The organism is Streptomyces sp. B93, assembly GCF_018070565.1.
Taxonomy (GTDB): Bacteria; Actinomycetota; Actinomycetes; order Streptomycetales; family Streptomycetaceae; genus Streptomyces.
In genome coordinates, this window is record NZ_JAGPXL010000030.1 from 1 (window position 1) to 57,135 (window position 57,135).

A 57,135-nucleotide genomic window follows, 5' to 3' on the forward strand; every position below is an offset into this window, starting at 1 on the left:
ACGAGATCGCCGTGATGGGCGCCGAGGGTGCCGCGGGTGTCATCTTCCGCCGTCAGATCGCCGAGGCCGAGGACCCGGAGGCGATGCGCGACAAGATGGTCAAGGAGTACAAGTCCGAGCTGATGCACCCCTACTACGCGGCGGAGCGCGGTCTGGTCGACGACGTCATCGACCCCGCCGAGACCCGCGAGGTACTCATCCGCTCCCTCGCGATGCTCCACACCAAGCACGCCGACCTGCCCTCCCGCAAGCACGGCAACCCCCCGCAGTAACCGGACGTTCCCAGCACGGCAACCTCTCGGACCTCTCTCTCCCGGAGACTGACACCTATGAACGCCCCTGACATCCGCGTCGAGAAGGGCCACGCCGAGCCCGAGGAAGTCGCCGCCATCACGGCCATCCTCCTGGCCCGCGCCGCCGCCCACAGCGCCGCTCCCACCGCCACCCACCGAGGCCGCGTCAAGGCGGGCTGGCGCCGCCTGGAACGCGAGAACGGCTTCCGAGCCCCCCACAGCTGGCGCTGACACAGAGACATGCAGAAGGGCCCCTCTCCTGGAGAGGGGCCCTTCGACTTACCCGCTTTCAGGGGCGCGGGGAACTGCGCGACAAGCCACGGACTGCCCGCAGCCGGCGACAATACCGCCCGGGGCAGCCCAGTAGCCGCAGCAGACCTACCGCAACCGCGCCATGAGCGCATGCTCAACAAGCGTGATCAGCGTCGACTTCGCATCGGCCCGATGCCGCGCGTCCGTCGTGATGATCGGCGTATCAGGCCCGATCTGAAGCGCCTCCCGCACCTCTTCCGGCTGATAGGGCTGCTGCCCGTCGAACCCGTTCAGGGCGATCACGAACGGCAGTCCGCTGTTCTCGAAGTAGTCCACCGCGGGGAAGCAGTCGGCGAGGCGCCTGGTGTCCACCAGGACCACCGCGCCGATCGCGCCGCGCACCAGGTCGTCCCACATGAACCAGAAACGGTCCTGGCCGGGCGTACCGAAGAGGTACAGGATCAGGTCCTGGTCCAGGGTGATACGGCCGAAGTCCATGGCGACCGTCGTGGTCGTCTTGTCTCCGGTGTGGGTGAGATCGTCGATGCCTGCCGAAGCGGACGTCATGACGGCCTCTGTGCGCAGCGGGTTGATCTCCGAAACGGCCCCGACGAACGTGGTCTTGCCCACGCCGAAGCCACCCGCCACCACGATCTTCGCCGAGGTGGTGGAGCGGGAAGGACCGCCGCTAGAGCTTGCGAAGTCCACTGAGCACCCTTTCGAGCAGTGTCACGTCTGGCTGGCCGCCGGCGCTCTCGTCGCCGCCGGGCTGATGGATGGCGACCAGTCCCGCCTCCGCCAAGTCGGCGACGAGGATCCTGGCCACGCCGAGAGGGATCGTCAGGAGGGCGGAGATTTCCGCCACCGACTTGATCTCGCGGCAGAGGTTGCAGATCCGCTGATGCTCGGGCAGCTGGCCCTGCATCTGGTGCGGCTGCGCTGTGGTGTGCACCAGCGCCTCGATGGCGAGCTGGTAGCGGGGCCTGGTGCGGCCGCCCGTCATGGCGTACGGGCGCACCAGGGGGTTGTTCGACGCCCCGGCGGGCGCCGGCTCAGGGGTGCGGCGCTGCGGCTGCACGGGCTGGATGCGCGGTGCGTTCGGCTGGTCGTAGTGGCCGGGGCCGGGGCCCTGCGGCGTGTACGGCTGCCGGTGGTTCGGGGTGGAGGGGAAGTCGTACCGGTTCTGGGAACCGTCGTTCTGGCCCTGGGCAGGGCCGTACGACCAGTTGCCCGATGATGAACCGCCTGGGGGTGTTGCCACTTTCTCTCCTCCTCCGACTGCGCCGGGCACCCATCCCTGTGGAGCCGCGTCCCGAAACCTTACGGCCACGGGACGCGAAAACGCACCGTCTGTCTGTTAGTTGAGAAGGCTCCCCTGGAGCTCCGCACGGAGATCCGGGGTCAGGACCGTGCCCGCTCGGTCCACCAGAAGGGCCATCTCGTACCCAATGAGACCGATGTCCGCTTCGGGGTGCGCCAGAACCGCGAGCGAGGAACCGTCGGAGATGGACATGATGAAGAGGAATCCCCGCTCCATCTCCACAACCGTCTGGTTCACGCTGCCGCCCTCGAAGATGCGCGAGGCACCCGCGGTCAGCGAGGTCAGACCGGAGGCGACGGCCGCGAGCTGGTCGGCGCGGTCGCGGGGAAAGCCTTCGGACATCGCCAGAAGGAGTCCGTCGGCGGAGACCACCACCGTGTGGGACACACCGGGGGTGTTGTCCACGAAGTTGGTGATCAACCAGTTCAGGTTCTGTGCCGCCTGGCTCATCGGGCTCACACTAACGCTCCTGGTTGTAGGTGCTGTCAGGACCGAAGCCCTGGCCGTTCGTTTCACTTCCTGCGCTACGTCCCCGCTGGACCCCCCGGCGCAGGTTGCTCAACCTGCCCCGGACGTCCTCGGGGGCGCGGGAGACCTGGGGGCCGCCCTGCGGAGTCGTCTCCGCGGCACCCTCGACCAGATTGGCCTTGGGCACCCGGCGGGGCAGACCGGAGGAGGTCACTCCGCCGGCCTTGGGCTTCTTCAGGCGTGAGGCCTGCTGCCAGCGCTCGTCGTTGGCCGAGCGCCAGCCCTCTTCGGTGTTGGCCGAGGTGGAGGCCGGTGCCGTCGGGGCCGAGCGCCGTTCCGTGCCCGCGCCGCTCGCGGTGGATCCACGGCGGGGAAGCCCGGCGTCGGTCAGCTCATGGCCCGCGGACTGGTCCGCTCCCGGACGGTCGAAGCCTACGCTGTCCCGCTCGGTCGCGTCAGCGGCCCGTACGGATTCCGCTTCCGGAGCGTACCCGTCCGGGTAGCCGTTGCGGTAACCGTCCGACTGCTGCCAGTCCTGCTGGTAGGACTGCCCCTCGTAGGGCGCGAAGCCGTCCGCGGCGGCGCTGGGCACGGCCTGGGAGTCGTCCTGGACGGCCTCCGCATAGCCGGAGTCGGGGTAGCCGCCGTTGGTGGGGAAGCCGTCGTTCGCCGGGAAACCGTCGTTCGAGGAGAATCCGTCGTTCTGCGGCATCCCGTTGTCACGGCCGTAGTACTGCTCGTCGTACGACTGCTGCTGCGGCTCCTCGTACGCGTTCTGCTGTGCGTACGCCGACTGCTCGGGGTAGCCGCTACCGCCGTCGTCGTAGGACGGCTGGCCCTCCTGGAAACCGTCCGCGTAGGCGGCCGTCTCCGGGTTCTGCTGGGGCTGGTGGGTCTGGGCCTCCAGGGCCGCGCGGCGCTCCTCGCGCATCAGGGAGCGGCCGACCGGGTCCAGCTCGCGGATGTCGTCCGGTACCTCGGTGTAGCGGCTGTCGTCGAAGCCGAGTTCCGCGGCCGTACGCATCGGCTGCTGCTGGGGCCCGCCGCCGAAGTTCTCACCCTGGAACTCCTGCTCCGGGATGATCTGCGAGACGGTGAACTCCTCGCGCTCCAGCGGCTGTTCGCCACCGCCGCCGTGCGTGATCGCGTCCGGGAGCATGACCAGCGAGGTGGTTCCGGCCTGCTCGCCCGAGGGGCGCAGCTGGACCCGGATGCCGTGCCGGTCGGACAGCCGGCCGACCACGAACAGGCCCATGCGCTGGGAGATCGCGGCGTCCACGGTCGGCGGGTTGGCCAGCTTGTGGTTGATGTCCGCGAAGTCCTCGGCGGTCAGGCCGATGCCCTTGTCGTGGATCTCGATCATCACGCGGCCGTCGGGGAGCCGGGTCGCGGTGACCCGGACCTTGGTCTGCGGGGAGGAGAACGTGGTGGCGTTCTCCAGCAGCTCGGCCAGCAGGTGCACGAGGTCGGTCACGGCGCGGCCGTGGATGTCGGCCTCCGGCACACCGGACAGTTCGATGCGCTCGTACTGCTCCACCTCGGAGGAGGCGGCGCGCAGCACGTCGACCAGCGGCACCGGCTGGTCCCAGCGGCGGCCGGGCTCCTCGCCCGCGAGGACGAGGAGGTTCTCGCCGTTGCGGCGCATACGGGTCGCCAGGTGGTCCAGGCGGAAGAGGTTCTCCAGCTGGTCCGGGTCGGCCTCGTTGTTCTCCAGGTCGGTGATGAGGGTCAGCTGGCCCTCGATCAGCGACTGGTTGCGGCGCGAGAGGTTGGTGAAGATCGCGTTGATGTTGCCCCGCAGCAGGGCCTGCTCGGCGGCGAGCCGGACGGCCTCGCGGTGGACCTGGTCGAAGGCGCGGGCGACCTCGCCGATCTCGTCCCGGGTGGTGATCGGGATCGGCTGGACGCGGGTGTCCACACGGCCCGGGTCGGTCCGGGAGAGCTGGTCGACCAGCATCGGCAGGCGCTGCTCGGCGATGCCGAAGGCGGCGTTGCGCAGCTGGCGCATCGAGCGGCTCATCTGGCGGGCCACCATGCCGGCCAGGATGAACGCGGCGAGCAGCGCGATGACCACGGCGGCACCCGTGATGAAGGCGTCCCGCTTGGCGTCGTCGGCGATGCCGGAGGCCTCGGTCACCGCGGCGTCGGCCATGTCGGACTCGATCGTGCGGTAGGCGTCGTACTTGAGGGTGTTGACCGCCCACCAGTTCTCCGGTGTGACGCCCTGCTCGCCCAGCGCGGCCCGCTCGGCGGGGTCGGTGGTCTTCAGGCCCGCGACGGCGGCGACCATCTTGGACGGGTCGGACGGCGGTGCCTGGTAGTCCGGGTTCTGCGCCAGGGCTTCCTTGGCCTGCTCCTTGGCGTCGGCCGTGATCTGCTCCTGGAGCTCGTCCAGCCTGCGCACGTCGGCCTCGGTGCCACCGCCCCTGTACTCCTCGATGGCGATGCGCTCGAGGTAGGCGTACGAGGTGAGCGCCACCTTCTGGCTGGCCAGGCTGCCCTCACCGGGGCCCGGCTTGACCAGCAGGTGCATACCGATGGACCGCTCAAGCGACAGCGCGGCCTTGGTCAGCGAGATCGCGTAGACGGTACGGCCGTAGCTGGTGATGTTTCCGGTGCCGAGGCCGAGTTCGTTGGCGAACTCCAGCAGCGGGTGGGCGACGTTGAGGTAGCCCTCCTCGGTCATCACACCGGTGAGCTTGGGGGAGACGTAGGCGCCCTGCCGCAGGGTCGGGAGGGTGGTCTCGGCCTCCCGGAACAGCTTCAGACGGCGTTCGAGGCCGGCCTTGCCCGGCATGTCCTGGGCGGCCAGGTCGAAGGCGTCGGCGGCGTCGTCGGTCTTGGCGCGGGCCTGGGTGACGGTCGCCTGGTCCTCCTCGCTCTTGCTCTGGAGCAGCAGCGGGGCGGCGGTCACATCGCGTTCGGTGTAGAGCGCGTCGGCGTACGTCAGGGCGGCCTGCACCAGCCGGGCGGTCTTCTTCGCGTCCTCGGCCTCCTGCCAGGTGTCGATGGAACTCTTCACCTGGAAGCCGCCCATGACCAGCCCGACGAGGACGGGTATGAGCAGGATGGCGTTCAGCCGGGTCGGCACCCGCCAGTTGCGCGGCGAGAGACGGCCACCGCTCGGCGCGGGCGCGGCCGTCGGTTCCGGGCTCGGCACGGGGGCGGGCGCCGCTCCGCGCGGCGGCGGGGTGAAGTTGCCCCGCGTGGGCGGCTCGGGACCGTTCTTGCTTCGCCTCACTCGACCAACAACCTCTCGGCGGCGGGCACCAACGTTGTGCCGCAGTGTCTCAGAGCCCAGTGCGTCATCGACCATGGAGTACGTCTTTGACTATTGGGCAGTTCAGGCATTCCAGCACGTCAACCAGTGCTCTTCCAAACATGGGAAAGCGATGGTTACCCACGATGTAAGCACCAGATAAAACGGTCATAAAGAACGAGCCCCGGCAAAAGACGGGGCTTTTGTGCGCGCAGCGACACCGGCCGACCGCGACGCGTGGTGGCATCAGCCCATTCCTCTGCCGAAACGTTATGAACACCGGAGCCGGCCGTGTCAAAGGCCACAGCCGGCTCCGGTGGGTCTACGACAACTGCCGTAGACAACTGATCACTTGGGGTGCTACCGCAGGCGGGCCATGAGTGCGTGCTCGACCAGGGTGATCAGCGCGGACTTGGCGTCCGACCGGTGCCGGGCATCGGTGGTGATGATCGGGGCGTCGGGCCCGATCTGGAGCGCCTCGCGGACCTCCTCCGGCGTGTACGGCTGGTGGCCGTCGAAGCCGTTGAGGGCGACGACGAACGGCAGTCCGCTGTTCTCGAAGTAGTCCACCGCGGGGAAGCAGTCCGCCAGCCGCCGGGTGTCGACCAGCACGACCGCGCCGATCGCGCCGCGCACCAGGTCGTCCCACATGAACCAGAAGCGGTCCTGGCCGGGCGTACCGAAGAGGTACAGGATCAGGTCCTGGTCCAGGGTGATACGGCCGAAGTCCATGGCCACCGTGGTGGTGGTCTTGTCCCCGGTGTGGGTCAGGTCGTCGATGCCCGCGCTGGCGGACGTCATGACGGCCTCCGTGCGCAGCGGGTTGATCTCCGAGACGGCCCCGACGAACGTGGTCTTGCCCACGCCGAAGCCGCCCGCCACCACGATCTTCGCGGAGGTGGTGGAGCGGGAGGCGGCAACCTGCCCGCCGCTAGAGCTTGCGAAGTCCACTGAGCACCCTTTCGAGCAGTGTCACGTCCGGCGCACCGGTGGTTTCGTCGCCGCCTGGCTGATGGATGGCGACGAGTCCGGCCTCCGCCAGGTCGGCGACCAGGATCCGGGCCACACCCAGCGGCATGGCCAGCAGTGCCGACACCTCGGCGACCGACTTCACCTCACGGCAGAGATGGCAGATGCGCTGGTGCTCCGGAAGGAGTCCCATCAGCGCTGCCGGGTCGGCCGTGGTGCTGATCAGCGCCTCGATGGCGAGCTGGTAGCGCGGCCGGGTCCGGCCGCCGGTCATCGCATAGGGACGGACCAGCGGCTGGTCGCCCTCGTCCCCGTACGGATCTGAGTACGGATCATGAGAGGCGGTGGGCGGGGTCATGAATCCTCCGGGCGGGACAGCAAGTCGGTCAGTCGAGCCGTCGGACGGGGCCGGTGGGGGGATTGTGGCGGCCGGACGGTGATTTGGTGAGACGGGTGGATCCGGGGCCGGTCAGTGAAGCAGACTGCCTTGTAGTTCGGCACGCAGGTCGGGGGTGAGTACCGCGCCCGCACGGTCGACGAGCAGGGCCATCTCGTAACCGACCAGGCCGATGTCGCACTCCGGGTGCGAGAGGACGGCGAGGGACGAGCCGTCCGAGATGGACATGAGGAAGAGGAATCCCCGTTCCATCTCGACGACGGTCTGCGCCACCGTGCCGCCCTCGAAGATGCGGGACGCCCCTGCCGTCAGCGAGGTCAGTCCGGACGCGACGGCCGCCAGCTGGTCGGCACGGTCGCGGGGGAACCCCTCCGACAGCGCCAGCAGAAGGCCGTCGGCGGACACGACGACGGTGTGGGACACCCCGGGGGTGTTGTCCACGAAATTCGTGATCAACCAGTTCAGGTTCTGTGCCGCCTGGCTCATCGGGCTCAACTAACGCTCCTGCTGGTGAGTGGGGCTGGGGAAGCTGCCCGTCTGGCCGGATCCGGCCTGGCGTCCCTGGGCGATGCCCCGACGGAGATTGGTCAGCCGGCCGCGCACGTCCGAAGGAGCGCGCGAGACCTGCGGACCACTCTGGTGCTGTTGCTGCTGAGCCGTGCCCGGGACGAGGTTCGCCCTGGGCACCCGGCGCGGCAGGCCGGAGGTGGTGACACCGCCCGCGGCGGGCTGCCGTACGCGCTCTGCCTGCCGTACGAGGTCGTCGTTCGGCGAGCTGCGCCAGGCGGCGGTGGAACGCTGGGGAGCCGGCGGGGTCTGCGGCTGCTGCGGGGCGGGAGCCGAGCCGTTGCTCTGCTGACCGCCGCGCTGGCCGTGGAACCAGTTGGTCTCCAACGTGTCGTACAGGGGGGTACGTCCGTCCCCGGCACCCGGCGCCGGCGGCAGGGCCTCCGGCTCGGGACGGGTGGGACGCTGCTGCGGGGGACGCTGGGGGGCCGACGGACGCTGCGCGCCGAAGTCGGACCCGGCGCCACCCTGCTGCGGCCGCTCGAACTGACCGGTGGGGGCGGGGTTCGAGGGGGTCTGGCGGTCGGGCAGCCGGTGCTGGCCCGTGGGACCGTTGTCGTAGCCCTGCGGGGCCTGGAACTGGCCCGTGGAGGCGGGGTCGTAGCCCTGCGGCGCCTGCGGCGCGGCGAACTGGCCGGTGCTGGACGGGTCGCCGAACAGGTCGGCCCGCCGGAACGGGTCGGTGGCGTCCTGGCCGCCCTGGTGCCGGGCCTGCATGTCGGCCGGGCGGGGGAACTGGCCCGTGTCCTGCCTGCCGTTCATGCCGTTCGCGCCGGACTGCGGGGCGTTGAAGTCCGGGCGGGCGAACTCGGAGGTCGAGCCCGGGCCCTGGCGGTCGTCGACCCGCGGGAACTCCGACGTCGCGGCCGGGCCCTGACGGTCGTCCATCCGCGGGAACTCCGGCGCCGGCGGGGCCTGACGGTCGTCGAACCGCGGGAACTCGGAGGTCGAACCGGGGCCCTGGCGGTCGTCGAAGCGCGGCGCCCGGGGGTTGTGCGGGACGTTCGGCTCGTCATGGCCGCGCGGGGCGTCCAGCGAGGCGCGCGGCACCGACGGCTGCGCGTTCTCCTCGCTCCAGCTCGGCCGGGGCTGCTGGTTGTTGCCGCCCGGCAGCTCGGCCCGCGCGCCACCGCGCGGCGGCAGCTGGGGCTGCTGGTCCTGCTGCTGGCCACGCCGGGCGGCGCGCCCGCCCTGGTTCTGGTTGTCGCGCTGCGGCGGTACGCCGCCGAAGGCGTCCTGCTGGCCCTGCGGCGCCGCCTGGGACGGCTGACCGAAGCCACCGCCCGCGCCCGCCGGAGCCGGACGACCCGGTCCGCCCTGCGGACCCCGCGCCCCACCGGGCGCCCCGGGACGGCCGCCCGCGCCGGGCAGCGCGGCCCGCGGACCCTGACCGGCACCGAGCAGGCCACCGCCCGCACCGGCGCCGGAGCCCACGGCACCGGCGTTGCGGCGCGCCGCGGCGACACCCGCGGAGGCCGCGGCGGCGGCCGAACCGCCACCGCCGGGACCACCGGCGCCCTGGCCCTGCTTGGGCTGCGGCTTGCTGCCGCCCTGGGCGACGTCGACGGGCAGCATGACCAGCGCGGTCGTACCGCCGGAGTCGGAGGGGCGCAGCTGGATGCGGATGCCGTGGCGCTGCGACAGACGACCGACCACGAACAGACCCATGCGGCGGGAGACCGAGACGTCCACGGTGGGCGGCGAGGCGAGCCGCTCGTTGATCGCGGCCAGGTCCTCCGGCGACAGACCGATGCCGGTGTCGTGGATCTCGATCAGCACCCGGCCGTCGGGCAGGGCGTGACCGGTGACCTTGACCTTGGTCTGCGGGGAGGAGAACGAGGTGGCGTTCTCCAGCAGCTCGGCGAGCAGGTGCACGAGGTCGTTGACGACCCGGCCGGCGACCTGGGTGGTCGGCACGGCCGCGAGTTCGATGCGCTCGTACTGCTCCACCTCGGACGCGGCGGCGCGGAGCACGTCGACCAGCGGGACCGGGCGGGTCCAGCGGCGGCCGGGCTCCTCACCGGCGAGGACGAGGAGGTTCTCGCCGTTCCGGCGCATACGGGTGGCGAGGTGGTCCAGCTTGAACAGCGACGCCAGCTGGTCCGGGTCGGCCTCGCGGGACTCCAGCTCGGAGATGAGCGACAGCTGGCGCTGGATCAGACCCTGGGAGCGGCGTGAGAGGTTGGTGAACATCGCGTTGACGTTGCCCCGCAGCAGGGCCTGCTCGGCGGCGAGGCGGACCGCCTCGCGGTGCACGTCGTCGAAGGCCGCGGCCACTCGGCCGATCTCGTCCCGGGAGTGCACACCGACCGACTGCACCGAGGTGTCGACGTCCTGCGGGTCGGTCTCGGAGAGCTGCTTGACCAGCTCGGGCAGGCGTTCCTGGGCGACCTTGGTGGCCGTGTCCTCCAGGCGGCGCAGCGAGCGGATCATGGACCGGGCCACGACGAAGGCGCCGACCAGCGACACACCGAGCACGATCAGGATCAGCGCACCGGAGATGATGGCTTCCTGCTCGGACTCCTTGCGGAGTTCGCGGGCCTTCTGCTCCATCTCCTCGAGCAGACGGCGCTCGATGTTCTTCATCTGCTGGATCTTGGTGGAGCTGTCGTCCAGCCAGTCGCGGTAGGACCGCTTCTCCAGGCCCTGGAGGCCGTCCGCGCCGCTCAGCGCGCGCTTGGCGTAGAGGTCGGTGGCCTCGATGATCGCGTTGCCCTGGTCGATGGGCCGCAGCAGGTCCTCGGTGCCGTCGCCGTAGATGCTGGTGAAGGTGCGCAGTTCGGAGGCCTGGCTCTGGAGCGCGGCCTCGGCGTACAGCCGGTCGTTCTCGGAGAGGTCGCCGAAGGTGGTGTTGCTCGCGGGCAGCGCCGCGGCGAGCACCGCGCGCTGCACGGACGCGTACTCCTTGGCGGAGGAGAACGCCGCCAGCGAGCGGGTGCGCTGGATCATCTCCGGGTTGCTGGTCGCCTCGGCCATGTCCTGGGAGAGGTCCAGCAGGTGGGTGATGAGCCGGTGGTACGCCTCCACCGTCTGGGTCGAGTTGTCCTCGGCCTCGTACGCCGTGTTGCGGATCTTGTTGAGGCCGTTCAGGTCGCTCGCCAGACCCACGAGGCTGTCGCGGACGCCCTGGAGGTTGCCCTCCTTGCTGGCGGCGTCGACCTCCTCGGAGGCGGTGAGGAAGTTGTCCAGGGCCCGGTCGGTCTTGTCCCGGTAGCCCTTGACGAGGACGGCGCTGGTGGTCGAGCCGTGCGCCAGTGGTCCGGCGGAGTTGTCGCGCTCCTCCTGGAGCGCGGCGGCCAGCTCGGTGGCCTGCTGGGTCATGTCCGTCAGCAGCTTCATGTTGTCGAGCTGCTGGATGTCGTCCATGGACTGGTTGATGCGCAGCGCGCCCAGCGAGGTGGCCGCGACCACCGGCAGGGCGAGCAGCGAGACCAGTCGGGTCGAGATGCGCCAGTTGCGCAGGGCTATTCGCGGGCCGGGGCCCGTCGGTCCCTGCGGCGCCTTCGGGGCCGGAGCCGGGGTCTCCGGCGCTGCGGGCGCGCCGGGACGCCCAGTGCGGGCGCCGCCGTCACCGGACGGGGCCGGGCCCGGGTTCTGGGCGTGCTGGGGCGAGGAGCTGCCGGCCATGGGGCCAGTCCCGCCATGCGGCTCCGGCTCCGCCGGAGCACTGCCATCCCTCTTGAAACGTCCCTGCACTAGCGTCGCAACCTCTGGACCAGGCGCCCCTCCGCGTGAACGGAAGGACGGTGTCGGCGTCGTCGGGAACGCCCTGAATACGTTCCCGGATGGTCGTGAGTGACCGGCGCTGGTTCCCCCAATCTCGCCGCCACTCGGCGCTGTTTCGCGCCCCCTGCGCGCCGGCTCGATCCCGCGGCGGTCCGTGGAATTCCAGCACAGTGCCGGATCTCCAACAAGGCCAGTTGGTCAGGCTGTGACCTACGTGACTGCTTGTGAGTGCCGAACTACGACCGGTAGACGGAGGTCGGGCTTATACCGGGCGTATCGCCACGAGTCGCTGGGGTGGATCACCTGTCCCAGTCGCCATGATCAGGAGCGGAATGTTGGGTTCAGGTGGCTATTGTCCCTTTCGCCGGTATGGCGTAGGCGCCTGAATTGACCGGTTTGGTTGCGGGAGCGTGAGCAAACTCACACCGAAACCGCGAGAACTTCCTGCCTTCGCTGGGGAACGGGATGTTTAGCCTGACGCTTTACAAGAGGCACCGTTCTGCCAACCGGCGCCCCTCGCGCCCCGTACACGACAAGGTCCCGTACAACCGTGAAGACGACGACGATGTTCCGCACCACCGCCAACCCGCGACGCACCACGCTGGCGCACCTGAAGGACGTCGGCGAACTTCGGACGCCGGTCCAGCAGGAGCACTCCGTCGAACTCCCCGCCCAGACGGCCAACCCCCGGCGCACCGTCCTGATGGACGACCCCGAGACGGTCGCGGCGGCGCGGTAGCCGCAGGCAGTCCTAGCACACGGGGCCGTCACACGGCCGACCGGGCGCCTCGCGCGTATCGCGCGAGGCGCCCGCCCTTTGCGGGCGATAGCCTGAGGCGTCAGACTCCAGCCAGCTCAGTCAAGGGGCCAAGCAACCCGTGCGCATCGCCAGGTTCTCCATCGACGGGAACGTCGCCTTCGGCGCGGTCGAGGGCGAGAAGCCGGACGAACTCGTCCTCGACATCATCAAGGGCATCCCGTTCGCCGACTTCGAACTCTCCGGCACGAAGGTGCCGCTGAACAAGGTCCGGCTGCTGCCCCCGGTGCTGCCCAACAAGATCGTCGCCTTCGGGCGCAACTACGCCGAGCACGCCCGGGAACTGGGCAACGAGGTGCCCGACGCCCCGTTCGCCTTCTTCAAGCCGTCCACCTCCGTGATCGGCCCCGGCGACGAGATCCAGTACCCCTCCTTCTCCGAGGAACTGCACCACGAGGCCGAGCTGGCCGTCGTCATCGGCCGCATGTGCCGCGAGGTCCCCCGCGAACGGGTCAAGGACGTCATCCTCGGCTACACCTGCGCCAACGACATCACCGCCCGCGACGTCCAGCGGCGCGAGAAGCAGTGGGCCAGGGCCAAGGGCTTCGACACCTCCTGCCCGCTGGGCCCCTGGGTGGAGACGGACATGGAGATCGCCACCGCGGCGGACCTCACCATCCAGCTCACCGTCAACGGGCAGCAGCGCCAGCTCGGCCGCACCAGCGAGATGATCCACCCCATCGAGGATCTGATCGCCAACATCACGGAGGCCATGACGCTGCTCCCCGGCGACGTGATCCTCACGGGCACCCCCGCGGGCGTCGGCCCGCTCGCTGTCGGCGACGAGGTCTCCGTCAGCATCGAAGGCATCGGCACTCTCACCAACAAGGTTGTCAAGCGTGGCTAGCGCACCAGTACGCGTCCGTTTCTGCCCCTCGCCCACCGGTAACCCGCATGTGGGCCTGGTCCGCACCGCCCTGTTCAACTGGGCGTTCGCGCGCCACCACCAGGGCACGCTCGTCTTCCGCATCGAGGACACCGACGCGGCCCGCGACTCCGAGGAGTCCTACGAGCAGCTCCTGGACTCGATGCGCTGGCTGGGCCTCGACTGGGACGAGGGCCCCGAGACCGGCGGCCCGCACGCGCCGTACCGCCAGTCGCAGCGCATGCACCTCTACAAGGAGGTCGCGTCCAAGCTGCTGGAGGCCGGACACGCTTACTACTGCTACTGCTCGCAGGCCGAGCTGGACGCCCGCCGCGAGGCCGCCCGCGCCGCCGGGAAGCCCTCCGGCTACGACGGCCACTGCCGTGACCTCACCGCCCAGCAGGTCGCCGAGTACCAGGCCCAGGACCGCACCCCGATCGTCCGCTTCCGGATGCCCGACGAGACGATCACCTTCACCGACCTGGTCCGCGGCGAGCTGACCTTCACCCCGGAGAACGTCCCGGACTACGGCATCGTCCGCGCCAACGGCGCCCCGCTCTACACCCTGGTCAACCCGGTCGACGACGCCCTGATGGAGATCACCCACGTCCTGCGAGGCGAGGACCTGCTCTCCTCCACCCCCCGCCAGATCGCCCTCTACAAGGCGCTGATCGAGCTGGGCGTCGCCAAGGAGATCCCCCGGTTCGGCCACCTGCCGTACGTGATGGGCGAGGGTAACAAGAAGCTCTCCAAGCGCGACCCGCAGGCCTCGCTCAACCTCTACCGCGAGCGCGGCTTCCTCCCCGAGGGCCTGCTCAACTACCTCTCCCTGCTCGGCTGGTCCCTCTCCGCCGACCAGGACATCTTCACCACGGCCGAGCTGGTCGCCGCCTTCGACATCACGGACGTCAACCCCAACCCGGCCCGCTTCGACCTCAAGAAGTGCGAGGCCATCAACGGCGACCACATCCGCATGCTCGACGTGAAGGACTTCACGGCCCGCTGTGAGCCCTGGCTGAGGGCCCCCTTCGCCCCCTGGGCGCTGGAGGACTTCGACGAGGCCAAGTGGCACGCGATCGCGCCGCACGCGCAGACCCGCCTGAAGGTCCTCTCCGAGATCACGGACAACGTCGACTTCCTGTTCCTGCCGGAGCCGGTCTTCGACGAGCCCAGCTGGACCAAGGCCATGAAGGAGGGCTCCGACGCCCTGCTGCGCACGGCCCGGGAGAGGCTGGAGGCCGCCGACTGGGCCTCGGCCGAGTCCCTGAAGGAGGCCGTCCTGGCCGCCGGTGAGGCCCACGGCCTCAAGCTCGGCAAGGCCCAGGCCCCGGTCCGGGTCGCCGTCACCGGCCGCACGGTCGGCCTGCCGCTCTTCGAGTCCCTGGAGATCCTCGGCAAGGACACCACCCTGGCCAGGATCGACGCGGCCCTCGCGAAGCTCACGGGCTGACACAAGGGGGAGTCGACGCGCTACCGTCGGTGCATGGTCATCCACGCCGTCGTCTGGGACGTCGACGACACCCTCTTCGACTACACCACCGCCGACCGCGAGGGCATGCGGGCCCATCTCGTGACCGAGGGCCTGCTCCACGGGGACACCTCCGTGGAGCGGACCCTCGTGCGCTGGAGGGAGATCACCGACGCCCAGTGGGCCCGGTTCGCGGCCGGCGAGGTCGACTTCGAGACCCAGCGCCGGGACCGCACCCGGGTCTTCCTCGGCCGTGACCTCACGGACAGCGAGGCCGACGACTGGTTCGAGCGCTACCTCGCCCACTACGAGGCCGCCTGGGCCCTGTTCCCGGACGTCCTGCCGGTCCTCGACGCCCTCGCCGCCAGCCACCGCCACGCGGTGCTGTCCAACTCCAGCCTGACCGTGCAGGACCGCAAGCTGCGGGTCCTCGGCGTCCACCACCGCTTCGAGACCATCCTGTGCGCCGCCGAACTCGGCGTCTCCAAGCCCGAGGCCGCCGCCTTCCGGGCGGCCTGCGACGCCCTCGGCCTCGCCCCGCGCGAGGTGGCGTACGTCGGCGACCACCCCGAGATCGACGGCCGCGGGGCCGCCGACGCCGGGCTGCTGTCGGTGTGGATCGACAGGGCGGGCGCGGCGGCCACGGTCGTCCCGCCGGGCGGCCCGCACCGGATCGCGTCCCTCGCCGAACTGCCCTCCCTGCTCGGCGGGGATACTCGTTTTGGAGCCCCGTCCACCTTCGGGTAATGTTCTTCCTGCGCCGCGGGGAGCGGGCCGCAAGGCCGGAGCCCCCCAGCGCAAAGCTAGAACAAGATCCCCTCTGGGGCTTGCGTTCCGGTGGCCTATGGTGTAATTGGCAGCACGACTGATTCTGGTTCAGTTAGTCTTGGTTCGAGTCCAGGTAGGCCAGCTCGCAGAGCTTTATCTGCGCCGCGGATCTCATCCGCAAGCCCCCGTTGTGTAGCGGCCTAGCACGCTGCCCTCTCAAGGCAGTAGCGCCGGTTCGAATCCGGTCGGGGGTACGGTGATCTCTCACGAGATGATCGCTAGGGCCCCCGTTGTGTAGCGGCCTAGCACGCCGCCCTCTCAAGGCGGTAGCGCCGGTTCGAATCCGGTCGGGGGTACTGACTGGTCTAAACCACATTGGTCTATGGTGTAATTGGCAGCACGACTGATTCTGGTTCAGTTAGTCTTGGTTCGAGTCCAGGTAGACCAGCTCGGACCTGCGGAAACGCAGTGTCCAGGCCCCCGTTGTGTAGCGGCCTAGCACGCCGCCCTCTCAAGGCGGTAGCGCCGGTTCGAATCCGGTCGGGGGTACAGATCGCAAGGGGTCCCCGCTTCGGCGGGGACCCCTTCGTCGTACCCGCTTATCACGTGCAACCCCGTGTACGGCGCTAAGAGTTCGGCGTCACAGGGGATGGGCCCGGCCGCGGCGCGTCCGGTTCCGTCGGGGAGAACCTGCCGCGGCGTTGAGGCCGGTTCTCTCCCGACGGGGTGCGGCTGAAGGTTTCAGCCCGTGCGGCGCAGGGCCTCCGAGAGGCGGCCCGCGGCGTCGATGACCGCCTGGGCGTGCATACGGCCGGGGTGGCGGGTGAGGCGCTCGATGGGACCGGAGACCGACACGGCGGCCACCACCCGGTTCGAGGGGCCGCGCACGGGCGCGGAGACGGAGGCGACGCCGGGCTCGCGCTCGCCGATCGACTGGGCCCAGCCCCGGCGTCGTACGCCGGACAGGGCCGTCGCCGTGAAGCGGGCGCCCTGGAGGCCGCGGTGCAGGCGCTCGGGCTCCTCCCAGGCGAGCAGAATCTGGGCGGAGGAACCCGCCTTCATCGTGAGCGTCGAGCCGACCGGGACGGTGTCCCGCAGGCCGGACAGCCGCTCGGCCGCGGCGACACAGATGCGCATGTCGCCCTGGCGGCGGTAGAGCTGCGCGCTCTCGCCCGTGACGTCGCGCAGGTGCGTGAGCACCGGGCCCGCGGTCGCGAGCAGGCGGTCCTCGCCCGCCGCCGCGGCGAGTTCGGCCAGCCGCGGGCCGAGAATGAACCGGCCCTGCATGTCGCGCGCCACCATGCGGTGGTGTTCCAGGGCCACGGCCAGGCGGTGGGCCGTGGGTCGTGCCAGTCCGGTGGCCCCGACCAGACCCGCGAGGGTGGCCGGACCGGACTCCAGAGCGCTCAGGACGAGGGCCGCCTTGTCCAGAACGCCGACGCCGCTACTGTTGTCCATGCAACGATATTCGCGTCTCACTCTGTGAAACGCAAGTTCAATTTTCCGTGGAACACGCCACTCTGGACGGACACAGCGGCCCGCCCGGTGGCGGGCCTGGCGGCGGATGCCCGGACAGGGGCACGGGCGCCGTCACCGCACAGTCTCTAGTTGGGTCGGCGCACCACGGCCGACCGGAGGGAAAGCGATGGGTAGGACACTCGCGGAGAAGGTCTGGGACGACCACGTCGTCCGGCGCGCCGAGGGCGAGCCCGACCTCCTCTACATCGATCTGCACCTGCTGCACGAGGTGACCAGCCCGCAGGCCTTCGACGGGCTCCGCAAGAGCGGCCGCCAGGTGCGCCGTCTCGATCTGACCATCGCGACCGAGGACCACAACACCCCGACCCTCGACATCGACAAGCCGATCGCCGACCCGGTCTCGCGCGCCCAGCTGGAGACGCTGCGCAAGAACTGCGCGGAGTTCGGCGTACGGCTGCACCCGCTCGGCGACGTCGAACAGGGCGTCGTGCACGTCGTGGGTCCGCAGCTGGGCCTGACCCAGCCCGGCACCACCGTGGTGTGCGGCGACTCGCACACCTCCACGCACGGCGCGTTCGGCGCGCTGGCGTTCGGCATCGGCACCTCGCAGGTCGAGCACGTGCTGGCCACCCAGACGCTGCCGATGGCCCGCCCGAAGACCATGGCCATCACCGTCGAGGGCGAGCTGCCCGAGGGCGTGACCGCCAAGGACCTGATCCTGGCGATCATCGCGAAGATCGGCACCGGCGGCGGCCAGGGCTACGTCCTGGAGTACCGCGGCCCGGCCATCGAGAAGCTCTCGATGGAAGCCCGGATGACCATCTGCAACATGTCCATCGAGGCCGGTGCCCGCGCGGGCATGATCGCCCCCGACGACACCACCTTCGCGTACCTCGAGGGCCGTCCGCACGCCCCCGAGGGCGCCGACTGGGACGCCGCGGTGGAGTACTGGCGGACGCTGCGCACCGACGACGACGCCGTCTTCGACGCCGAGGTCGTCATCGACGCCGCCGCGCTGTCGCCGTTCGTCACCTGGGGCACCAACCCCGGCCAGGGCGCGCCGCTTTCGGCCGCCGTCCCCGACCCGGCTTCGTACGAAGACGCCTCGGAGCGCCTGGCCGCCGAAAAGGCCCTGGAGTACATGGGGTTGACCGCCGGGCAGCCGCTGCGGTCCATCGGAGTGGACACCGTCTTCGTAGGTTCCTGCACCAACGGCCGCATCGAGGACCTGCGCTCCGCCGCCGAGATCCTGCGCGGCCGCAAAGTCGCCGACGGCGTACGGATGCTGGTCGTCCCGGGCTCCGCGCGGGTCGGTCTCCAGGCCGTCTCCGAGGGTCTGGACGTGGTCTTCAAGGAGGCCGGGGCCGAGTGGCGGCACGCCGGCTGCTCGATGTGCCTGGGCATGAACCCCGACCAGCTCGCCCCCGGTGAGCGCTCGGCGTCCACCTCCAACCGCAACTTCGAGGGGCGGCAGGGCAAGGGCGGCCGTACCCACCTGGTGTCGCCGCAGGTCGCGGCCGCCACCGCGGTGCTGGGGCACCTGGCCTCCCCGGCCGATCTGTCCGACGTCGCCGACCGTACGCCCGCTGGAGTCTGATCAAGCATGGAAGCCTTCACCACCCACACCGGCCGGGCCGTTCCGCTGCGCCGCAGCAACGTCGACACCGACCAGATCATCCCCGCCCACTGGCTCAAGAAGGTGACGCGGGACGGGTTCGAGGACGGGCTGTTCGAGGCCTGGCGCAAGGACCCGGAGTTCGTGCTCAACCGTCCGGAGCGCCACGGCGCCTCGGTGCTGGTAGCCGGGCCCGACTTCGGCACCGGCTCCTCGCGTGAGCACGCCGTCTGGGCGCTCCAGAACTACGGCTTCAAGACGGTCATCTCGTCCCGCTTCGCCGATATCTTCCGCGGCAACTCGCTCAAGAACGGCCTGCTCACGGTCGTACTGGAGCAGAAGACCGTGGACGCGCTGTGGGAGCTGACCGAGCGCGACCCGCAGGCGGAGATCACCGTCGACCTGGAGAGCCGTGAGGTGCGCGCCGAGGGCGTCACCGCATCCTTCGAGCTGGACGAGAACTCCCGCTGGCGGCTGCTGAACGGGCTGGACGACATCTCCATCACCCTCCGGAACGAGGCGGACATCGCCACGTACGAGGCGGGGCGTCCCGCCTACAAGCCGCGGACCCTCACGGTCTGATCGGCCGGACCGCCGGACCACTCGAACCAGCGGTTCCACAAGGTCGAGTTTCGGCCACCCGACATCGCCCCTGTACCCCCGATCGGCCCGATCGGGGGTACAGCCGTGTCTGGGGTCAGGTCATCCCGCCCGGTGCGGCCGGCGCTCACAACTTCCCACGTTAGAGGGGGTGTTGCCGGGGTACGTGAGCGGTGACCCGATGGCCGCGGCATGGGCCGGGAGGGCCGGTCGAGGCGGCAGTTGCACCCCGAGCAGGCGACAACTCGCCCCAGATGGCACAATCTGTGCATGGAGCGCGACGGCCAACTCGAGCTGTATGCGGCGGTCGCGGGCCAACTCAAGGAAGCGCACGCAAGGGTGCGCGCACTGCAAGTCCCGGAGGGCGTACGGATGGCGCTGACCCGGAAGCTGCTGGTCATTACGGCCGCGGCCAAGCACGATCTCGCCGGTGCGGCAAGGCGTCTGGAGCGGTTCACCGCGGACCTCGACGCGGGGCGATTCCCCGAAGAGGAACGCTGAACAAGTCCGGAACGACCGAGTCGGTTGCGGCACAAGGGTGATTAGCCCGTTTCGTGTTTGATTTGCGGTATATATCTGCCTAACGTGCGAAAAAGCTTGAACACTTTCGTTCTGGCGATGTCTCCGAAGGGGAAGACGTGAACAAGGCGCAGCTCGTAGAAGCGATTGCCGACAAGATGGGCGGCCGCCAGCAGGCCGCCGACGCTGTCGACGCGGTACTGGACGCCGTGGTCCGCGCGGTCGTCGCGGGTGACCGGGTCTCGGTCACCGGCTTCGGTTCCTTCGAGAAGGTGGACCGGCCCGCCCGTTACGCCCGTAACCCCCAGACGGGGGAGCGTGTTCGGGTCAAGAAGACCTCGGTGCCGAGGTTCCGCGCGGGCCAGGGCTTCAAGGACCTGGTCAGCGGGTCGAAGAAGCTCCCGAAGGGTGACATCGCCGTCAAGAAGGCGCCGAAGGGCAGCCTGACCGGAGGTGCCGCCGCCACGGTCAAGAAGGCCGCGGCGAAGAAGACCACCAAGGCCGCCGCCGCGAAGAAGGCCGCGGCCAAGAAGACCACGGCCACCGCCAAGAAGACCACCGCGGCGGCCAAGAAGACGACGGCGAAGAAGGCCCCGGCCAAGAAGACCACGGCCACCGCCAAGACCGCCGCCGCCAAGAAGACCACCGCGAAGAAGGCCCCGGCGAAGAAGGCGACCGCCAAGAAGGCGCCCGCCAAGAAGTCGTCGGCTCGCAAGACCACCGCCAAGAAGGCCACCGCCCGCAAGAAGTGACGGGCACGGGCACAGGGGCACTCACGCGCCGGGCCGGACTCCCTCGGGAGCCCGGCCCGCGGCCGTGTTCGGGGTGTCCGGGGACTCAGAGCGTCTGGAGCGTGACCAGCGTGATCCGGCGCTCCTCGCCCTCGCCCGCCGTCTCGATCCGCACCCGCTGACCGGGCCGCAGCAGCCGCAGCCCACCCGCGTCGAACGCGGCGGCGTCGAAGGGGAGCGGGGTGCCGTCGTCGAGCAGCACCTGCCCGCTGCGCGTCCCGGCGTCGTACGTGTATGCGGTCGCCTGCATGACGGCAGCCTACTGCCCGGCAATCAACAGCCGCGCGCCCACCGCCGCCGTATGGGGCCCCACGCCCAGCGCGAGCGCGGCGCGCAGATCCTCGCCGGTGTCCACGTCCTGGCGTACGGAATCCACCGCCGTGAGCCGGAGTTCCACCGCTCCCGAGGCCTGGTGCCGGGCCCGGGAATCCACGCCGAATGCCGGGCGCAATTCCTGGCCGGCGACGGCGGCCAGCAACGTCGTACCGATTGCGGCCGCATCGGGGAGAAAAGCGCGCGGGAATTCGGCGGCGGCGTCCAGGACCCGGGTCAATTCCGCCGGACGCAGCGCCGGAAGATCGGCGTTGAGGGCGGCCACGGCGCTTTCCGGGCGCAGGGCGCGCACGTTCGCCGCGGCGTGCGCCAGCGCGGCGTTGAGGCCGCCCGCGGGCTCGTCGGGGACGATCCGGGCGCCGAGCGCGGTCAGCTCCCGCGCGGCCAGCGCGTCGTCCGTGACGACTGCCACATCCCGCACCACCGGCGCGGCCAGCGCCGCGGCCACGGTGTCCTGCGCGAAGGCGAGGGCGAGGCCCGGGCGCAGCCCGTCCGCCGCGGTGTCCGCGAGCCTGCTCTTGGCCCGCGCCAAAGGCTTCAGGGGTACCACCAAGGTCCACTGCACGAGCGTTCCGTCCCTCTCTTGTCGCGGCCATTGTCACCCGGACCTCACGGACGCTGCCGAGTCGGGGCGTACGGTGTGCTCGACAGACAGGCGGCCTGGAGCGACACTTGTGCGGCCCCCCAGGCTCTAGAGGAAGGTGTTCGCGTGCCCCGCCGCAGAATCGGCTTCTGGTACCGCTTCGCCGCGGTGATCTGCAAACCGCCGCTGGTGGTTCTGCTCAAGCGGGACTGGCGTGGAATGGAACATATTCCGGCCGCGGGCGGATTTATCACCGTGGTGAACCACAATTCCCACGTCGACCCCTTCGCGTACGCGCACTTCCAGTACAACACCGGTCGGGTCCCGCGATTCCTGGCGAAGAGCGGGCTTTTCAAGAAGGGGTTCGTCGGCGCCGCGATGCGCGGCACCGGGCAGATCCCCGTCTACCGCGAGAGCACCGACGCCCTCAGCGCCTTCCGGGCCGCGATCGACGCGGTGGAGCGCGGTGAGTGCGTCGCGTTCTACCCCGAGGGCACCCTCACCCGCGACCCCCACGGCTGGCCCATGACGGGCAAGACCGGCGCCGCCCGCGTCGCCCTCCAGACCCGCTGCCCGGTCATCCCGGTCGCCCAGTGGGGCGTCAACGAACTGCTGCCGCCGTACGCCAAGAAGCCCCACCTGCTGCCCCGCAAGACCTCGCACGTGCTGGCGGGCCCGCCCGTGGACCTCTCCCGCTTCTACGGCAAGGAGATGACCGCGGAGGTGCTCAAGGAGGCCACCGAGGTCATCATGGCCGCCATCACCCGCCAGCTGGAGGAGATCCGCGGCGAGAAGGCGCCGGACAGGGTCTACGATCCGCGCGAGGTGCGGATCCAGCAGAGGCGCAGGACCCAGGCGCAGACCGGACGCGACGGCCGGCAGAGCCAGGGCAGCGGAACAGGGGAGAGCGGCAAGTGAGCAAGCCCGTCAAAGCGGCGGTGTTCAGCGCGGGTTCATGGGGTACGGCGTTCGGGATGGTGCTCGCCGACGCCGGGTGCGAGGTGACCCTGTGGGCGCGCCGCCCCGAGGTCGCCGACGCGATCAACTCGACCCGGACCAACCCGGACTACTTCCCCGGCGTGGAGCTCCCGCGGAACCTGCGGGCGACCACCGACCCGGCCGAGGCCGCCGCCGGAGCCGACTGGACCGTCCTGTCGGTGCCCTCCCAGACCCTGCGCGACAACCTCGGCCACTGGACACCGCTGCTGGCGCCCGACACGGTCCTCGTCTCCCTGATGAAGGGCGTCGAACTCGGCACCACCATGCGGATGAGCGAGGTCGTCCAGGACGTCACCGGCGTGGGCCCGGAGCGGGTCGCCGTGGTGACCGGACCCAACCTGGCGCGCGAGATCGCCGCCCGGATGCCCGCCGCGGCCGTGGTCGCCTGCACCGACGAGACGGTCGCCCAGCGCCTCCAGGCCGTCTGCCACACGCCGTACTTCCGGCCGTACACCAACACCGACGTCGTCGGCTGCGAACTCGGCGGCGCCGTCAAGAACGTCATCGGGCTCGCCGTGGGCATCGCCGACGGCATGGGCCTCGGCGACAACGCCAAGGGCTCCCTCATCACCCGCGGACTCGCCGAGACCACCCGGCTCGGGCTCGCCATGGGTGCCGACCCGCTCACCTTCTCCGGACTCGCCGGGCTCGGCGACCTGGTGGCCACCTGCTCCTCACCGCTGTCGCGCAACCACACCTTCGGCACCAACCTGGGCAAGGGCATGACCCTGAAGGAGACCATCGCGGTCACCCGGCAGACCGCCGAGGGCGTCAAGTCCTGCGAGTCGGTGCTGGATCTGGCCAGGCGGCACGGTGTCGACATGCCGATCACCGAGACGGTCGTCGCCATCGTGCACGACGGCAAGCCCCCGGTGGTGGCGCTCAAGGAGCTGATGTCGCGCAGCGCGAAGCCCGAGCGACACTGAGCCACGGCGACCGCGCGGGCGCCGTGGGGGTCGCTGACTAAGCCGATACCAACGGGTACTCTCATCGCGATATGAGCACCGAGAACCTCCCCCAGAGCCCCGAGCAGCCGTCCCGCAAGCCGCGGGTGGCCGTCGTGTTCGGTGGCCGCAGCTCCGAACACGGGATCTCCGTGGTCACCGCCGGCGCCGTCCTGCGGGCCATCGACCGCACCAAGTACGAGGTGCTGCCGATCGGCATCACCCAGGACGGCCGTTGGGCGCTCACCGCCGACGAACCGGAGCGGATGGCGATCACCGAACGCCGTACGCCCACCGTCGACCAGCTCGCCGAGTCCAGCGAGGGCGGTGTGGTGCTCCCCGTCGACCCCGCCAACCGCGAGGTCGTCTACGCCGAACCCGGCTCGGTGCCCAAGGCCCTCGGCGAGGTCGACGTGGTCTTCCCGGTGCTGCACGGCCCCTACGGCGAGGACGGCACCCTCCAGGGGCTGCTGGAGCTGTCCGGGGTGCCGTACGTGGGTTCGGGCGTGCTGTCCTCGGCGGTCGGCCAGGACAAGGAGTACATGAAGCGGGTGTTCACCTCCTTCGGGCTCAAGGTCGGCCCGTACGTGGTGATCCGGCCGCGCGAGTGGCAGCGGGACGAGTCCGCCGCCCGCAAGAAGATCGTCGACTTCGCCGGTGAGCACGGCTGGCCGCTGTTCGTGAAGCCCGCCCGCGCGGGTTCCTCGATCGGCATCACCAAGGTCGACGGCATCGCCGGGCTCGACGAGGCGATCGCCGAGGCCCAGCGGCACGACCCGAAGATCCTGGTGGAGGCCGCGCTGCGGGGCCGGGAGATCGAGTGCGGGGTGCTGGAGTTCGAGGACGGCCCGCGCGCCTCCGTCCCCGCGGAGATCCCGCCGCCCGACGCACACGCCTACTACGACTTCGAGGCCAAGTACATCGACTCCACGCCCGGCATCGTGCCCGCCCCGCTCACCGACGAGGAGAGCGCCGAGGTGCGCGCGCTCGCCGTCGAGGCGTTCGAGGCGGCGGCGTGCGAGGGGCTGGTGCGCGCGGACTTCTTCCTCACCGAGGACGGCGAGTTCGTGATCAACGAGATCAACACCATGCCCGGCTTCACGCCCATCTCGATGTACCCCCAGATGTGGCAGGCGACCGGCGTCGGCTACCCCGAACTGGTGGACCGCCTGATCCAGGCGGCACTGCGACGCCCGACGGGACTGCGCTGACGCGAGCCGTCAGTCGGCGATCCCTTCGGGGATCGCCTTCTTGACGGCATCGGCGAGATCGATCAACGCACCCGAACTGTCCCGCCCCTCAGGCACCGTGACCTCCACATACGCCCTCCGGTTCGCCGTGGTGAACCGGAACGCCCCGTCGCCCGCGGCCTCCTGGAGCCAGTCGACCCCGTTCACCCCACCGGCGACCGCCTTCGGGTCGGTCATCTCCGGCGGCCGGACGACACCGCAGCGCAGTATGATCGCCGGGTTTCCCCAGCCCGCCGTGAGGGCGGACCGGGGCTCGGGATCACGGCGTTCCACACCGGCGACCTCGCGCGGCAGCGCCTTGTCCAGGTTCTGGCACAGCTCGGTGACCTCCGCGTCCGGGCTGGGAACCGTGGTGGCGGCGCTGTCGTCGCTTGAGGAGCAGCCCGCGACGGCGATCAACAGAGCGAGCGCGGGCAGACTGAGGGGCCGGTGACGGGAGAACTTCACCGGCCAAGGGTAGACGGGGGCTACAGATGGACGACCGGGCAGGTCAGGGTGCGGGTGATGCCGTCCACCTGCTGGATCTTGGCGACCACCATCCGACCCAGGTCGTCGACGGTGTCGGCCTGGGCACGCACGATGACGTCATAGGGTCCTGTCACGTCCTCGGCCTGGATCACCCCCGGGATCTTGCTGATCGTCTCAGCGACGGTCGACGCCTTGCCGACCTCCGTCTGGATCAGGATGTACGCCTGTACCACGGAACCTCCAGGGCGGCCACGAGGATCATGTGGGGAAAAGGAACGCCACGGTATCGCGTCGCCGCTCGCCGCGGGGAGACCTGCGGAAACCGGGGCCCGCGCGCCGGGGGACGGGCGCCACTGAAGTCGACGGTCACCTCGGGTGTCACCCAGGGGGTGTCACCCGGACCATGACTTCGACCGTAACGAGCACACTGATGACGCGCGAGCGGGAACGGACCGGGATGACTGGCATAGAAGGGGCGCAAGGGCGATGAAGGGCACTGTCGGTGAGCTGGGGGAATTCGGGCTCATCAGGGAACTGACCTCCCGTCTCACCACCACCCCGGCGGTTCGGGTCGGCCCCGGCGACGACGCCGCGGTGGTGGCCGCACCCGACCGCAGGGTCGTGGCCAGCACCGACATCCTGGTGGAGGGGCGGCACTTCCGCCGCGACTGGTCCACCGCCTACGACGTGGGGCGCAAGGCCGCCGCGCAGAACCTCGCGGACATCGCCGCCATGGGCGCCGTACCGACCGCCCTGCTGCTCGGCCTGGTGGTGCCCGCCGAACTCCCGGTGACCTGGCCGACCGAGCTGATGGACGGGCTGCGCGACGAGTGCCAGGTCGCGGGCGCCTCGGTGGTCGGCGGCGACGTCGTCGGCGGCGACACCATCATGATCTCGATCACCGCGCTCGGTGATCTGCGCAACCAGGAGCCGGTCACCCGGGCCGGCGCCCAGCCCGGCGACCTCGTCGCGGTGACCGGCTGGCTGGGCTGGTCCGCCGCCGGACACGCGGTGCTGTCGCGCGGCTTCCGCTCCCCGCGCGCCTTCGTCGAGGCGCACCGGCGTCCGGAACCGCCGTACCACGCGGGCCCCGCCGGGGCGGCGCTCGGCGCGACCGCCATGTGCGACGTGAGCGACGGACTCATCGCCGACCTCGGGCACATCGCCGAGGCCAGCAAGGTGCGGATCGACATCCGGTCCGCCGCGATCGACATCCCGTCCCAGATGAACGACATCGGCCAGGCCGTCGGCGTAGACCCCGTGCAGTGGGTGCTGACCGGGGGCGAGGACCACGCGATCGTGGCGACCTTCCCGCCGGACGTGAAGCTGCCCGCCCGCTGGAAGGTCATCGGCGAGGTCCTCAACCCCTCCGCGCTGCCCCAGGTGACCGTCGACGGCGCGCCCTGGACCCGTAAGGGCGGCTGGGACCACTTCGGGGACATCGAGTCATGAGCCTGCCCCGCGTGCTCACCGTGGCCGGGTCCGACTCCGGCGGCGGGGCCGGCATCCAGGCCGACCTGAAGACGATGCTGGCGCTCGGCACCCACGGTATGAGCGTGATCACCGCGGTGACCGCGCAGAACTCGCTCGGGGTGCAGGGCGCCTGGCCGCTGCCCGTGGACGCGGTACGGGCCCAGTACCGCAGCGTCGTCGACGACATCGGCGTACAGGCGGTCAAGACCGGGATGCTGGCGTCCGCGGAACTCGTCGAGGCGGTCGCCGAACTGATCGGCGGGACGGACGTGCCCGCCGTCGTGGACCCGGTCGGCGTCTCCAAGCACGGCGACTCCCTGCTGGCCGCCTCCGCCCTGGACTCCGTACGCACCAGGCTGCTGCCGGTCGCCACCGTGGCCACGCCCAACCTGGACGAGGTGGCGCAACTGACTGGCGTCCGCGTCGAGTCCGAGGAGCAGCTACGACCGGCCGCCGCGGCCGTGCTGTCGTACGGCCCCCGGTGGGTGCTGATCAAGGGCGGGCACCTGCCCGGGGAAGCCGTGGACCTGCTCACCGACGGCTCCGTGGAGCACTGGCTGCGGGCGCCGCGGCACGACAACCGGCACACCCACGGCACCGGCTGCACCCTCGCCTCCGCGATCGCCGCGGAGCTGGCCAAGGGGCGGTCCGTGCCGGAGGCGGCGGTGGCGGCGAAGGAGTACGTCACCGGGGCGATCGCCGCCGGGTTCGCGCTGGGGGGCGGGATCGGGCCGGTGGACCACGGGTGGCGGTTCCGTAGCTGAGTACGGCGTAGCTGAGTACGGCGTGGGTGAGCACGGCAAAAAGCCGGTCCACCGAGGTGGACCGGCTCTGTGCAGCGAACCGACGGTGGTCGCGCGCTTAACTGGACGTCAGCGCGAGACCTTGCCGGCCTTGATGCACGAGGTGCAAGCGTTCACGCGCTTCGGCGTCCCGCCCACCACGGTACGCACACGCTGGATGTTCGGGTTCCAGCGGCGGGACGTACGGCGGTGCGAGTGCGAGATGTTGTTGCCGAAGCCCGGCCCCTTGCCGCAGACGTCGCAGTTGGCAGCCACGGGTCACTCCAAAGACTTCAGATGCACTTACGGTTGATCCCGGCATGCCGGGATCAAGATCACGGACTCTGCGAGCCCGGTGCGATCTGAGTGGCGCTGCCAGGGGGAATGGCCCGATCAGGATCGGGCAACCGGAGCAGCATACAACGGCTGCGCCCGTACAACGAAACTACCATGGCGGGCTACGCTGCGTGCCACGTCCAGCCAGCTCAAGGAGGCGCAGGTGGCGCAGGTGCCGCAGACATTCTTCGATGCTCTGGCGGTGCGTACCTGGTGCGGTCTCGCGCTGACGGCGCTCGGCCGGGCCCGCGAGGAGATCGACGCGATCAACGTCTACCCCGTGGCGGACGGGGACACCGGCACCAACCTGTACCTGACCGTCGAGTCGGCCGCCGCCGCGGTGGAGGCCGTGTTCGCCGCGCACGAGGTGGGCGGCGGCGACCGGGACCCCGCCGGTCCCGGGAAGCCCTCGGTGGCCGAGGCCGCGCGGGCGATGGCGCACGGTGCCCTCATCGGGGCGCGCGGCAACTCCGGGACGATCCTCGCGCAGCTGCTGCGCGGCATGGCCCAGGTGCTCGCCGCCGACGGTGAGACACCCCACACCGACGGGCAGGGGCTGCGGCTCGCGCTGCGGCACGCCGCCGAGGCGGCCCGGCAGGCGGTCGCCCACCCCGTCGAGGGCACCGTCCTGACGGTCGCGTCGGCCGCCGCCGACGCCGCCGAGACCGCGGCGGCGGCCGTCGGCGACTGCGGGGACGTCGCGCGGGCCGCCTACCGGGGGGCACGCGCGGCGCTCGCCGCCACCCCGGACCAGCTCGCGGTGCTGGCCAGGGCCGGAGTGGTCGACGCCGGCGGGCGGGGACTCGTGGCCGTGCTGGGGGCGCTGGTGGAGACGTTCACGGGCGAGACACCCGGGGCCGTGGCGGTGTCCGGCGCCGCCTTTGAGGCGCACGCGCGCGTGGCGGACGAGGCCGCCGAGGAGTGCGCCGCGGAACCGGAGGAGGACGGGCCCGCCTTCGAGGTGATCTACCTCCTTGAGGCCGACGACGCGGCCGTGGCCCGGCTGCGGGAACGCCTCGACCCGCTCGGCGACTCCCTCGTCGTGGTCGGCGGGGACGGGCTGTGGAACGTCCACGTCCACGTCGACGACGCGGGCGCCGCCGTGGAGGCGGGCGTCGAGGCCGGACGGCCGTACCGGATCCGGATCACCCACTTCGGCGCCGGGGACGTGCACACCGCGCGGGGTGAACGCCCGCCCCGGGAGCGGGCCCAGCGCGCCGTGGTGGCCGTGGTGCCCGGTGAGGGGCTGGCCGGACTGTACGCCGACGCGGGCGCGACGACCGTGCTGGCCCGGCCCGGGGAGCCGCCCGCGAGCGGGGAACTCGTCGAGGCCGTACGACGGGCCCACGCGCGCGAGGTCGTGCTGCTGCCCAACGACGCCGACCTGCGCCACACCGCCGCCGCGGCGGCCGAGCAGGCCCGCACCGAGGGCATCCGGGTGGCGCTGATCCCGACCCGCTCCGCCGTGCAGGGCATCGCGGCGCTCGCCGTGCACGAGCCGGAGCGCCGCTTCGACGAGGACGTGGTGTCCATGACCTCGGCGGCGGGCGCCACCCGCTACGCCGAGGTCACCGTCGCCGAACGGCAGTCCTGGACCACCGCCGGGATCTGCCAGGCCGGGGACGTCCTCGGCCTCATCGACGGTGACGTGGCCGTGATCGGGGCCGAGGTCACCGCCACCGCCGAGACCGTCCTCGACCGGATGCTCGCCGCCGGGGGCGAACTGGTCACCATCGTGCTCGGCGACGGGACCCCTAAGTCCGTCGCCGAGCACCTGGAGCACCGCGTCCGTGAGGCGTACCTCGCCGTCGACACGGTGGTGTACCGGGGCGGACGGCAGGGATCGCTGCTGCTCATCGGGGTCGAGTAGGCCGAGTGCGCCGAGTAGGCCCCTTACGTCTCCTGCTCGGTCATCAGCTGGAGCATCTGCTCCGCCTCGGCGCGCCGGGCCCGTACCGTCTCGTCGTCCCCGGCGGCGTCGGCGTAGGCCCGCAGCACCGCACGCGCGCGTGCCGTCGCGTCCGCCGGGCGGCCCAGGTCGGCCTCCAGCCAGCCCGCGGCCAGCTCGGCGGCGGTACGGCTGTGCAGCCCGTCGGCGCCGAGCGCGCCGAACGCGTCCATCGCCAGCGCCATCTGCGCCAGGGCCGCCTCGAAGGCCTCCTGGATCGAGCCGTCCTCGGCGTCCTCGGCGGACGAGCGCGCCAGCAGGTCGCCGAACTGGCGGTGGGTGTGGCCCAGTTCCTCGGTGAGCCGCCGCCGGGCCTCCGCGTCGGCCGTCGGCCGCGCCAGCGCCGCCACGCACTCGCGGACCGCGTCCGCCATCAGCCGCCGGGCACCGTCCGTGCCGCTCCCGGTGCGCAGGGCGAGCCAGGCGCGGGCCCGCAGCGAGCGCACCAGACCGTGCACGTTGTCCAGGGACCGCCACAGCTCGCCCGCGCGCGTGTACGCCCGGTCCGCCTCGGCGGGCAGCCCGGCCTGCCCGAGGGACTCCGCGGCCAGGTGTGCCAGGGTGGCGTGGTCCTGCTGCTCCGGCCAGTGCCGGGCGATGTCGGCGGCCTGGAGCCGCCGCTCGGCCGCCGCGTGGTGCTCGCCCAGCTCGCTCAGACAGTCGCCGAGCCACCACTGGGTCTGCACGACCGCGCCGTCGCCGTGCGTCTCGGCGGTCAGGTCGGGCAGCGCCGACTCCAGCACCTCGGCGGCCTCCGCCCAGCGGCCCTGCCGCAGCAGGAACCCGCCCAGCAGATGCCGCGCCCAGGCACCGAGCGCCGGGCCCCCGCCCGCCTCGTCCGCCCAGTGCGCCGCCTCCAGAGCGTGCTCAGCGGCCTCCTCGGGCCGTCCCGTGGCGCCGAGCACCTCGGCGAGCTGGAGGTGCAGCTGGGCCCGACCGGGCGGCTCCAGGTACGGTCCGCCGTGCTCCAGGGCCGCCCGCAGCGCCCGCTCGGCGCCCGCCAGGTCGCCCAGTTGCTGGGCGAGCGCGGCCGACTGTGCCTCGTACTCGACCGCGAACCAGGGCAGCCCCGCCGCCACGAAGTCCGCCGTGGCCCGGTCGAGCCGCCGCACCGCCTCCGGGGCGTCCCCGCCGTGCGCCGCCAGCTCGCCCAGCATGGCCCGCGCCTCGGCGGCCCGCGCCGCGAGCCGGACGTCGTCCCCGCCGTACCCGTCGACGAGGGCCAGCACTTCCCGTACGGCCGCCTCCGCGTCGCCGACGGACGCCGGGGACGGGGGACCGTCGCCGCCCTGGTGCACCGCCCGCATCAGGATGCGGGCCCGGCCCATCAGGACCGACGCCGTCTGCCGCAGACCGGTGCCGCCCTCCGCGTACAGGCCGAGGACGCGCTCGTACGGCTCCGCCACGGCCGTGAGCGCGGCGTCCCCGTCACCGGCGAGGGCGCGCAGGAACGCCCCACGCGCGCGTGCCGCCAGCGCCTCACCCGGGTCGCCCGCCTCGGCGTACAGGACTGCGGCCCGCTCGAACAGCTCGACGCCCCCGGGGCCGGCGTCCATCGCGCGGTGGTCGGCGATCTCCGCGCGGGTACGGGCGTCCAGTTCGACGCCCTCCGCGGCCCGCTCGACCGCCGCCCACGCCTCCACGGCGTGCGGGCGCAGGTTCTCCGACAGCTCCCGCGCCTCGGCGAGCAGGGCGGGCAGGTCCCCCTCGGCGGGCCGGGGCGCTGCGGCCGGCGGCGGGGCGACCGGGGACGAGGCCGCCGGACGTGCCGTGCGCACCCCGAGCGGCAGCCGGTCGGCCAGCGGGCGCCGGTCCATACGCGCGCGTGTCTGCTCGCCGACGTACGGAGTGCCGTTGCGGGCGTCGAACCGGGCGGCCAGCTCCAGGGCCTGCTCGCGCGCGTGGACGGCGAGTTCACCGGCCGTCCAGCCGCGGCCCGGCGGACCCGGCACCTGCCGGTCGGCGAGGCCCAGCGCGGTCAGCCGGTCCATGAGCAGGGTCACCACGCTCAGGAACTCCATCAGGCTGCGCGGATTGCCGGTGTCCGTGAAGTACGCCGGACGCTCCGCGAGCAGTTCGAGCCCGCGCGCCTCGTTGCCGGTCAGCGCGCAGAACTCCACGTGGTCCGCGAACGCGCCGCGCATGCTCTCCATCGTCCGCACCAGCCGAAAGCCCCGCAGATGGTTGGCGCGCGCCTCCTCAAGGCGGCCGAGCCGCAGCAGTGACGTCAGTGACGACGCGAGCGCGGCGTGCGGCTCGTGCGCGCAGGTGTACTCGCCCTCCAGCACCGGCGCCCACAGCCGCAGCGCCTCCTCGTCCCGCCCGCGCTCCGCCTGCCACCAGCCCTGCGAGTGCATCTCGCACGCGTGGCAGTCGGCCATGGCATCCCTCTCGGCGGCCAGCCACGCGGCGTACGCGCGATCGGCGCGGGCCATGTCGCCCACGTGCGCGGCCACGCTGAACTCGGCGCTGCGCACGGCCCGTTCCGAGTGCCCCGCCAGCCGGTAGCGGTGCTCCATCTCACCGAGCCACTTCTCGATGGACGCCAGCGGGATGTGCGGCTGGCCCAGCATGCCCGCCGTCATCCACTTGAAGACCCAGTGCAGCGAATGCGTCTCGTACTCGTCGAAGTCGCCCGGGTCCTCGTCCCACATGCGCAGCAGCCGCGCGAAGGGGACGAACATCTTGTCCTTCTCCGAGCTGTAGTTGTAGACCTGCAACTGGTGCCCGAGCGCCTCGATCACGGCCAGCGGGGTGTCCAGCTTCTCGGCCTCGGCGAGCAGTTGCTCCGCGCGCGCGTTGCGGGCGGGGCCCTCCGGCTGCTCGGAGTTCTCCGCCATCGCCCTGCGCAGTGCGTCGAAGTCGGTGATCTCACTCATCGCTGACCGCCCCCCGCGGTGTCGGAGCCGGAACCGGAGTCGTTGTCGCCATGGGTGGCCCACTCCAGCAGGCCGATGAACGCCCGGTTCAGCAGCGCCGAGTCGGCGGGCCTGAGCGGGCGCTGCGCCATCAGCAGGGCCTGCCCGTACAGCGACTCCGTGGCGGTGCCGATCAGCTCCCGGTCGCCGAGCGAGCTGACCTTGCGGACCAGCGGGTTGAGGTGGTTGAGCACCAGCCGCGCGCGCGGGGCGCTGCCGCGCAGCGAGCCCAGGATGCCCGCCCACAGGTCGTCGGCCCGCTCCTCGGCCTCCGCGCGGGCCTGCTCGTGCCGGGCCGCCCGGTCGTCCAGGTGCAGCGCGGGCACCGACAGGGGATGGAAGGCGCGCAGGGCGACATCGCAGCCCAGCGGGTCCAGGGCCGCCCGCGCGGCCGCCAGGAAGCCCGACAGGGCCAGCTCCTCGGCCGGGTCGACGGTGTCCAGGTGCGCGGTGACGGTGTCGGCGTCCAGCTCGGCCACCGCCGTGCCCGGGCGCACCGAGGGCAGCGCCTCGACCAGCTCGCTGTCGTAGGTGTAGCCGCCGTTGACGACGCCGACGCCCTGTGCGGAGGCGATCGGCGCGACCTGCCGGAACTCCTCCACGGTGCGGGTGAAGTGGACCACCGGGTGCCGCTGCGCGAACTCCTCCAGGGACAGCCGCCCGTCGGTCGTCTCGAACGGCAGCCACGGCAGCATCGTGCGCAGCATGTCCCGGTCGTGCCGCGCCAGCGACTTCACGCCCAGGTGGTGTACGGCCAGGAAGGCCGCCAGCCGCTCCGGGTCACCGGCCGCGAGACCGGTCAGCCAGGAGCGGATCCTTTCGCCAAGCGCCTCGCGCACCGCGGCGAGGGTCTCGTCCTCGTACAGCGACTCGCGCGAGGCGGTGGGCCGCAGGCTGTCCGTGTCCAGCACACAGCGCACGAAGAACGCCCAGTCGGGCAGCAGCTGTTCGGCCCGCTCGGTCAGGAGCATGCCCTTGAGGTGCACCCGGTGCCGGGCCCGCTGCGCCGGGCTGACCGCGGAGGGCAGCACGTACGCCACCCCGCGGATCCCGGCGAGCGGCACGTCCAGCTCGATCGAGTCCAGCGGGGTGAAGCCGAACAGCTCGTGGCAGTGCCGGGCGAGGGCGACCCTGCGGGTGGCGGGGGAGGGGTACGGCCGGTCCCAGGGCGCGGGCAGGTCGGTGACCGCCTCCCCGCCCACCCGGACGTCGTACGGCAGCAGCGACCCGAAGTCCCGTGCCAGGGCGAGCACCCGCTCTTCGGTGAGCCACTCCCCGGCACCGGCCCGCGCCACCAGGTGCACGGTGGTGCCCGGTTCGGTCCTGGCCTCGTCCGGCAGGGTCCGTACGGTGTACGAACCGTCGTCGGTCGCCGTCCACTCCACGGGCCGGGCGTCCGGCGTCCGGGCGCTGCGGCTGACGACGCGGATCCGCTCGGCGACCACGAAGCAGGCCAGCAGCCCGATGCCGAACTGGCCGAGGAAGTCGGCGCGGGCCTCCTGGAGCCCCTCGACCCCCTGGGCCGTACCGCCGCGCTTGGAGCTGCGGCCGATCGTCGCCAGCAGGTCGTGCACATCGGCCTCGGTGAGCCCGACACCGGAGTCCTCCACCCGCAGGGCGCCGCCCTCGGCGGTCAGCCGGACCCGGGCCGGGGCGCCGGGCTCCAGGGCACGCCGGGCCGTGACGGCGTCCACGGCGTTCTGGAGCAGCTCGCGCAGGTAGACCCTGGGGCTGGAGTAGAGGTGGTGGGAGAGCAGGTCCACCAGGCCGCGCAGGTCGACCTGGAACGTATGAGGTGACTGGGGTGCCTGGGATGACTGTGAGGTCTGGAAGTCCATCGTCGCTGCGCCGGTGGGGGGACGTGCGACGGCGCGGGGTCGGGCGGCCCCGGTGAGGCGGTGACCGCGGGAGGGATGGCCGGAGCGCGCCATCCTACGGCCGCAACCAGCCGCCTGACCAGGGGTTTCCCGGGACGTATACGGCAATGTCAGTGGTGTGGTGTGCAATGGATCTCGTGCCCGCACTGGAAGAACCGCTGAAGAAGGTGCTCGGCCCCGCCACCGCGAAGGTGATGGCCGAGCACCTCGGCCTGCACACCGTCGGTGACCTGCTCCACCACTACCCGCGCAGATACGAGGAGCGCGGCCAGCTCACCCACCTCGCCGACCTCCCCATGGACGAGCACGTCACCGTGGTCGCGATGGTCGCCGACGCCCGGCTGCACACCTTCGCCTCCAGCAAGGCCCCGCGCGGCAAGGGCCAGCGCCTCGAGGTCACCATCACCGACGGCAGCGGACGCCTCCAGCTGGTCTTCTTCGGCAACGGCGTCCACAAGCCCCACAAGGAGCTGCTGCCGGGCACCCGGGCGATGTTCGCGGGCAAGGTCTCCGTCTTCAACCGCCGCCTCCAGCTCGCCCACCCGGCCTACGAACTCCTGCGCGGCGACACCGAGGAGGCCGTGGACGCCTGGGCCGGCGCCCTCATCCCGATCTACCCCGCCACCGCCAAGCTGGAGTCCTGGAAGATCGGCAAGGCGATCCAGACCGTCCTGCCCAGCGCCCAGGAGGCCGTCGACCCGCTGCCGGACGCCCTGCGCGCGGGCCGGGGCCTGGTCCCCCTCCCCGAGGCCCTCCTCAAGATCCACCGGCCGCACACCAAGGCCGACATCGCCGACGCCCGCGCCCGCCTCAAGTGGGACGAGGCCTTCGTCCTCCAGGTCGCCCTCGCCCGCCGCCGCCGCACCGACACCCAACTCCCGGCCGTGGCCCGCCGGCCACGCCCCGACGGCCTCCTCACCGCCTTCGACGACCGTCTCCCCTTCACCCTCACCGACGGCCAACGCAAGGTCTCCGAGGAGATCTTCACCGACCTGGCGACCGAACACCCGATGCACCGACTCCTCCAGGGAGAGGTCGGATCGGGAAAGACGATGGTGGCGCTGCGCGCCATGCTCGCCGTCGTCGACGCGGGCGGGCAGGCCGCGATGCTCGCGCCCACCGAGGTGCTCGCGCAGCAGCATCACCGGTCGGTCGTGGAGATGATGGGCGAGCTGGCCGAGGGCGGCATGCTCGGCGGGGCGGAGCAGGCCACCAAGGTGGTGCTGCTGACCGGCTCCATGGGCGCCGCCGCGCGCCGGCAGGCGATGCTCGACCTCGTCACCGGCGAGGCCGGGATCGTGATCGGCACCCATGCGCTGATCGAGGACAAGGTGCAGTTCCACGACCTCGGCCTGGTCGTCGTCGACGAGCAGCACCGCTTCGGCGTCGAGCAGCGCGACGCCCTGCGCGGCAAGGGCAGGCAGACCCCGCACCTGCTGGTCATGACCGCCACCCCCATCCCGCGCACGGTCGCGATGACCGTCTTCGGCGACCTGGAGACCTCCGTCCTCGACCAGCTCCCCGCCGGTCGCTCCCCGATCGCCAGCCATGTCGTCCCCGCCGCCGACAAGCCCCACTTCCTCAGCCGGGCCTGGGAACGGCTGCGCGAGGAGGTCGGCAAGGGGCACCAGGCGTACATCGTCTGTCCCCGGATCGGTGACGAGGAGGACACACCCGGCAAGAAGAAGGGCGCCCAGAGCGCCCAGAGCGCCCAGAGCGCCCAGAGCGCCCAGAGCGCCCAGGGCGCCCCGGACGACGCCGAGAAGCGCCCGCCGCTCGCCGTCCTCGACGTCGCCGACCAGCTCGCCAAGGGCCCCCTGAAGGGCCTGCGGGTGGAGGTGCTGCACGGCAGGATGCCGCCCGACGACAAGGACGCCGTGATGCGCCGCTTCGCCGCGGGCGACACCGACGTCCTGGTCGCCACGACCGTCATCGAGGTCGGGGTGAACGTGCCAAACGCCACCGTCATGGTGATCATGGACGCCGACCGCTTCGGCGTCTCCCAGCTCCACCAGCTGCGCGGCCGCGTCGGCCGTGGCTCGGCCCCCGGCCTGTGTCTGCTGGTCAGCGAGATGCCGGAGGCGAGCGCGGCCCGGCAGCGGCTGAACGCGGTCGCCGCCACCCTCGACGGCTTCGAACTCTCCCGCATCGACCTCGAACAGCGCCGCGAGGGCGACGTCCTCGGCCAGGCCCAGTCCGGCGCCCGCACCAGCCTGCGCATGCTCGCCGTCATCGAGGACGAGGAGATCATCGCCGAGGCGAGGGAGGAGGCCACCGCGGTGGTGGCGGCGGACCCGGACCTGGCCAGGCTCCCCGGCCTGCGCGCGGCGCTGGACGCCCTCTTGGACGAGGAGAGGGAGCAGTACCTGGAGAAGGGGTGACGGATGCCCACCCCAGGGGCGGGGCCGTCCTCCATATGCGGCTACCGCCGCGCGGGCGCGACCAGCCACACTGAACCTGTAACCGCCTACGACCAAGGACCACAGATGACCCGCGTGATCGCCGGCACAGCCGGCGGCCGTCGCCTCGCCGTCCCCCCGGGGACCGGAACCCGCCCCACCTCCGACCGCGCCCGCGAGGGCCTCTTCTCCACCTGGCAGTCCCTCCTCGGCGGCCCCCTGGACGGCGAACGCGTCCTCGACCTGTACGCCGGTTCCGGCGCCGTGGGCCTGGAGGCCCTCTCCCGTGGCGCCGGTCACACCCTCCTCGTGGAGGCCGACGCCCGCGCCGCCCGCGTGGTCCGGGAGAACGTCAGCTCGCTCGGCCTCCCCGGCGCCGAGGTCAGGACGGGCAAGGCCGAGCAGATCATCCGCACCGCCCCACCCGAGCGGCCGTACGACCTGGTCTTCCTGGACCCGCCATATGCCGTTATGGACGACGATCTTCGGGAGATTCTGCTCACACTCCGCACGGAGGGGTGGCTCGCGGCCGACGCCCTCGTCACCGTGGAGCGCAGCACCAGAGGCGGGGAGTTCCGGTGGCCGGACGGTTTCGAACCGCTCCGGGCCCGTCGCTACGGCGAGGGAACGTTTTGGTACGGTCGCGCCGCCTCTACGTGCGAAGACGCACGATGACCGGACCGGAGAGCGAGGGATCACAAGTGCGCCGCGCCGTCTGCCCCGGGTCGTTCGACCCGATCACCAACGGACACCTCGACATCATCGCCCGCGCCTCCCGTCTGTACGACGAGGTCTACGTCGCGGTGATGATCAACAAGTCCAAGAAGGGCCTGTTCGAGATCGACGAGCGGATCGACCTGATCCACCAGGTCACCGCCGAGTACGGCAACGTCCGCGTCGAGGCCTTCCACGGCCTGCTCGTCGACTTCTGCAAGCAGCGCGACATCCCCGCCATCGTCAAGGGCCTGCGCGCCGTCAGCGACTTCGACTACGAGCTCCAGATGGCCCAGATGAACAACGGCCTCACCGGTGTCGAGACGCTCTTCGTGCCCACCAACCCCACCTACAGCTTCCTGTCGTCCTCCCTGGTCAAGGAGGTCGCGCAGTGGGGCGGCGACGTCTCCCACCTGGTGCCGCCCCAGGTCCTGACCGCCCTCGCCGAGCGGCTGCGGGGGGACTGAACGGCTGACGGGCCGTCACGTGGTGTCCCCCGGGCGCCCCATGGCCGTACAGTCGTCCCGTCCGTCTCCATCACAGCTGTAGAGAGTGGCGAGCACACGGTGGACGTGCAGAAGAAGCTCGACGAGATCGTCGCCTCGGTCTCCAGTGCCCGGTCGATGCCGATGTCGGCGTCCTGCGTGGTCAACCGCGCCGAACTGCTCTCGATGCTCGAGGAGCTGCGCGCGACCCTGCCCGACTCCCTCGCCGAGGCCCGGGAGCTGATCGGCGGCCGGGAGCAGATGGTCGAGCAGGCCCGCCAGGAGGCCGAGCGGATCATCTCCAGCGCACACGCCGAGCGCGGCTCACTGATCTCCGACACCGAGATCGCCCGCCGCTCCCAGGCCGAGGCCGACCGGATCCTCGCCGAGGCCCGCAAGGAGGCCGAGGAGGTCCGCGCCGAGGCCGACGACTACGTCGACTCCAAGCTCGCCAACTTCGAGGTGGTCCTCACCAAGACCCTCGGCTCCGTGGGCCGCGGCCGGGAGAAGCTCCTCGGCACCGGTCCCGGCCTGGACGAGCAGGGCTACGAGGACGAGGACGCCCCCGAGCGCAGCCACGACCCGGAGACCCTGCGCCGCACCGCCGACGAGTACGTCGACGTCAAGCTGGGCGCCTTCGAGGCGGTCCTCGCCAAGACCCTGGAGGCGGTCGGCCGCGGTCGCCAGAAGCTGCACGGCCGGATCGCCACCGACGACCTCGGCGCCCTCGCCGACGACACCACCACCGTCCAGCACAGCAGCGACGCCGACTACCTCGCCGACCTCGCCGCCCTCACCCAGAGCGAGACCCGCGCCGAACAGCCCGCCCAGGTCCCGGCCCAGCAGCCCTACGGCGGCCGTGACGACTCCTACGGCGCCCAGGAGGAGTCGTACGGCGTCCAGGACGAGCAGTACGCCGGCCAGGACGCCTACGCCTACCAGCAGCAGGCCCAGAGCGACCCGTACGGCTACCAGCAGCAGTACGCCCAGCAGGACCCGTACGGCTACCAGCAGGCCGATCCCTACGCCGCCTATCCGCAGCAGCCCGCCTACCCGCCGCAGCAGCCCCAGCAGGGCTACGGGCAGGACCCGGGCGCGCTGGAGGAGACCAGCCTCTTCGACACCAGCATGATCAGCGCGGAGCAGCTGCGGGCGTACGAACAGGGTCGCGGCAACGGCTGACGGTGCCGATTGGGCCGTATGGGAAAGGTCCAGTATCCTGGCTCTTCGGTCGCGCATGCGCTCACGCCTTCTCACGGGCGTCGCAGGCGTCCGCGGTCGCCGCTGCCCGGAACAGGAACATGTGCACGGGTGGCGAAACTCCCCAGCGCCCCAGCTCAGAGATCGAAAGCAGGAATGGCCTCCAACGCCCGCCTCGACCACCGCAACCCCCTCGTGTTCGACACGCACGAGCTGGGCCGGCGGCCCGGCGCGCTCCAGCGGCTGTCCCGCACGGTCGACGCCCCGAAGGACCTCGGTCTGAAGGACGTCATCGAAGTGCCGCAAGGTGCTCCGGTCGAGCTGGAGCTGCGGCTCGAGTCGGTCATGGAAGGTGTGCTCGTCACAGGCACCGCCCGTGCACGGGCCGAGGGGGAGTGCGTAAGGTGTCTGGAGCCGCTCCAGCAGGAGCTGGAAGCGGACTTCCAGGAGATGTTCTCGTACCCTGACGCCGACGACCGGGGCCGCGTGAAGGCGGAACCGGGCGACGACGCCGAGGACGACGAGGACAGGCTCTTCCTCGAGGACGGCCTGTTCGACCTCGAACCCGTGCTGCGCGATGCGGTGGTGCTCGCACTGCCGATGCAGCCGGTGTGCCGGGAGGACTGCCCGGGTCTGTGCGCCGAGTGCGGTGCCCGGCTCGCGGACGACCCGGACCACCACCATGACGCCGTCGACATCCGTTGGGCGGCATTGCAGGGACTCGCCGGTTCGCTCGAACCAGGCGACAAGGACGACACGAGCGGCGCCGAGACGGGCGTCGACGAGAAGCAGGAGAAGTAGCCGTGGCTGTTCCGAAGCGGAAGATGTCGCGCAGCAACACGCGCCACCGCCGGTCGCAGTGGAAGGCTGCGGTCCCCACCCTGGTCGCGTGCGAGCGCTGCCACGAGCCCAAGCAGCAGCACATCGCGTGCCCGTCGTGCGGCACCTACAACAAGCGCCAGGTCCTCGAGGTCTGAGCGGCTGGTGAGAGGCACTGTGTCCACGCCGAAGAAGAACTCTGGCGACAACCAGGCCTCGTCCCACACGCTTCTGGAAGGGCGGCTCGGCTACAAGGTCGAGTCCGCCCTTCTGGTGCGAGCGCTGACCCACCGTTCCTACGCGTACGAGAACGGCGGTCTGCCGACGAACGAGCGGCTGGAGTTCCTCGGGGACTCGGTGCTCGGCCTCGTCGTCACCGACACGCTGTACCGCACCCACCCCGACCTGCCCGAAGGCCAGCTGGCCAAACTGCGGGCCGCGGTGGTCAACTCGCGTGCGCTGGCACAGGTGGGACGCTCGCTCGACCTCGGCTCCTTCATCCGGCTCGGCCGTGGTGAAGAGGGCACCGGGGGCCGGGACAAGGCGTCCATCCTCGCCGACACCCTCGAAGCGGTGATCGGCGCGGTCTATCTCGACCAGGGCCTGGACTCGGCGGCGGAGCTGGTGCACCGCCTGTTCGACCCCCTGATCGAGAAGTCCTCGAACCTCGGAGCCGGCCTGGACTGGAAGACCAGTCTCCAGGAGCTGACCGCGACCGAAGGGCTCGGCGTGCCCGAGTACCTGGTCACGGAGACCGGCCCCGACCACGAGAAGACCTTCACTGCTGCCGCCCGCGTCGGAGGCGTCTCGTACGGCACCGGCACCGGCCGCAGCAAGAAGGAGGCGGAACAGCAGGCCGCCGAGTCCGCCTGGCGCGCGATTCGCGCCGCGGCGGACGAGCGCGCCAGGCGGGCTGCCGCGGACGGCTCACCGGTCACGGGAGCCACCGACGACACCAAGCCCGACGAGGACGGCACCCCCGAGCCGCCGGTCCCCTCCGTCTGACATCACCACACCCTGCGCTGAGCGCCCGTCCCCGCACCCCGGGGCGGGCGCTCGGCTCATCCCGCTTCGGAGAGCGCCATGCCCGAGTTGCCGGAGGTCGAGGTCGTACGTCGCGGCCTGGACCGGTGGGCCGCCCACCGCACCGTCGCCGACGTCGAGGTGCTGCACCCGCGCGCGGTACGCCGCCACGCCGCCGGGGCAGAGGACTTCGCGCACCGGCTCACGGGCCACCGCATCGGCACCCCGCGCCGCCGCGGCAAGTACCTGTGGCTGCCACTGGAGGACACCGACCAGTCCGTCCTCGCCCACCTCGGCATGAGCGGCCAGCTCCTGGTGCAGCCGCACTCGGCGCCCGACGAGAAGCACCTGCGCATCCGCATCCGCTTCTCGGACGGCCTCGGCACCGAACTCCGCTTCGTCGACCAGCGCACCTTCGGCGGTCTGTCCCTGCACGACAACACCCCCGAGGGCCTGCCCGACGTCATCGCGCACATCGCCCGCGACCCCCTCGACCCGCTGTTCGACGAGGAGGTGTTCCACCAGGCTCTGCGCCGCAAGCGCAGCACGATCAAACGCGCCCTGCTCGACCAGTCGCTGATCAGCGGCGTCGGCAACATCTACGCCGACGAGGCACTGTGGCGCGCCCGCCTCCACTACGACCGGCCGACGTCGACCTTCACCCGCCCCCGCACCCTCGAACTCCTCGGCCATATCAGGGACGTGATGAACGCGGCCCTCGCGGTCGGCGGCACCAGCTTCGACAGCCTCTACGTCAACGTCAACGGTGAGTCGGGCTACTTCGACCGCTCCCTGGACGCCTACGGCCGCGAGGGCCTGCCCTGCCGCCGCTGCGGGACGCCGATGCGCCGACGCCCCTGGATGAACCGCTCCAGCTACTACTGCCCGCGCTGTCAGCGCCCGCCGCGCGTCTCGTCGTAGCGGGCGCGGGCGCCGAGGATGTCGTCCATCCGGCCCTCGACGAACTGGATGAGGCCGACCAGCCGCTCGGCCACCTCACGGCCCAGCGGCGTGAGTTCGTAGTCGACGCGCGGCGGGTTGGTCGGCTGGGCCTCGCGGTGCACCAGGCCGTCGCGCTCCAGCGCGTGCAGCGTCTGCGACAGCATCTTCTCGCTCACGCCGTCGACCCGCCGCCGCAGCTCGTTGAAGCGGAACGACCCCTCGAACAGCGCCCCGAGCGTGAGCGCCCCCCAGCGGCCGGTCACATGCTCCAGCGTCCCCCGGGACGGGCAGGCCCGGGAGAACACGTCATACGGAAGATCCTGCTCCGCAGTGCGCTCCGGCATGGTCGTCATGCCACCAGCGTACGGGAGCACAGCACTGTCCCAGGGAGTGCGCTCACCAGCGGTGAGCGCACCCCGCCGGGTCAGTAGCCGAAGTTCTGCGTCCACCACGGGCCGCCGTCCCCGAACTCGACGCCCACGCCCAGCGTGGTGAAGTCGCAGTTGAGGATGTTGGCGCGGTGGCCGGGGCTGTTCATCCAGGCGTCCATGACCGCGGCCGCGTCCGCCTGGCCGCGGGCTATGTTCTCGCCGCCGAGGTCGTCTATCCCGGCCTTCTCCGCGCGGTCCCACGGGGTGAGACCGTCGGGGTCGGTGTGGTCGAAGAAGCCGCGGGCGGCCATGTCCGCGCTGAAGGCCCCGGCGAGCCCGGCCAGGGCGCTGTTGGCGGCAACCGGGCTGCACCCGGCCTTGGCCCGCTCGTCGTTGACGAGCCTGAGCACCTCGGCCTCGGTGGCGGCCTCCTTGGAGACCGTCACCGGCGGGTCGGCCGGCTGCTCCGGCGCCTTCGTCTCGGCGCTGGACGGCGGCGTCACCGGCTTGGGCTTCTTGGTCTTCGACGGGGTCGTCTTCTCCGGCTCCTTCGACGGGGTCTTCGTCGGCGCGGCGGACGACGTCGAGGGGGACGGCGTGGGGGATGCGGAGGCGGAGCGTTCGGCGTCCCGGCTCGTCGAGGCCGACTCGTCGCGGGCCTCGGCGCTGCCGGAGGTGCCGCCCTGCTGGGTCTCGGTGTTGCCCGGGGTGTCGGCGGACTGGACCTTGTCGCCGTTGCCGCCGCCGAGCTGGTAGTTCTCGGTGCCCGGCACCACGCCGGTGGCGACCGCGACCGTGCCGAGGGCCACCGCGGCGGAGACGCCGAGCAGGCCGTTGCGGACCGGGGCCCCGGCCTTCTTCTTGCGGCGGCGGTGCGCTCCGGCGCGCCGGGCGCCCTCGTCCGGCGTGAAGCCGTCGGAGGGGAAGCCGACGGTCTCGGAGGCGTGCGGGTAGCCGCCGTCCGTCGTGTACGCCTCCGGGGCGTAGAGATAGGCCTCGCTGCGGGCGCGGACGTCGGCGTACGCCTCGGGCTGGAGGTAGGGGGCGATACCGGTGGTGCCGTGGTCGCCCGCGTAGGGGGAGTACGGGTCGTACTCCTGGGTGGACGAGCCGTGCGTCGGTGCGGCCCCCGTGGCGCGGCCCGTGGCGGCGCGGCCGGCGGCGATGCGTCGGTGGCGTCCCATGTCCTGGCCTTCCTCGTCCTTGCGGCCGACGCGTCCCCCCGCGGCCAGCCAGACTCACACTCACTCGATCGAGTGAGTTTCATATGAGATTCATTGGGTGGGGACGGTACCGCATGGCGCAGGGTGAGGAAGTGCTCCGAGGGACATTGGCCGGTTAGGTTGCACCCATGAGCGAGGATGTACGGCTGGTGGCCTGGGTACGGGGAAGCGTCCAAGGTGTGGGTTTCCGCTGGTTCACGCGTGCCAAGGCACTGGAGATCGGCGGCCTGAGTGGCTTTGCTCTCAATTTGGCGGACGGCCGCGTCCAGGTGGTCGCGGAGGGCTCCCGCAAGGCCTGCGACGGGCTCCTCGACTGGCTTCGGACGGGCGACACGCCCGGGCGCGTGGACGGGGTCACCGAGATCTGGGACACACCCCGCGGCGGCTACGACGGCTTCGCGATCCGGTGATCCAGGACCGCCCGGCAGGCCCCCGCGCGGCCACCGGGGCGGGCCCCGGACCCCCGTCCGCGATGAAAACCGCTGGTGGTTGCCGAGAACCGCTTGCGCCGACGGGCCGCGCACGCAAGGATGATCGCCACGCCCCAGGGCCCCGCAGGAGTCGCAGCGCCGCCACTCGAAGGCCGCGCGCCCCCGGTTCGCCCGCCAATACGGGGCGTGATCGTGTTGACCGTCAAACTTTTTGGTGAGACGCTGAAAGCCCCGCGCACCTTAGCTGTTTGGCATGGATGAACGGCAGCACAACTCCACAGTGCCAAGCACCGCGGGTGCGAATCCCTCACGACCCACACCGCATCGGTCGGTCACTCAGTGTGGAGGACCATCCATCATGGCAAAGGCGCTTCTCGGTTACGTCGGCGGCTCCGACCCTCGACTCCTCGCCGAGATGCGACGGCTCCAGCAGCGCGTCCAGGACCTGGAATCCGAGCTCGTACGGATCCAGGCGGAGAACGACGCACTGACGGCTGCCGCTTCTCACGACAGGATCATGGAGAGCGTTGACGCACACCAGGCGGAGCCTGCGCTCACCTGATCACTGCATCGCACAACGACAAGCAGTGGTTGGGAAGCCCGTAATCAACCGCTCAGTGTCAGAAACTGCAAGGGACGCCTCGGCGTCCCTTCTTTCTTCCCCCCGGCTCCCGGTCCTGGAGCCGCTCCGGTCTTCTTGACCCGCGCATCCTTTCACCTTGTTTAACTTCTGGTGTGCCCTGCGACTCCGAGGGCGAAACCGCGGGTTCATGGAGTGAGACAACCCCGGAAGGTAAAGTCCAGCGGCGTGCACCTCAAGGCCCTGACCCTCCGAGGGTTCAAGTCGTTCGCCTCGGCGACCACACTCCGGTTCGAACCGGGCATCACGTGTGTCGTCGGACCGAACGGCTCGGGCAAGTCCAACGTCGTGGACGCGCTCAGCTGGGTCATGGGCGAACAGGGCGCCAAGTCACTGCGCGGCGGCAAGATGGAGGACGTCATCTTCGCCGGCACCACCGGCCGCCCGCCGCTGGGCCGCGCCGAGGTGTCCCTGACCATCGACAACTCCGACGGGGCACTGCCCATCGAGTACGCCGAGGTCACCATCACGCGGATCATGTTCCGCAACGGCGGCAGCGAGTACCAGATCAACGGCGACACCTGCCGTCTCCTCGACATCCAGGAACTCCTCTCCGACTCCGGCATCGGCCGCGAGATGCACGTCATCGTCGGCCAGGGCCAGCTCGACTCCGTCCTGCACGCCGACCCCATGGGCCGCCGCGCCTTCATCGAGGAGGCCGCGGGCGTCCTCAAGCACCGCAAGCGCAAGGAGAAGGCGCTGCGGAAGCTCGACGCCATGCAGGCCAACCTCGCGCGCGTGCAGGACCTGACCGACGAACTGCGCCGCCAGCTCAAGCCGCTGGGCCGCCAGGCGGCGGTCGCCCGGCGCGCCGCCGTCATCCAGGCCGACCTCCGCGACGCCCGGCTCCGCCTCCTCGCCGACGACCTCGTACGGCTGCGGGAGGCGCTGAGGACCGAGATCGCCGACGAGGCCGCGCTGAAGGAACGCAAGGAGGCCGCCGAGCAGGAGCTGCGGAAGGCCCTCCAGCGCGAGGCCCTGCTGGAGGACGAGGTGCGGCGGCTCAGCCCGCGCCTCCAGCGCGCCCAGCAGACCTGGTACGAGCTGTCCCAGTTGGCCGAGCGGGTGCGCGGCACGATCTCGCTGGCCGACGCCCGGGTCAAGAGCGCCACGTCCGCCCCGCCCGACGAGCGGCGCGGCCGTGACCCCGAGGACCTGGAGCGCGAGGCCGCCCGCATCCGTGAGCAGGAGGCCGAACTGGAGGCCGCCCTGGAGGCGGCGCAGCGGGCCCTGGACGACACCGTCGCCCACCGCGCCGAACTGGAGCGCGAACTGGCCTCCGAGGAGCGGCGCCTGAAGGACGCCGCCCGCGCCATCGCCGACCGCCGCGAAGGGCTGGCCCGGCTGAGCGGCCAGGCCGGCGCCGCCCGGTCGCGGGCCGCCTCCGCACAGGCCGAGATCGACCGGCTGGCCGCCGCCCGCGACGAGGCGGAGCAGCGCGCGGTCGCCGCGCAGGAGGAGTACGAGACGCTCAAGGCCGAGGTCGACGGGCTGGACGCCGACGACGCGGAACTGGCCGAGCGGCACCGCAGCGCGAAGGAAGCGCTCACCGGGGCCGAGGCCGCCCTGACGGCCGCGCGGGAGGCGGCCACCGCGGCCGAACGCGAACGTGCCGCGACCCGGGCCCGCCACGAGGCCCTGGCCCTGGGGCTGCGCCGCAAGGACGGCACCGGCGCCCTGCTCTCCGCGCAGGATCGTCTCTCCGGCCTGCTGGGCCCGGCGGCGGAACTCCTGACGATCACCCCCGGCTACGAGATCCCGCTGGCGGCGGCCTTCGGCGCGGCGGCGGACGCGTTGGCGGTGACCTCCCCCTCCGCGGCGGCCGACGCGATCCGCCTTCTGCGCAAGCAGGACGGCGGACGGGCATCTCTCCTGCTGGCGGGCGCCCCCGCCGACCCCAGGGGCGCGGGGAACTGCGCGACCGGCCACGACGAGTCCGCGGACGCCCGACGGCCCGAGGGGGCACTGCCCGCCGCGGACCTGGTCCGAGGCCCCACCGACCTCATGCCCGCCGTACGGCGACTGCTCCACGGCACGGTCGTCGTCGACACCCTCGAAGACGCCGAGCACCTCGTCTACACCCACCCCCACCTCACCGCCGTCACCGCCGAAGGCGACCTGCTGGGCGCCCACTTCGCCCACGGCGGCTCCGCCGGCGCGCCCAGCCTGCTGGAAGTACAGGCGTCCGTGGACGAGGCCGCCGCCGAGCTGGCGGAGCTGGCCGTGCGGTGCGAGGAACTGGCCGCGGCCCAGCAGGCGGCGCAGGAGCGTCGTAAGGAGGCCGTCGCGGCCGTCGAGGAGCTGGCCGAGCGCCGCCGCGCCGCCGACCGCGAGAAGTCCTCCGTCGCCCAGCAGCTCGGGCGGCTCGCCGGGCAGGCGAGGGGCGCGGCGGGGGAGGCCGAGCGCGGTGTCGCCGCCGCTGCCCGGGCCCAGGAGGCGCTGGACCGGGCCCTGGAGGAGGTCGAGGAACTCGCCGAACGGCTCGCGGTCGCCGAGGAGATGCCGATCGAGGAGGAGCCGGACACCTCCGTACGGGACCGGCTCGCCGCCGACGGCGCCAACGCCCGGCAGACCGAGATGGAGGCGCGGCTTCAGGTCCGTACGCACGAGGAGCGGGTGAAGGGGCTCGCGGGGCGGGCCGACTCGCTCGACCGGGCCGCCCGTTCGGAACGTGAGGCACGCGCGCGTGCCGAGCAGCGGCGGGCCCGGCTGCGGCAGGAGGCGGCCGTCGCGGGCGCCGTCGCCGCGGGCGCCCGGCAGCTGCTCGCGCACGTCGAGGTCTCCGTCGCGCGGGCCGAGCGGGAGCGTGCCGCGGCCGAGGCGGCGAAGGCGCTGCGGGAGCGGGAGTTGGCGCAGGCCCGCACCGAGGGGCGCGATCTCAAGGCGGAACTCGACAAGTTGACGGATTCGGTCCACCGCGGGGAGGTACTCGGCGCCGAGAAGAGGCTGCGGATCGAGCAGCTGGAGACCAAGGCGCTGGAGGAACTCGGTGTGGAACCGGCGGGGCTCGTTTCCGAGTACGGACCGCACCAGCCGGTGCCACCCTCGCCCCCCGCCGACGGTGAGGAGCTGCCCGAGGACCCGCAGCACCCGCGCAACCGGCCCCGCCCGTTCGTGCGGGCCGAGCAGGAGAAGCGGCTGAAGGCGGCCGAGCGGGCGTACCAGCAGCTGGGCAAGGTCAATCCGCTGGCTCTGGAGGAGTTCGCGGCGCTGGAGGAGCGGCACAAGTTCCTCAGCGAGCAGCTGGAGGACCTGAAGAAGACCCGCGCGGATCTGCTCCAGGTCGTCAAGGAGGTCGACGAGCGCGTCGAGCAGGTCTTCACGGAGGCCTACCGGGACACCGCGCGGGAGTTCGAGGGCGTCTTCAGCAGGCTGTTCCCCGGCGGTGAGGGGCGGCTGCTGCTGACCGACCCCGACAACATGCTCACCACCGGTGTCGACGTCGAGGCCAGGCCGCCGGGCAAGAAGGTCAAGCGGCTGTCGCTGCTCTCGGGCGGGGAGCGGTCGCTGACCGCGGTGGCGCTGCTGGTGTCGATCTTCAAGGCGCGGCCCAGCCCGTTCTACGTCATGGACGAGGTCGAGGCGGCGCTCGACGACACCAACCTCCAGCGGCTGATCCGCATCATGCAGGAGCTCCAGGAGGCCTCGCAGCTCATCGTCATCACGCACCAGAAGCGGACGATGGAGGTCGCCGACGCCCTCTACGGCGTCTCGATGCAGGGCGACGGTGTGTCGAAGGTCATCAGCCAGCGGCTGCGCTAGATCCCGTGCGCCCTACATCTAATCCGACCTGGTCTTTTGTCTGACCATACGGGCAGATACTTCAAGCCTTGAACTCAAACATCCTTCCGGCTGCCTCAAACTCACAGCTGTCGATGTATTGACTTCGAAACTTGAACACATAGTCTCTGCAACGTTGCTTTTACCTTCAGGCCTCAGCGCCCCGAAGGGCTGACCCCCACGCCGGCAGCGACGCCGGCGGCCCGAGGAGTACACGTGACCAGCACAGCGCAGGTACCCAGTTCAGGAGCCAGGACGGCTCGGCCCGACCATCTCGGACACGTCATCTTCATCGCGGCCGCCGCGGCGATGGGCGGTTTCCTCTTCGGCTACGACAGCTCCGTGATCAACGGCGCCGTCGAAGGCATCAGAGGCCGCTACGACATCGGCTCCGCCGCGCTGGCCCAGGTCATCGCCATCGCCCTGATCGGCTGTGCCATCGGCGCCGCGACCGCGGGCCGGATAGCCGACCGGATCGGCCGGATCCGGGTCATGCAGATCGCCGCCGTCCTCTTCACGGCCAGCGCCATCGGCTCCGCGCTCCCCTTCACGCTCTACGACCTCGCCTTCTGGCGTGTCATCGGCGGTCTCGCCATCGGTATGGCCTCCGTCATCGGCCCCGCCTACATCGCCGAGGTCGCCCCACCCGCCTACCGAGGCCGTCTCGGCTCCTTCCAGCAGGCCGCGATCGTCATCGGCATCGCCATGTCCCAGCTGGTCAACTGGGGTCTGCTGAACCTCGCCGACGGTGACCAGCGCGGGACCCTGCTGGGCCTGGAGGCCTGGCAGGTCATGCTCGGCGTAGAGGTCGTCCCGGCCGTCCTCTACGGCCTGCTCTCCTTCGCCATCCCGGAGTCCCCCCGCTACCTGCTCTCCGCCGGCAAGCGGGAGCGCGCCCGGGAGATCCTCGCCGAGGTCGAGGGCCAGGACGTCGACCTGGACGCCCGGGTCACCGAGATCGAGCACGGCATGCGGAGCGAGACCCGGTCCACCTTCCGCGACCTGCTCGGCGGCAGCTTCTTCTTCAAGCCGATCGTCTGGATCGGCATCGGTCTGTCGGTCTTCCAGCAGTTCGTCGGCATCAACGTCGCGTTCTACTACTCCGCCACCCTGTGGCAGTCGGTCGGCGTCGACCCGTCGGACTCGTTCTTCTACTCCTTCACCACGTCGATCATCAACATCGTCGGTACCGTGATCGCGATGGTCTTCGTCGACCGGATCGGCCGCAGGCCGCTGGCCATCATCGGCTCGGTCGGCATGGTGATCGGTCTCGCGCTGGAGGCCTGGGCGTTCTCCGCCGACCTCGTCGACGGCCAGCTGCCCGCCACCCAGGGCTGGGTCGCCCTGATCGCCGCCCACCTGTTCGTGCTCTTCTTCGCGCTGAGCTGGGGCGTGGTCGTCTGGGTCATGCTCGGCGAGATGTTCCCGAACCGGATCCGCGCCGCCGCGCTCGGTGTGGCCGCCGCCGCCCAGTGGATCGCCAACTGGGCCATCACCGCGAGCTTCCCGTCGCTGGCCGACTGGAACCTGTCCGTCACATATGTGATCTACACGGTCTTCGCCGCGCTCTCCATCCCGTTCGTCCTGAAGTTCGTGAAGGAGACGAAGGGCAAGCGGCTGGAGGAGATGGGCTGACCCACCGCCTCCCGAGCCCGAACCCTGGCCCGGGGAGGCCCCCGAACCCGAGGAGAAGGGCCAAGTCCCCGCTGCCCCTCTCCTCGTACCCCCCACGGGCGCTGCCCCGGATCATCCGTTGATCCGGGGCAGCACCACGTCACAGAACAGCCGCAGGCTGCGCCAGCCCTCCGCCACCGGCATCCCGCCGCACAACGGATGCAGTACGAGGTTGTCCAGCCCGAGCGCGACGCACTCGTCGGGCGTGACCACCCGGTACACGCCCTCCGCACGCAGCTCCTCGACCGTGCCCGCCCCCGACCGCACCGCCGAGCGGACGTCCCCGGACTGCCAGGAGGCGTACGTACGGGCCTCGTGCAGGAAATGGCGGCCATACTCGGCCCACGCCCGGTCCGGGTCCTCGGCCAGGTGCAGCAGCGGGGTCTCGGCGCCCGGCATCATCGTCCAGCCCTCGGTGCCGTACTCGATCAGCCGCTCCTTGTAGTACGCCTCCAGCTCCGGCAGGTGCGCGCTCGGGAAGAAGGGCAGGCCCAGGCGGGCGGCGCGGCGGGCGGCCGCCCGGGAGGAGCCGCCGACCAGCAGCGGGGGGTGCGGATCGGAGTAAGGGCGCGGGGTGATCCGTACCGTGCGCCCCCGGTACTCGAACTCCTCGCCGGTCCACGCCTTCAGCAGCGTCTCCAGCAGCTCGTCCTGGAGCCGCCCGCGCCGTTTCCACTCCACGCCGAGCAGGGCGTACTCCCGTGGCCGGTAGCCGATCCCGGCAACCGTCACCAGCCGTCCGCCGCTCAGCAGGTCCAGTACGGCGATGTCCTCGGCCAGCCGCAGCGGGTCGTACAACGGGCCGATCACCGCCGAGACGGTCACCGCCAGGCGCCGGGTCGCGCCGAGGACCGCGCCCGCGAAGACGAACGGCGAGGGCAGCCAGTTGTTCGCCGCGCCGTGGTGCTCCTCGGTCTGCACCAGGGTGATCCCGTGCTCGTCGGCGTACCCGGCCATCTCCAGGGCGGCCCGGTAGCGGGCGGCGAGCGCGGCGGGGGAGGCGTCGGGGGCGACGAGGTTGAAGCGTACGACCGTGACGGGCATGGGGTCCCCTTCGGCGGCGGGTGGTGTGCGCCGTGCGCGCGGGGACCGTATCTGACGATGCGTCAGATAGCCAGACGCGCGACCCGTGGCCCTTGGCGGAACACACAAACTGGGTCCGGCCGAGCCCCATGGCTGATACTGGACGCGTTATGGACATCGTCATCCTTGCTGTAGTCATCGCCGTGGTCGTGCTCGGCGCGATCGGCGGGCTCGTCGTCGGCACCCGGCGGAAGAAGGCCCTGCCCCCGCCGCCGCCCACGACGCCCGACATCACCGCCCCTCCGGCCGAGCCGCACGTCGGCGACGAGGCCGAGACACCGCGTGAGGAACCGCGCCGCACCATAGAGGAGGTGGACCTTCCGGACGGCGGCGCGCCCGTCACCGTGGAGGAACCGCCCGTCGAAGAGCTTCCGGTCCCCGTCATCGAGGTCCCGGAGCCCACCGCGGGGCGGCTGGTCCGCCTCCGCGCCCGTCTCTCCCGCTCGCAGAACGCCCTCGGCAAGGGCCTGCTCACGCTGCTCTCGCGCGAGCACCTGGACGAGGAGACCTGGGAGGAGGTCGAGGACACCCTGCTCACCGCCGACGTCGGTGTGCAGCCCACCCAGGAGCTGGTCGAGCGGCTGCGCGAGCGGGTGAAGGTGCTCGGCACCCGCACCCCGCAGGAACTGCGCGGCCTGCTGCGCGAGGAGCTGCTGACGCTGGTCGGCACCGACCTCGACCGCGCGGTGAAGACCGAGCCCGAGGGCCGCAAGCCCGGCATCGTGATGGTCGTCGGCGTCAACGGCACCGGCAAGACCACCACCACCGGCAAGCTCGCCCGCGTCCTGGTGGCCGACGGCCGCACCGTCGTCCTGGGCGCCGCCGACACCTTCCGCGCCGCCGCCGCCGACCAGCTCCAGACCTGGGGCGAACGCGTCGGCGCCCACACCGTGCGCGGCCCCGAGGCGGGCGACCCCGCCTCGGTCGCCTTCGACGCGGTCAAGGAAGGCAAGGAGCTGGGCACCGACGTGGTGCTCATCGACACCGCCGGGCGGCTGCACACCAAGACCGGCCTGATGGACGAGCTGGGCAAGGTCAAGCGGGTCGTGGAGAAGCACGCCCCGCTGGACGAGGTGCTGCTCGTCCTGGACGCCACCACCGGCCAGAACGGCCTCGTCCAGGCCCGGGTCTTCGCCGAGGTCGTCGACATCACCGGCATCGTGCTGACCAAGCTCGACGGCACCGCCAAGGGCGGCATCGTGGTCGCCGTCCAGCGCGAGCTGGGCGTTCCGGTCAAGCTGGTCGGGCTCGGGGAGGGCGCGGACGACCTCGCGCCGTTCGAGCCGGAGGCGTTCGTGGATGCCCTTATCGGAGAGTGACCCGCTATCGGAGAGTGACCCGCCCGGACGTCGGTCCTCACGAGAAGCGCCCGCCCCCCATTGGAGAGGGGGCGGGCGCTTCGTCGTACGGGCGGCTACGTACTTCTCCTTACGCCCGTGACCGGTGGGCCACGTACGCCAGGGTGCCCAGCAGCAGCCGGGCCGCCGGGGGCCGGGTCGCCGAGTCCAGGGCGGGCGGGCGCAGCCAGCGGACCGGGCCGAGGCCCGCGCGGTCGGAGGGCGGGGCGGTGATGTACGTACCGGCGCCGAGGCCGCGCAGGTCGAGGTTCGGGTCGTCCCAGCCCATCCGGTACAGCAGCGCGGGCAGCTCGTGGGCGGCGCCGGGGGCGACCAGGAAGTGGGCGCGGCCGTCGGGGGTGGCGGTCACCGGGCCGAGGGGCAGGCCCATGCGCTCCAGGCGGACCAGCGCGCGCCGCCCGGCGGACTCGGCGACCTCGATGACGTCGAAGGCCCGGCCGGCCGGCAGCATCACCGCGGCGCCCGGGGTCTCGGCCCACGCCCTGGTGACCTCGCCCAGCGTGGCACCGGCGGGCACCTCGGGGGCGAACTCCAGTGGGTGGGCGCCGGGGGCCCGGCAGTCGGGGCGGCCGCAGGAGCAGACGCCCGCGGCGGCGCGGGCGCCCGGCGCCACGTCCCAGCCCCACAGCCCCGTGTACTCCGCCACCGCGGTGCACTCCGAGGCGCGGCCGCGGCGGCGAGAGGTGGACCGGATGTCGCGGATGCCCCGACTGCTGCCGATCGTGAAGCCCATGCCCCCTCCAACGGGTCCGACGCACCGGTGGTTACGAGACGGATGCGGAACGTGACGCTGCGTTTCCGCCTTCCCGGTCGGCGGCCGATCCAGACAGCTCCTCCGGGCGGCGCGTTGAAGCGTCCCGGGTGGTGCGCTGAGCCATGTGCGCCCCTTTGTGCATCGCTCCGCTCACTCCCGTCCGTCCTATGTCAAGTGAATCGTGCGGAGGCCACCGTGAGTTCATTCGAAGGGGTGGCGAATGGTGGCGATTCAGCGTTCGCCATGGCTGGACGGGTGATCGTAGGATTACTTTGAGTACACGGACCCTGGGGGCACATGCTCACGCGGGTATGCCGGAGGCAAGGCGGCTTCCCGTTCGAAGAGTGACAAGTGCCATACGGGAGACCGGTTTGACGGGCATTCTGTTAGGGCTTGACGCATTCGGCGGCAAGCGGTCTACCAAGGGGATGGGGGCGTTCCAGTGGGCGGCAACGGCGGCAGCGGGGCGAACGCTGACAAGCGCCCGAACGAGTTGCTGGGCTCATGGTTCGTGCGCAGCGGCTGGTCCAAGGGCGAGCTGGCCCGTCAGGTCAACCGCAGAGCACGCCAGTTGGGCGCCAACCACATCTCCACCGACACCTCGCGCGTACGCCGCTGGCTGGACGGCGAGAACCCGCGCGAGCCGATCCCCAGGATCCTGTCCGAGCTGTTCTCCGAGCGGTTCGGCTGTGTCGTCTCCGTCGAGGACCTGGGCCTGCGTACCTCACGCCCCGCCCCGTCCGCGACCGGGGTCGACCTGCCCTGGACGGGCCCCCAGACGGTGGCCCTGCTCAGCGAGTTCTCGCGCAGCGACCTGATGCTCGCGCGGCGCGGCTTCCTCGGAACCTCGCTGGTGCTGTCCGCGGGCCCGGCGCTCATCGAGCCCATGCAGCGCTGGCTGGTCCCCGTCCCGCCCGCCCCGTCCCGACCCGACCCGGAGCCCGTGCCCGCCACCCGCGCGCGCGGGCGGCTGTCCAAGCCCGAGCTGGACCTGCTGGAGTCCACCACGGTGATGTTCCGGCAGTGGGACGCCCAGTGCGGCGGCGGCCTGCGCCGCAAGGCCGTCGTCGGCCAGTTGCACGAGGTCACCGACCTCCTCCAGGAACCCCAGCCCGACGCCACCACCCGCAGGCTCTTCAAGGTCGCCGCCGAGCTGGCCGAACTGGCGGGCTGGATGAGCTACGACATCGGCCTCCAGCCCACCGCCCAGAAGTACTTCGTCCTCGCCCTGCACGCCGCCAAGGAGGCGGGCGACCGCCCCCTCGGCAGTTACGTCCTGTCCAGCATGAGCCGCCAGATGATCCACCTCGGACGGCCCGACGACGCCCTCGAACTGATCCACCTCGCGCAGTACGGCAGCCGGGACTGCGCCAGCCCGCGCACCCAGTCGATGCTGTATGCGATGGAGGCCCGCGCGTACGCCAACATGGGGCAGCCCGGCAAGTGCAAGCGGGCCGTGCGGATGGCCGAGGACACCTTCGCCGAGGCCGACGAGTGGGACGAGCCGGACCCCGACTGGATCCGCTTCTTCTCCGAGGCCGAACTGCACGGCGAGAACTCCCACTCCTTCCGCGACCTGGCCTATGTCGCCGGTCGCAGCCCCGCCTACGCCTCCCTCGCCGAGCCCTTGATGAACCGGGCCGTGGAGCTGTTCGCCGAGGACGGCGAGCACCAGCGGTCGTATGCGCTCAACCTCATCGGCATGGCCACCGTGCACCTCCTCCAGCGCCAGCCCGAGCAGAGCACGATCTACGCCGAGCAGGCGATGCGGGTGGCCAAGAAGGTGCGCTCCGAGCGGGTGAACACCCGGATCCGGAAGACCGTCGACACCGCCGCCCGGGACTTCGGCGACCTCGCGGAGGTCGTGGACCTCACCGAGAAACTCGCCGTCGAGCTGCCGGAGACCGCCGAAGCGGTCTGACGCCCGGTACCGACCCCGGCCGCGGCCGGCCCTCCCGAACCGCCCGACTCGGCTCCCCCATGCCAGGTCATCGGAAGGCCGCCCGCGGCCGGTTTCTGCTTTCCCCGCGGTCGCCCGGCCCAGAAGGTTGCGCCACGATAACGATCCAGTGGCCGAACATCAGGCAGTTCATCGACGCGTAACACGCCATGCGTCCTTGTCACGCCCGTGAAACAACGCGGGGCTTCCACCGAAACGGCGCTGCGCCAATCTCGTGCGGCATAACCGGCCCGCCCCCCGCAATCCGCTCAGGCTTCGCCCGCACGGGGCCGTACCAAAGACGAGGAGATACCGGCATTGAACGGCACAGATACCGGATTCGTATTGATCAGCGCGGCGCTCGTCATGGTGATGACGCCCGGCCTGGCCCTCTTCTACGGCGGCATGGTCCGGTCCAAGAGCGTACTCAACATGCTGATGATGTCCTTCATCTCGCTGGGCATCGTCAGCGTCCTGTGGGTGCTCTACGGACACTCCCTCGCGTTCAGCGGTGACTCCGGCGGTTTCATCGGCAACCTCGACATGATCGGCCTCAAGGGCGTCGACGCCGACAGCACCATGGAGAGCTTCACCGGCAACGACATCTCCGTCTTCGCCTTCTCGCTCTTCCAGATGCTGTTCGCGGTCATCACCGCCGCCCTGATCAGCGGCGCGCTCGCCGACCGGGTGAAGTTCGGCGCCTGGATGGTCTTCATCGGCGTCTGGGTCACCGTGGTCTACTTCCCGGTCGCCCACTGGGTCTGGGGCGGCGGCTGGCTCTCCCAGCTCGACCCGGCCGTGATCGACTTCGCCGGCGGTACGGCTGTCCACATCAACGCCGGTATCGCCGCCCTCGCCGCCGTCCTCGTCGTCGGCAAGCGCATCGGCTTCAAGAAGGACCCGATGCGGCCGCACAACCTGCCGCTGGTCCTGCTCGGCACCGCCCTGCTGTGGTTCGGCTGGTTCGGCTTCAACGCCGGCTCCGAGCTGGGCGTCGACGGCACCACCGCGCAGATGGCCATCAACACCCAGGTCGCGACCGGCGCCGCCATGCTCGGCTGGCTGATCTACGAGCGCATCCGGCACGGCGCGTTCACCACCCTCGGCGCCTGCTCCGGCGCGGTCGCCGGTCTGGTCGCCATCACCCCGTCCGGCGGCAACGTCAACATCTTCGGCGCCCTGCTCATCGGTGTCGTCGCCGGCGCGGTCTGCTCCTGGGCCGTCAGCCTCAAGTACAAGCTGGGCTACGACGACTCCCTGGACGTCGTCGGCGTTCACCTGGTCGGCGGTCTCCTCGGCACCCTGATGGTCGGCTTCCTCGCCACCGACGGCACCGGCGGCTGGGACCAGTTCCTCTCGCAGGCCATCGGCGCCTTCTCGGTCATGGGCTACACCTTCGTGGTGACGTTCGTCCTCGCCTTCGTCATCCAGAAGACGATCGGCTTCCGCGCCTCCGAGGACGCCGAGATCACCGGCATCGACCAGAGCGCCCACGCCGAGACTGCATACGACTTCAGCAGCGCGGCCGCCTCGCACATCTCCGCCGCCGCACCCGCCCAGACCAGCCCCGCCGCTGAGAGCAAGAAGGTTGAGGCATGAAGCTCATCACCGCCGTCGTCAAGCCGCACCGGCTCGACGAGATCAAGGAGGCCCTCCAGGCCTTCGGAGTCCACGGACTGACGGTCACCGAGGCCAGCGGCTACGGTCGACAGCGAGGCCACACCGAGGTCTACCGCGGCGCCGAGTACACCGTCGACCTGGTACCCAAGATCCGCATCGAGGTACTGGCCGAGGACGACGACGCCGAGCAGCTGATCGATGTCATCGTCAAGGCAGCCCGCACCGGCAAGATCGGTGACGGCAAGGTCTGGTCCCTCCCGGTCGAGACGGCCGTACGGGTCCGGACCGGCGAGCGCGGCCCGGACGCGCTCTGATCACACGAACAGGAGTCGCTGGGTGACGGGTACGGATGTGCGCATCGAAGCAGAGGACTCGGGACCCAGCGGCTACGCGGCGGCCCGGCTGCGCCTCCTCACCGAGGGGGCGCGGTCCGGGCCGCCGCGCCGTGCCGCCCTCTCCGGGCTCACCGACGACTGGCTGTCGGGCCTCTTCACCGCCGCCGCGGAGGGCCTGCGCGGCGTCTCCCTCGTCGCCGTCGGCGGCTACGGCCGTGGGGAACTGTCCCCACGCAGCGACCTCGACCTCCTCCTGCTGC

Annotated in this window: 53 protein-coding genes and 5 tRNA genes (1 of these 58 only partly in view); 38 read left to right on the top strand and 20 right to left on the bottom strand. The window is 71.3% G+C overall.

Features of this window, described 5'->3' with window-relative positions:
• On the top strand, positions 1-272 hold a 272-nt coding region (locus KBY47_RS24810), incomplete at its 5' end, for a carboxyl transferase domain-containing protein (protein WP_282108445.1).
• A 57-nt stretch (positions 273-329) separates the two neighbouring features.
• A complete protein-coding gene (locus KBY47_RS24815; RefSeq protein ID WP_210924399.1) occupies positions 330-524 on the top strand; it encodes an acyl-CoA carboxylase subunit epsilon in 195 nt (64 codons plus the stop codon).
• Positions 525-671: 147 nt separating this feature from the next.
• Here KBY47_RS24815 and KBY47_RS24820 read toward each other — a convergent pair whose 3' ends face one another.
• The 8 genes from KBY47_RS24820 to KBY47_RS24855 form a co-directional block, all read right to left on the bottom strand.
• Positions 672-1,253, bottom strand: coding sequence for an ATP/GTP-binding protein (locus KBY47_RS24820; RefSeq protein ID WP_159535964.1), 582 nt, complete (start codon positions 1,251-1,253; stop codon positions 672-674).
• Entirely contained in the window at positions 1,234-1,806 is a 573-nt protein-coding gene (locus KBY47_RS24825) for a DUF742 domain-containing protein (RefSeq protein ID WP_210924401.1), read from the bottom strand. Before KBY47_RS24825 ends, KBY47_RS24820 begins: the two co-directional genes overlap by 20 nt.
• A gap of 96 nt (positions 1,807-1,902) precedes the next feature.
• On the bottom strand, positions 1,903-2,316 hold the full coding sequence (locus KBY47_RS24830; protein ID WP_004983065.1) for a roadblock/LC7 domain-containing protein: 414 nt from the start codon (positions 2,314-2,316) through the stop codon (positions 1,903-1,905).
• 10 nt (positions 2,317-2,326) lie between these two features.
• A complete protein-coding gene (locus tag KBY47_RS24835) occupies positions 2,327-5,575 on the bottom strand; it encodes a nitrate- and nitrite sensing domain-containing protein (protein WP_210924403.1) in 3,249 nt (1,082 codons plus the stop codon).
• Between the two features lie 378 nt (positions 5,576-5,953).
• Positions 5,954-6,544, bottom strand: coding sequence for an ATP/GTP-binding protein (locus KBY47_RS24840; RefSeq protein WP_210924405.1), 591 nt, complete (start codon positions 6,542-6,544; stop codon positions 5,954-5,956).
• On the bottom strand, positions 6,525-6,920 hold the full coding sequence (locus KBY47_RS24845) for a DUF742 domain-containing protein (RefSeq protein WP_210924408.1): 396 nt from the start codon (positions 6,918-6,920) through the stop codon (positions 6,525-6,527). The genes KBY47_RS24840 and KBY47_RS24845 overlap by 20 nt, the downstream gene beginning before the upstream one ends.
• A 111-nt stretch (positions 6,921-7,031) precedes the next feature.
• Positions 7,032-7,445: a roadblock/LC7 domain-containing protein gene (locus tag KBY47_RS24850; protein ID WP_037764993.1), complete on the bottom strand. Its 414-nt coding sequence runs from the start codon at positions 7,443-7,445 to the stop codon at positions 7,032-7,034.
• Between the two features lie 9 nt (positions 7,446-7,454).
• Positions 7,455-11,222 (bottom strand): nitrate- and nitrite sensing domain-containing protein, encoded by a 3,768-nt coding sequence (locus KBY47_RS24855; protein WP_210924410.1) that lies wholly within the window; start codon positions 11,220-11,222, stop codon positions 7,455-7,457.
• A gap of 580 nt (positions 11,223-11,802) precedes the next feature.
• On the opposite strand from KBY47_RS24855, the gene KBY47_RS24860 reads away from it, so the two are divergent.
• From KBY47_RS24860 to KBY47_RS24900, 9 genes are all read left to right on the top strand, one after another.
• Complete coding sequence (locus KBY47_RS24860; RefSeq protein ID WP_210924413.1) at positions 11,803-11,991, top strand: hypothetical protein; 189 nt, start codon at positions 11,803-11,805, stop codon at positions 11,989-11,991.
• A gap of 139 nt (positions 11,992-12,130) precedes the next feature.
• Positions 12,131-12,916 (top strand): fumarylacetoacetate hydrolase family protein, encoded by a 786-nt coding sequence (locus KBY47_RS24865; RefSeq protein WP_210924415.1) that lies wholly within the window; start codon positions 12,131-12,133, stop codon positions 12,914-12,916.
• On the top strand, positions 12,900-14,384 hold the full coding sequence (gltX, locus tag KBY47_RS24870) for a glutamate--tRNA ligase (protein ID WP_210924417.1): 1,485 nt from the start codon (positions 12,900-12,902) through the stop codon (positions 14,382-14,384). Before KBY47_RS24865 ends, gltX begins: the two co-directional genes overlap by 17 nt.
• A gap of 33 nt (positions 14,385-14,417) precedes the next feature.
• The gene (locus tag KBY47_RS24875) at positions 14,418-15,149 is read left to right on the top strand and encodes an HAD family hydrolase (protein ID WP_210924419.1); all 732 of its coding nucleotides are present in this window, start codon (positions 14,418-14,420) and stop codon (positions 15,147-15,149) included.
• Positions 15,150-15,240: 91 nt separating this feature from the next.
• Positions 15,241-15,312: transfer RNA gene (locus tag KBY47_RS24880), tRNA-Gln, on the top strand.
• A 39-nt stretch (positions 15,313-15,351) separates the two neighbouring features.
• Positions 15,352-15,424, top strand: a tRNA-Glu gene (locus KBY47_RS24885).
• A 29-nt stretch (positions 15,425-15,453) separates the two neighbouring features.
• Positions 15,454-15,526 (top strand) — tRNA-Glu (locus tag KBY47_RS24890).
• 20 nt (positions 15,527-15,546) lie between these two features.
• Positions 15,547-15,618, top strand: a tRNA-Gln gene (locus tag KBY47_RS24895).
• 28 nt (positions 15,619-15,646) lie between these two features.
• A tRNA-Glu gene (locus KBY47_RS24900) sits at positions 15,647-15,719 on the top strand.
• A 192-nt stretch (positions 15,720-15,911) separates the two neighbouring features.
• Here KBY47_RS24900 and ndgR read toward each other — a convergent pair.
• The gene (ndgR, locus tag KBY47_RS24905; RefSeq protein WP_010044585.1) at positions 15,912-16,628 is read right to left on the bottom strand and encodes an IclR family transcriptional regulator NdgR; all 717 of its coding nucleotides are present in this window, start codon (positions 16,626-16,628) and stop codon (positions 15,912-15,914) included.
• Between the two features lie 187 nt (positions 16,629-16,815).
• Between ndgR and leuC the strand changes: the two genes are divergently transcribed.
• From leuC to KBY47_RS24925, 4 genes are all read left to right on the top strand, one after another.
• Complete coding sequence (gene leuC, locus KBY47_RS24910; RefSeq protein WP_210924421.1) at positions 16,816-18,246, top strand: 3-isopropylmalate dehydratase large subunit; 1,431 nt, start codon at positions 16,816-16,818, stop codon at positions 18,244-18,246.
• A gap of 6 nt (positions 18,247-18,252) precedes the next feature.
• The gene (gene leuD / locus KBY47_RS24915) at positions 18,253-18,846 is read left to right on the top strand and encodes a 3-isopropylmalate dehydratase small subunit (protein WP_210924423.1); all 594 of its coding nucleotides are present in this window, start codon (positions 18,253-18,255) and stop codon (positions 18,844-18,846) included.
• A 288-nt stretch (positions 18,847-19,134) separates the two neighbouring features.
• Positions 19,135-19,365: a hypothetical protein gene (locus KBY47_RS24920; RefSeq protein ID WP_210924425.1), complete on the top strand. Its 231-nt coding sequence runs from the start codon at positions 19,135-19,137 to the stop codon at positions 19,363-19,365.
• A gap of 137 nt (positions 19,366-19,502) precedes the next feature.
• Entirely contained in the window at positions 19,503-20,135 is a 633-nt protein-coding gene (locus tag KBY47_RS24925) for an HU family DNA-binding protein (protein ID WP_210924427.1), read from the top strand.
• Between the two features lie 85 nt (positions 20,136-20,220).
• Here KBY47_RS24925 and KBY47_RS24930 read toward each other — a convergent pair whose 3' ends face one another.
• Positions 20,221-20,424 (bottom strand): hypothetical protein, encoded by a 204-nt coding sequence (locus KBY47_RS24930; RefSeq protein ID WP_210924429.1) that lies wholly within the window; start codon positions 20,422-20,424, stop codon positions 20,221-20,223.
• Positions 20,425-20,433: 9 nt separating this feature from the next.
• A complete protein-coding gene (cofC, locus tag KBY47_RS24935; RefSeq protein WP_210924430.1) occupies positions 20,434-21,072 on the bottom strand; it encodes a 2-phospho-L-lactate guanylyltransferase in 639 nt (212 codons plus the stop codon).
• Between the two features lie 144 nt (positions 21,073-21,216).
• Between cofC and KBY47_RS24940 the strand changes: the two genes are divergently transcribed.
• From KBY47_RS24940 to KBY47_RS24950, 3 genes are all read left to right on the top strand, one after another.
• Positions 21,217-22,008: a 1-acyl-sn-glycerol-3-phosphate acyltransferase gene (locus KBY47_RS24940; RefSeq protein ID WP_210924434.1), complete on the top strand. Its 792-nt coding sequence runs from the start codon at positions 21,217-21,219 to the stop codon at positions 22,006-22,008.
• Entirely contained in the window at positions 22,005-23,015 is a 1,011-nt protein-coding gene (locus tag KBY47_RS24945) for an NAD(P)H-dependent glycerol-3-phosphate dehydrogenase (RefSeq protein ID WP_210924435.1), read from the top strand. Before KBY47_RS24940 ends, KBY47_RS24945 begins: the two co-directional genes overlap by 4 nt.
• 71 nt (positions 23,016-23,086) lie before the next feature.
• Entirely contained in the window at positions 23,087-24,244 is a 1,158-nt protein-coding gene (locus KBY47_RS24950; protein ID WP_210924438.1) for a D-alanine--D-alanine ligase family protein, read from the top strand.
• Between the two features lie 9 nt (positions 24,245-24,253).
• Here KBY47_RS24950 and KBY47_RS24955 read toward each other — a convergent pair whose 3' ends face one another.
• A complete protein-coding gene (locus KBY47_RS24955) occupies positions 24,254-24,730 on the bottom strand; it encodes a DUF3515 domain-containing protein (RefSeq protein WP_210924440.1) in 477 nt (158 codons plus the stop codon).
• A gap of 20 nt (positions 24,731-24,750) precedes the next feature.
• Positions 24,751-24,984 (bottom strand): Lrp/AsnC family transcriptional regulator, encoded by a 234-nt coding sequence (locus KBY47_RS24960; RefSeq protein WP_210924442.1) that lies wholly within the window; start codon positions 24,982-24,984, stop codon positions 24,751-24,753.
• A 253-nt stretch (positions 24,985-25,237) separates the two neighbouring features.
• On the opposite strand from KBY47_RS24960, the gene KBY47_RS24965 reads away from it, so the two are divergent.
• Positions 25,238-26,203, top strand: a complete 966-nt coding sequence (locus tag KBY47_RS24965; protein WP_210924444.1) for a thiamine-phosphate kinase — start codon at positions 25,238-25,240, stop codon at positions 26,201-26,203.
• Positions 26,200-26,988 carry a bifunctional hydroxymethylpyrimidine kinase/phosphomethylpyrimidine kinase gene (gene thiD / locus KBY47_RS24970; RefSeq protein WP_210924446.1) on the top strand — a complete coding sequence of 263 codons (789 nt, stop codon included), beginning with the start codon at positions 26,200-26,202 and terminating at the stop codon, positions 26,986-26,988. The genes KBY47_RS24965 and thiD overlap by 4 nt, the downstream gene beginning before the upstream one ends.
• Before the next feature lie 108 nt (positions 26,989-27,096).
• Here the strand turns inward: thiD and rpmB are convergent, their stop codons facing one another.
• Positions 27,097-27,282 carry a 50S ribosomal protein L28 gene (rpmB, locus tag KBY47_RS24975; RefSeq protein ID WP_003993230.1) on the bottom strand — a complete coding sequence of 62 codons (186 nt, stop codon included), beginning with the start codon at positions 27,280-27,282 and terminating at the stop codon, positions 27,097-27,099.
• A gap of 223 nt (positions 27,283-27,505) precedes the next feature.
• Between rpmB and KBY47_RS24980 the strand changes: the two genes are divergently transcribed.
• Positions 27,506-29,212 (top strand): DAK2 domain-containing protein, encoded by a 1,707-nt coding sequence (locus tag KBY47_RS24980; protein WP_210924449.1) that lies wholly within the window; start codon positions 27,506-27,508, stop codon positions 29,210-29,212.
• A 23-nt stretch (positions 29,213-29,235) separates the two neighbouring features.
• Here the strand turns inward: KBY47_RS24980 and KBY47_RS24985 are convergent, their stop codons facing one another.
• The gene (locus KBY47_RS24985; RefSeq protein WP_210924451.1) at positions 29,236-32,169 is read right to left on the bottom strand and encodes a tetratricopeptide repeat protein; all 2,934 of its coding nucleotides are present in this window, start codon (positions 32,167-32,169) and stop codon (positions 29,236-29,238) included.
• Positions 32,166-34,046, bottom strand: coding sequence for an HSP90 family protein (locus KBY47_RS24990; RefSeq protein ID WP_210924453.1), 1,881 nt, complete (start codon positions 34,044-34,046; stop codon positions 32,166-32,168). The genes KBY47_RS24985 and KBY47_RS24990 overlap by 4 nt, the downstream gene beginning before the upstream one ends.
• Positions 34,047-34,213: 167 nt before the next feature.
• Between KBY47_RS24990 and recG the strand changes: the two genes are divergently transcribed.
• The 8 genes from recG (at position 34,214) to mutM (ending at position 41,646) form a co-directional block, all read left to right on the top strand.
• Positions 34,214-36,466: an ATP-dependent DNA helicase RecG gene (recG, locus tag KBY47_RS24995; RefSeq protein ID WP_210924455.1), complete on the top strand. Its 2,253-nt coding sequence runs from the start codon at positions 34,214-34,216 to the stop codon at positions 36,464-36,466.
• A 105-nt stretch (positions 36,467-36,571) separates the two neighbouring features.
• Positions 36,572-37,159, top strand: a complete 588-nt coding sequence (gene rsmD / locus KBY47_RS25000; RefSeq protein ID WP_210924464.1) for a 16S rRNA (guanine(966)-N(2))-methyltransferase RsmD — start codon at positions 36,572-36,574, stop codon at positions 37,157-37,159.
• Positions 37,160-37,185: 26 nt separating this feature from the next.
• Positions 37,186-37,665, top strand: coding sequence for a pantetheine-phosphate adenylyltransferase (gene coaD / locus KBY47_RS25005; RefSeq protein WP_308405275.1), 480 nt, complete (start codon positions 37,186-37,188; stop codon positions 37,663-37,665).
• Between the two features lie 99 nt (positions 37,666-37,764).
• A complete protein-coding gene (locus KBY47_RS25010) occupies positions 37,765-38,865 on the top strand; it encodes an ATP synthase F0 subunit B (protein WP_210924468.1) in 1,101 nt (366 codons plus the stop codon).
• A gap of 174 nt (positions 38,866-39,039) precedes the next feature.
• Positions 39,040-39,684: a DUF177 domain-containing protein gene (locus tag KBY47_RS25015; RefSeq protein ID WP_210924470.1), complete on the top strand. Its 645-nt coding sequence runs from the start codon at positions 39,040-39,042 to the stop codon at positions 39,682-39,684.
• A 2-nt stretch (positions 39,685-39,686) separates the two neighbouring features.
• Complete coding sequence (gene rpmF, locus KBY47_RS25020; RefSeq protein WP_003951102.1) at positions 39,687-39,860, top strand: 50S ribosomal protein L32; 174 nt, start codon at positions 39,687-39,689, stop codon at positions 39,858-39,860.
• A gap of 19 nt (positions 39,861-39,879) precedes the next feature.
• Positions 39,880-40,707 carry a ribonuclease III gene (gene rnc / locus KBY47_RS25025; protein WP_210924561.1) on the top strand — a complete coding sequence of 276 codons (828 nt, stop codon included), beginning with the start codon at positions 39,880-39,882 and terminating at the stop codon, positions 40,705-40,707.
• Positions 40,708-40,785: 78 nt separating this feature from the next.
• The gene (gene mutM / locus KBY47_RS25030) at positions 40,786-41,646 is read left to right on the top strand and encodes a bifunctional DNA-formamidopyrimidine glycosylase/DNA-(apurinic or apyrimidinic site) lyase (protein ID WP_210924472.1); all 861 of its coding nucleotides are present in this window, start codon (positions 40,786-40,788) and stop codon (positions 41,644-41,646) included.
• On the opposite strand, the gene KBY47_RS25035 is transcribed toward mutM, so the two are convergent.
• Positions 41,619-42,020 carry a helix-turn-helix domain-containing protein gene (locus tag KBY47_RS25035; protein ID WP_210924474.1) on the bottom strand — a complete coding sequence of 134 codons (402 nt, stop codon included), beginning with the start codon at positions 42,018-42,020 and terminating at the stop codon, positions 41,619-41,621. The two genes, mutM and KBY47_RS25035, sit on opposite strands and share 28 nt — an antisense overlap.
• 71 nt (positions 42,021-42,091) lie before the next feature.
• Entirely contained in the window at positions 42,092-43,222 is a 1,131-nt protein-coding gene (locus KBY47_RS25040; RefSeq protein ID WP_210924476.1) for a CAP domain-containing protein, read from the bottom strand.
• Between the two features lie 167 nt (positions 43,223-43,389).
• On the opposite strand from KBY47_RS25040, the gene KBY47_RS25045 reads away from it, so the two are divergent.
• The 4 genes from KBY47_RS25045 to KBY47_RS25060 all read left to right on the top strand — a co-directional run bounded on the left by KBY47_RS25045 (position 43,390) and on the right by KBY47_RS25060 (position 49,747).
• Positions 43,390-43,671 (top strand): acylphosphatase, encoded by a 282-nt coding sequence (locus KBY47_RS25045; RefSeq protein ID WP_210924478.1) that lies wholly within the window; start codon positions 43,390-43,392, stop codon positions 43,669-43,671.
• 379 nt (positions 43,672-44,050) lie between these two features.
• On the top strand, positions 44,051-44,254 hold the full coding sequence (locus KBY47_RS25050; RefSeq protein ID WP_142192916.1) for a hypothetical protein: 204 nt from the start codon (positions 44,051-44,053) through the stop codon (positions 44,252-44,254).
• A gap of 246 nt (positions 44,255-44,500) precedes the next feature.
• Positions 44,501-48,094, top strand: coding sequence for a chromosome segregation protein SMC (gene smc, locus KBY47_RS25055; RefSeq protein WP_210924481.1), 3,594 nt, complete (start codon positions 44,501-44,503; stop codon positions 48,092-48,094).
• 234 nt (positions 48,095-48,328) lie between these two features.
• Positions 48,329-49,747 (top strand): sugar porter family MFS transporter, encoded by a 1,419-nt coding sequence (locus KBY47_RS25060; protein WP_210924483.1) that lies wholly within the window; start codon positions 48,329-48,331, stop codon positions 49,745-49,747.
• Positions 49,748-49,858: 111 nt separating this feature from the next.
• Here KBY47_RS25060 and KBY47_RS25065 read toward each other — a convergent pair whose 3' ends face one another.
• Positions 49,859-50,830 (bottom strand): LLM class flavin-dependent oxidoreductase, encoded by a 972-nt coding sequence (locus KBY47_RS25065; protein WP_210924484.1) that lies wholly within the window; start codon positions 50,828-50,830, stop codon positions 49,859-49,861.
• A gap of 149 nt (positions 50,831-50,979) precedes the next feature.
• On the opposite strand from KBY47_RS25065, the gene ftsY reads away from it, so the two are divergent.
• Positions 50,980-52,188, top strand: coding sequence for a signal recognition particle-docking protein FtsY (ftsY, locus tag KBY47_RS25070; RefSeq protein ID WP_210924485.1), 1,209 nt, complete (start codon positions 50,980-50,982; stop codon positions 52,186-52,188).
• A gap of 109 nt (positions 52,189-52,297) precedes the next feature.
• Here ftsY and KBY47_RS25075 read toward each other — a convergent pair whose 3' ends face one another.
• The gene (locus tag KBY47_RS25075) at positions 52,298-52,960 is read right to left on the bottom strand and encodes a bifunctional DNA primase/polymerase (RefSeq protein WP_210924487.1); all 663 of its coding nucleotides are present in this window, start codon (positions 52,958-52,960) and stop codon (positions 52,298-52,300) included.
• Positions 52,961-53,423: 463 nt separating this feature from the next.
• On the opposite strand from KBY47_RS25075, the gene KBY47_RS25080 reads away from it, so the two are divergent.
• From KBY47_RS25080 to KBY47_RS25095, 4 genes are all read left to right on the top strand, one after another.
• Complete coding sequence (locus KBY47_RS25080) at positions 53,424-54,902, top strand: hypothetical protein (protein WP_210924490.1); 1,479 nt, start codon at positions 53,424-53,426, stop codon at positions 54,900-54,902.
• A gap of 336 nt (positions 54,903-55,238) precedes the next feature.
• Positions 55,239-56,519 (top strand): ammonium transporter, encoded by a 1,281-nt coding sequence (locus tag KBY47_RS25085; protein ID WP_210924492.1) that lies wholly within the window; start codon positions 55,239-55,241, stop codon positions 56,517-56,519.
• Positions 56,516-56,854 (top strand): P-II family nitrogen regulator, encoded by a 339-nt coding sequence (locus KBY47_RS25090; RefSeq protein WP_003997576.1) that lies wholly within the window; start codon positions 56,516-56,518, stop codon positions 56,852-56,854. Before KBY47_RS25085 ends, KBY47_RS25090 begins: the two co-directional genes overlap by 4 nt.
• Positions 56,855-56,876: 22 nt before the next feature.
• Positions 56,877-57,135, top strand: the beginning of a protein-coding gene (locus KBY47_RS25095; RefSeq protein ID WP_210924500.1) for a [protein-PII] uridylyltransferase. It continues 2,249 nt past the right edge of the window; only the first 259 of its 2,508 coding nucleotides appear in the window; the start codon lies at positions 56,877-56,879; its stop codon lies beyond the right edge, outside the window.

Coding starts and splice junctions, on each gene's coding strand:
- KBY47_RS24815 (WP_210924399.1), top strand. CDS start 330: ATGAACGCCCCTGACATCCGCGTCGAGAAGGGCCACGCCGAGCCCGAG.
- KBY47_RS24830 (WP_004983065.1), bottom strand. CDS start 2,316: ATGAGCCAGGCGGCACAGAACCTGAACTGGTTGATCACCAACTTCGTG.
- KBY47_RS24845 (WP_210924408.1), bottom strand. CDS start 6,920: ATGACCCCGCCCACCGCCTCTCATGATCCGTACTCAGATCCGTACGGG.
- KBY47_RS24850 (WP_037764993.1), bottom strand. CDS start 7,445: ATGAGCCAGGCGGCACAGAACCTGAACTGGTTGATCACGAATTTCGTG.
- KBY47_RS24875 (WP_210924419.1), top strand. CDS start 14,418: ATGGTCATCCACGCCGTCGTCTGGGACGTCGACGACACCCTCTTCGAC.
- ndgR (WP_010044585.1), bottom strand. CDS start 16,628: ATGGACAACAGTAGCGGCGTCGGCGTTCTGGACAAGGCGGCCCTCGTC.
- leuC (WP_210924421.1), top strand. CDS start 16,816: ATGGGTAGGACACTCGCGGAGAAGGTCTGGGACGACCACGTCGTCCGG.
- leuD (WP_210924423.1), top strand. CDS start 18,253: ATGGAAGCCTTCACCACCCACACCGGCCGGGCCGTTCCGCTGCGCCGC.
- KBY47_RS24920 (WP_210924425.1), top strand. CDS start 19,135: ATGGAGCGCGACGGCCAACTCGAGCTGTATGCGGCGGTCGCGGGCCAA.
- KBY47_RS24930 (WP_210924429.1), bottom strand. CDS start 20,424: ATGCAGGCGACCGCATACACGTACGACGCCGGGACGCGCAGCGGGCAG.
- KBY47_RS24950 (WP_210924438.1), top strand. CDS start 23,087: ATGAGCACCGAGAACCTCCCCCAGAGCCCCGAGCAGCCGTCCCGCAAG.
- KBY47_RS24965 (WP_210924444.1), top strand. CDS start 25,238: ATGAAGGGCACTGTCGGTGAGCTGGGGGAATTCGGGCTCATCAGGGAA.
- thiD (WP_210924446.1), top strand. CDS start 26,200: ATGAGCCTGCCCCGCGTGCTCACCGTGGCCGGGTCCGACTCCGGCGGC.
- KBY47_RS24985 (WP_210924451.1), bottom strand. CDS start 32,169: ATGAGTGAGATCACCGACTTCGACGCACTGCGCAGGGCGATGGCGGAG.
- KBY47_RS24990 (WP_210924453.1), bottom strand. CDS start 34,046: ATGGACTTCCAGACCTCACAGTCATCCCAGGCACCCCAGTCACCTCAT.
- recG (WP_210924455.1), top strand. CDS start 34,214: ATGGATCTCGTGCCCGCACTGGAAGAACCGCTGAAGAAGGTGCTCGGC.
- rsmD (WP_210924464.1), top strand. CDS start 36,572: ATGACCCGCGTGATCGCCGGCACAGCCGGCGGCCGTCGCCTCGCCGTC.
- KBY47_RS25015 (WP_210924470.1), top strand. CDS start 39,040: ATGGCCTCCAACGCCCGCCTCGACCACCGCAACCCCCTCGTGTTCGAC.
- mutM (WP_210924472.1), top strand. CDS start 40,786: ATGCCCGAGTTGCCGGAGGTCGAGGTCGTACGTCGCGGCCTGGACCGG.
- KBY47_RS25035 (WP_210924474.1), bottom strand. CDS start 42,020: ATGACGACCATGCCGGAGCGCACTGCGGAGCAGGATCTTCCGTATGAC.
- KBY47_RS25040 (WP_210924476.1), bottom strand. CDS start 43,222: ATGGGACGCCACCGACGCATCGCCGCCGGCCGCGCCGCCACGGGCCGC.
- KBY47_RS25045 (WP_210924478.1), top strand. CDS start 43,390: ATGAGCGAGGATGTACGGCTGGTGGCCTGGGTACGGGGAAGCGTCCAA.
- KBY47_RS25050 (WP_142192916.1), top strand. CDS start 44,051: ATGGCAAAGGCGCTTCTCGGTTACGTCGGCGGCTCCGACCCTCGACTC.
- KBY47_RS25065 (WP_210924484.1), bottom strand. CDS start 50,830: ATGCCCGTCACGGTCGTACGCTTCAACCTCGTCGCCCCCGACGCCTCC.
- ftsY (WP_210924485.1), top strand. CDS start 50,980: ATGGACATCGTCATCCTTGCTGTAGTCATCGCCGTGGTCGTGCTCGGC.
- KBY47_RS25075 (WP_210924487.1), bottom strand. CDS start 52,960: ATGGGCTTCACGATCGGCAGCAGTCGGGGCATCCGCGACATCCGGTCC.
- KBY47_RS25090 (WP_003997576.1), top strand. CDS start 56,516: ATGAAGCTCATCACCGCCGTCGTCAAGCCGCACCGGCTCGACGAGATC.